Raw genomic sequence first — 57,671 nt, forward strand, 5'->3', positions numbered from 1 at the left:
GCGGCGTCGGAGACCGCATCCATACGGGCGATGGCACCGACGAACGGAACCTCGAGCGTGGTCTCGAGCCTGGCGAACATCCCCGAGAGAGCGATCACCGCAACCTCGGGAAGCAACGCCGTCTCCTCCGCCAAGGCGATCGACTCGCCGTCGGGGGGCGGACTGAACGTCTCGTACTCGTTCGCGACGGCGAAGGGCTTCACGATGAAGGTCGACAAGCCGGTCAGCGGAAAGCCGAAGGCGCTCTCGGTGCTCGTCTCGGGCGACAACAGCGCGAGCTCCATCTTCATCTCGTTCACCGACGCAAAGGGCGAACTCTTCGAGGCCAAGGTGGGCAATGCCGTGGGGAAGGACTTCTCACGCAAGACCTTCTACTTCGACGGCGGCAACTCGAACTATTCGCACAGCGGCAGCGGTGTCATCGACTACCCGATCAAGGTCAAGGCCATCACCGTCTACAAGGGCATCCTCGGCGTCGAGACGGGCAAGATCGCCCTGTCGAACCTCACGGCGCATTATGGATCGATCGTGCGCGGAGACGCGTTCTCCGGGAAGGGCTTCACTCTCTCGGCCGCGTACACCATGAATCCGGGCACGCTCACGCTCCCGGTCGCCGGAGGTGCGGTGAGTCTGGGCGTACTCGATGGAAGCAGCCTCTCGGTCACCGGTGGAAGGGTCGCCGTTACACTCGGACCGCAGCCCCAGTTCGTGCGCACGGATGCTCCCTGAGAACCCGAAAAAACCTCAACACTCGCCACTGCCGGACTGTACCCTGTTCGTGGGGCACCTTTCTTTCCCTGTGTTTGACCGCACTCTCCCATGGAGTCACCGGACAAGGGCCTGAGAGACGTGCCGTTACGGAGAGGGGACTCCGATGACACGCTCCACTGTTTCCGCTATGCGCGCACGCGGCCTTCGAGCGCTCGCCGCCTCGGCTGTGGCTGTTCTGGCGATCTCGATCGCCCCGGCCGGGTTCGCCCAGGCCGATCCGCACGATCCCCCGCCACCGTTCTCCGAGACGGATCCCGTGCTGCCGAGCCCCGAGGCAGCGGCGCTCGCGAGCCAGCCCGAGACGGAACCCGCCGCCGAGCCCCCACTGAACGACGACGGCGCCCCACTGCTCGAGGACCCGGCCGCGCCTGGCGACGCGAAGGTGTGGGCACAGCCGGCGCCGGGCGTCGGAGCCGAGGCGGTCACCGACACGTTCAGCGACGCTAGCGCCTGGACGATCACCTCCGGCACCGGCACGGTGACGACGGCGACAGCGGCCGACGGCTCCCAAGACGCGGTGAGGCTCGGCTACGACCTCAGCGGCGGAGACGTGCGGATGGGCACGGCCGACACGCCCGTGCCCATTCCGAGCCAGGCGTACACGCGGGTCTCGGTTCGAGCACTGGGCGACGGAACCTACAACACGCTCTACGTGCGGTTGAAGGACGCCGCCGGCGAACAGTTCACCTACCGCCTCGGCAACATCAACTCCAAGACCTGGACGACGCTCTCGGCCGACCTGACGGCGAAGCCATCGCTGGATGAGCTCGGCGACAAGGACGGCATCCTCGATGCGCCGATCATCGTCACCGACTTCCGGGTGGTGCGCAACGGCAGCGCATCCAAGACCGGCAGCGTCACGTTCGATACCCTGAGCTTCACGACGGACGGCTGGAGCTCGCCGGCCTCGAGCCAGCGCCGCTTCTCCCCGGGCAATGGCGGCAGCACGACGCTCAGCTTCACCGCCGGGGCACCGGGTGACTGGGCGCTGGTGGTGCGCGACCTCGCCGGCGGGCACAGCCGCACGTTCACCGGCACGGCCGACGCCGCCGGCCCCGTGTCCATCAGCTGGAACGGCAAGACCGCAGACAACGTCGCCATGGCGGGCAATATCGAGGGCGACCTCTCGCACGACGACTCTCCCGACGGTTCCCTCGAATCGACTCGGGTGACCTCGGCGAGCCCGTACCTCACGGGCGCGTCCGTGCGGCCGCCGAACGCCAACCAGGCATCCTTCGCGGGCATCAACACCTTCCTCACCTCGACGGATGACGCGGCCAAGGTCGACAGCGAGACCAAGCTGCTCGAAGACGCCCGCATCCGCTACGCCCGCGATGAGTTCGAGTGGAACCGCATCGAGCCGCGCGACGACAACTTCGATTGGTGGAAGTTCGACCAGGCCGTCAACCTCGCGTACGCCCGCAACGTCGAGTTCATCGGCAAACTCGTCTACTCGGCCGCGTGGGCATCCTCGGCGCCCGCGGGAACCCCAACCAACCAGATCAAGTACTACCCGCCGAGGAACCTCGCCGACTACGTGGACTACGTGACAGCGGTGGTCTCCCGGTACAAGGACAGGGTCAAGGTCTGGGAGGTCTGGAACGAGCCGAACTTCGACGACTACTGGAAGCCGGCCCCCGACGCCGCCGCCTACGCCAAGATGCTGAAGGTGACCTACGCGGCCATCAAGAAGGTGGATCCCACGTCGACGGTGCTGGCGCCGGCCACAGCCGGCTACGACGCGGCCTTCATGAACACCCTCAGTGCCAACGGCGCGGACAACAGCTACGACGGACTGTCGATCCACGCCTATGTACGCGGCACGCCGGAGGCGAACATCTTCTCGACCTGGGTCTCGGCGGCCAAGGCCTACCTCGCCCTGCACCACCCCGGCGGCTCGCTCTGGATGACGGAACTCTCATGGTCATCGTGCACGGACTGCGAGGGCAGCAATTCCGAGCAGGAACAGGCGATCTACTTGGCGCGGGCCTATGCGATCGCGGCCGCTGCCGGCTTCAAGGCGATCACGTGGTGGAGTCTGCTCGAGTTCGGAACGTCACCGTCACGGCTCGACAACTACGGACTGGTGACCGCGGACGGCAGACAGAAACCGGGCTATCTCGCGCTCAAGAACCTCGGCACGGCCGCTGCGGAGACCACGGTCGAGGGAGAGCTGCCACCGACGGATGCGGACTCGGGAGAATTCTCGGACGTGTTCCGGCTCTCTGCCTACGCGCTTCAGCGCATCGGCTTGGGCGACGTGGCTCGCCACCTGGTGCACCTCGTGCGCGGCGGGGCGCGATTCGACTACGACGTCTCGAACGGCAAGGGCGATGAGTTCAATACCATCGTGTCCGTGCCCGGTGAGCCGAAGGCCATCTCGGTGCTCGTCTCCGGTGACGTGAGTGCCAACTCGTTGTTCATGCGGTTCACCGACCGCACGGGCGAGTACTTCGAGGCGAAGATCGGCAATCTCGACCAGACCGACCTCGCGCGGAAGACCTTCTACTTCGACAGCAACATGTCGAACTACTCGCATGGCGGGGGCAACAACAACAACGTGATCGACTATCCGATCACCATCCGTCGGCTCACAGTCTATCGCGGCCTTCTGGGCATCAACACGGGCTCGTTCACCACCACGGACTTCGTGGCGCACTACGGCAACGTGTTGCGCGGCATCAAGTACGACGGCAAGGGCTTCGACATCTCGGGCCCCTACTCGGTCGCACGCCAGATCGTCGACGTGCCGGTCGGCACCGCGACGAAGGCGACCCTCGGCCCGGTGAGCGGCCCGACGCTACCGGTGAAGAACGGCAAGGCGGCGGTCGACGTGGGACCCCAAACGGAGTACGTGCGTCACTGAGTGCGGGCCGCTCCGGCCGGTACGCGAGCGGGAGAGGGGCACCCCCTCTCCCGCTCGCGTGTCTCAGCGCAGCTGTCGCGCGATGACGATGGGGATTTACCCTCTTGCGCTCGACGTTTCAGGGCAGGCTGCGCGCCATGACGATGCAATCCATCCTCGGCCGCTCGCGTGTCTCAGCGCAGCTGTCGCGCGATGACGATGAGGAGGCTCGCGCTCTTCAGCAGGTAGGCGACGCCCATGCCGATGGCGGCGCCCAGCGGCCCGGCGAGAATCGCGCCGGTGGCGATGGCCGCGAGCACGATGACAGCGAAGACCGCGCCGTTGACGCTGACGTAGTGCTGGCGTCCCTGGGACTGCAGGATGGTGCCGAGCGGTGAGGCCAACGCGATGAACGGCAGCCCGATGAGCATCGCGGCGAGCGTGGGAGCGGAGGCCGCGAAGGCGTCGCCCATGAGCAGGACGACGATGGGCTGGGCGAAGACCGCGATGATGGCGAGCGGCACGACGAGTACCCCGAAGGCGAGGGCGACCCTCATGGCCATGCGGCGGGCGGCAGCCGCATCCTGTCGGGCGCTGTGGGGCATGACCACGTTGGCCAGTGCCGACGGCAGAAGGTAGAACGGGTTGGTGATGCGGGTCGCCGCCGCGTAGATACCTGCCGAGTACGTGCTGCCGACGGCCGCGACGATGCTCGTGTCGAGCGTGCGCACGTGAGCCGTCGCATTGCTCACCAGATAGGGCCAGGCTTCGGTCGCGGCACGGAAGGCCTGCCTGCGCGAGGACCCCGTGGTCTGGACCTTTCCGCGCATCCAGAGACGCAGCTGGGCCTGCCCGATGATCGCTGCCACGAGGGCGGCCAGGCTGAAGCTGATGATGGTGTCGAAACCGGCCACGACACCGATGGCGAAGAGACCGAACGAGATGACCCTGCGCAGCAGGATCGAGATCGCCGGGACCGCCTTCAGCCGATCGGCGACCGGAACCGCCATGGCCGTGTTGGTGTTCTTCTCGATGACGAGGGAGAGACCGAGGGCCATGAGCGCCCAGGGGATGCCCGCGCTCAGCCAGAGGATGCCGAGCACGAGCACGGTGCCGACTCCGAAGACGACGCTCGAGAGAGCGTTGAAGCGCAGCGCGTCGACGACCTTGTCTTCATGGCCGAGCGCCCGCTCCTTCGCGAGATAGCTGGAGATGCCGAAGTCGGCCACGATGACGATGAATGACATGACACTCGTCACGATGCCGATGACACCGATAGCGGCCACTCCCACGAGGCGGCCGAGCCAGATGTAGCCGAGCGCACTGAGCGCGCTGGCGATGATCTGCGCGGCGAGGATCCACACGAACTGCTTCTTCACACTGCCTCCGACGTGTCGCGGAACGGGAATTCCGCAGCGGCGCGGGGGGCGGCGACCGATCGCCACGTTGAGCCGAGCTTAGATCGGCACCACTTGTTAATGCGACCGAAATAGTGCACTGTTAGCTTCCATGTAACAAAGCGAGGATCACTCGGGTTCATTCGAGTCATCCCGTGTCAAAATCGTAATAGGCCCCCATCGTCGTGAGCCGCAATAGATGAGGACCCGTCATCGTGACCCGAATCACCATGAACCGTACCCGCATGCTCAAGCTGATGTCGATCCTCGTCGGCGCTGCTGTGCTTCCCTCTGCCCTTCTCGCTCCTGCGGCGTTCGCAGCGACAGGTGCGCCATCCGCGAGCACCCTGTACTCACCTATCGACCTCACGGCGACGGGATCCGACGAGGCCGCAGACCTCGACTGGGCGGATGGCGATGGCGCCACCGGCTACCGCGTCTACCGGCAGGACGATGCCGCGAGCGCTCCGAAGCCCGTCGGCGAGGTGAAGCAGAGCGACTTCCATGACGGCGGCCTGACCGATGGACAGCATTACAGCTACACCGTCACGGCCCTGAAGGGGTCGGCGGAATCACCGGCCTCCGCATCCGTCGCCGTGACGCCTTCGCCCGTGCCAGCACCTCAGAAGCTCGCCGCCGCGGTCGACGGAGCCACGCTCACCCTGTCGTGGAAGGGGGTGTCCGACGCCACGTACACCGTGCTGTCGACGAGCGCGGCCCCCACGCAAGACGGCGCAACGCCGCCCGCCCCCACCGTCGTGGCGGAGAAGTTGTCCGCCACGAGCACCACCGTGCCCGCACAGCCCGGCGTGCCCCTCGTCTTCACGGTCACCGCGACCCGCGATGGAGTGCAGAGCGATGCCACGGCCCTCGCGTTCACGGCGACGGATGCAGCCACTCCCCCGGCACCGACGGGCCTCACCGCCGCGCAGAGCGGCGCCGGCGTCGCCCTGACCTGGACCGCCGATGCCTCGGGCGCTCTCGCGGGATACCGGGTCTACCGCGACGGCACCGACGTCAGCGGCATCGTCGCGGCCGGAACCTGGACCGACACGTCGGCGACCGCCGCGACGATCGTGGACTACACCCTGCGCGCGCAGTCCACCGCCGGCCAGCTCTCCGTGGCCAGCGCCCCCACGCGCGTCGCCGTGCAGCCGATCGTGGCGCAGGCGACCCCGACCGCTCCCGACCTCACCGTGCCGGATGCGGCAACCACGCCGCCCGCCCAGGGTCCCGCTGCCGAGGCTCCGGTGGCGCAGACTCCGGCGGCTCAGGTTGCGGCTCAGGCTCCTGCGGCAACGCCGACCGCCACCGTTCCCACGAACATCGCCCCCGTGCAGCAGCTGCGCAGTGCGGCGTCCATCGAAGCGGCCGCGACCGGGGCGTTCACCGCCTCGTACAGCTTCCGGCCGGCATCCGCCCCCACTGTCTCGGGCTACACCACCCAGTCGGGCAGCGCCTACAGCGACGCCACCGGGTCGGGATGGGTGCGTCAGGACTCGCTCTCGAGCACCCACGTTCCGCTCGACATGAGCTCGAACACCCGGGTGCGCACGCGCACAACGGTCACCGCCGCGCAGAACGGCATCATCCACATGCAGTACGCGGATGCCGGAACCAAGGTCGCGGGGCAGAACCAGGTCGCGGGTGCCTTCGAGGTGGCCGTCGCCAACGGCGTCTACACCGTCTCGGTGAGCGTGGGCGACCAGCCGACCTATGACAGCAAGCACACGATCACCGTCGAGGGCGTTCCCGCCATCGCGTCCTTCGTCGGCACCGCGGCCAATGAATACGCGGCCGCGACCGTGCAGGCAACGGTGAGCGACGGCCGGCTCACCATCGATGCGGTGGGCGGTAAGAACACCAAGCTCAACTACGTGCAGATCGTCGGCGAGCCGCCGGCGGTGGCGCCGTTCTCGGCGAAGGTCAACTTCTCCGACGCCGGAACCGTGCCGCCCGACGGCTTCCTGCGTGACTACGGCCAGGCCTTCGGCCCCCGTACGGGCGACTTCCAGGGCAGCGACCTCAGCTACGGCTGGGTCGTGCCGGGAACGCACACCCCGCTGAGCCTGGAAGGCAACGGCCGCAACCGCAACGTCTCGGGCGTCAGCGTGGAACTCAACACCTTCATCCACGCGCAGATGACCACGGGCACGGGCGTGAAGACGCCGGGAGCGTGGGAGGCCGCCGTGCCCAACGGCGTCTACCGCGTAGGCGTGGCGGTGGGCGACCAGTCCGCGACCGACAGCACGCACTTCGCGAATGTCGAGAACCAGAACGTGATCGCGCGCTTCAAGCCGACGACCGCGAAGAAGAGCCTCTACGGAGAGGTGATCGTCGAGGTCACCGACGGTCTGCTCACCCTGACGCCGACTGGCGGCACGAACACGAAGTTCGACTACATCACCATCGACCCGGTCACGGCCGGAACCCAGCAGCCGGCGGTGCGCACCTCGACCCCGCTCAACGCGGCGACGGGGGTCGACCCCCGTTCCAGCATCGTCTGCGACCTTTTCCTCATCACGAGCGGAGTACTTCCCGACACGCTCACCACGCAGAACGTCACGCTCACGAACGTCGTCACCGGCCAGCTCGTCTCGGCGGCGGTGCTCACGAGCGGCGGCGGCGACACCATCAACGTGTCTCCCCATTCGCAGCTCGAAGACGACACCCTGTACAAGTTCACCGTCACCACCGCGGTGACGGATGTGGACGGCCGCCACTTCCTGCCCTTCACCTCGGTCTTCACGACGGGCAAGGCGACCGCCCCCGACGGGCCCGTCGCCTTCACCCAGACGGATTCCGGCGCCGCAAAGGGGGCGATGTACACCTCCCTCGTAAAGGGGCCCGATGGCAAGCTCTACGCCGGCTCGATCACCGGGCAGATCTACCGCTTCACCATCAATGCCGACGGCACCCTCTCGAACCGCGAGACCTTCAACGCCGTCGCCGACTACTCCGCGAGCGCCGCGAGCGGCGACACCTACAACCCCGGCATCCGCACGGTCATCGGCCTGGCCTTCACGCCCGATTCGACGGCCACGAACCTCAAGCTGGTCGTCAGCGACAACGCGCCGTTCCTCGGCAGCTACGACGTTCCCGACTACACGAGTCGCGTCGGCGTACTCACGGGATCGAACCTGCAGAACTACACGCCGCTCGTCATCCACCTGCCGCGCTCGATCAAGGACCACGAGGTCAACTCGGTCGCCTTCGGCCCTGATGGGGCGCTGTACTTCAACGTCGGCGCGAACTCCGGCATGGGCGCGGCCGACGGGTCGTGGGGCAACCGGCCCGAGCGCCTGCTGAGCGCCGCGACCCTGCGGCTGGACCCCAGCATCCTCGACTCGCCGACCCTGCCGCTGGATGCGCGCACCGGCGACGGCGGCTACAACCCCTACGCTCCCGGCGCACCCCTGACCATCTACGCAAGCGGCATCCGCAACGCCTTCGACCTCGTCTGGCACAGCAACGGGCACCTCTACGCGCCGACCAACGGGTCTGCGGCCAATGCGAACGCGCCCGCGGTGCCGACGACCCTGCCCGCGCAGTGCGCCAACCGCCCCGACGGCGGGTACTACGGTCCCACCGGCCTGGCCGGTATCACGCGCAATCCCGTCGCCGAGACCGACTACGTCTTCGACGTGAAGCCGGGCCGCTACTACGGCCACCCGAACCCCGCACGCTGCGAGTACATCCTCGCCAACGGCAACCCGACCGCATCGGCCGACCCCTTCGAGTCGGCCGCGTATCCGGTGGGAACGGCTCCCGACCCGAACTTCAACCTCTCCGACGTCTACGACGCGGGCGCCCACGCCAGTGCCGATGGGGCCATCGAGTACAAGAGCAGCACCTTCGGTGGTGCGCTGAAGGGCAAGCTGCTCGTCGTCCGCTACAGCTCGGGCCAGGACATCGTGACCTTCGACGTCGCGGCAGATGGAAAGCTGAGCAACCGCACCTCCGGGTACCCGGGACTGACCGGCTTCCAGCAGCCGCTCGACCTCGTCGAAGACACCGACAACGGCAACCTCTACGTTTCGCAGCTCACCGACGACCCCGCCGGCACCTCGATCGCCCTCGTGAAGCCCGCGACGGCAGCCACTCCCCCCGTGCTCGAAGCGACAGACCGCATGGTGTTCAGCGCCGTGCGGCCCTCGGGCATGGACACCAAGGCGCTCACCCTGACCAACGCGGGCGGCCGCACGATCACCATCCCGTCGGGCGGCCTGGCCATCAGCGGCGCAGGAGCGTCCCACTTCTCGGTGGGTTCGACGGCCTCGATCACCCTCGAGCCGGGCCAGTCCACTCCCGTCACGGTGACGTTCGCGCCGAGCACCGCCGGCGTGAAGGATGCCAAGCTCACCGTGACCTCGAACGCCCCGGCGGTCACGGTCACCCTGCGAGGACTGGCCACCACCGGAACGGGCGGCACCAACGAGCCCTCGTTGCAGCGCATCCTGGACACCTGGCAGATTCCGGTGAACGTCGGAGACACCGATCCGTCCACCACGAACCTGCCGAACACGCAGACCCCGATCGGCGACGAGATCAAGGCGCAGCTGTTCCGCAAGCACTACTTCGACCGGCCGATCACCATCACGCCACTCGCCGCGTACGGCCTGCAGAGCAAGGATCCCGCCATCCGGTTCGGCTGGTACGAGGGCATGAACTCGGCAGCGCGGCACGAGCTGTTCACCGTGCCCGCCGCGAACGCGCAGAGCCTCACCGTGAACCCGACCGGACAGACCGCCGACATCGATCCGGGTGAGAACGCGATCTTCGGGTTCTACACGCAGTGGCCGACCTTCTCGGATCGCCTCGTCTACTCGGAGGACCCGTTCAACCGGGCGTTCGATGCCGGCACACCGCATCACGTGCGCGTGTACCCGATGAAGGAGCCCGACGGCACCGTCGACGAGCACGCCTACGTCGTGGCGTTCGAGGAGTTCCCGACGACGTTCGACAGCAACGACCTCGTCTTCGTGGTCGACAACGTCGATCCGGCGGAGCCGGTGAGTGGCCAGTTCGCCAACATGAGCGTGGCCAACCCCGATCCCGTGCCGTTCGCCGACCAGCTCACGATGAGCAAGATCCAGGCCCCCGAGCCCGACCAGAAGACGGCCACCAAGGGAACGGTGCGCATCACCAACTCGGGCTCGGGACCGATGAAGCTGAGCGCCCTCACCGTGACCGGACCGTTCAGCATCACCAACGCGCCGGCGCTGCCGTACACGATCACGGCCAATTCGTCGCTCGATCTCACTGTGCAGTTCACCGCGACGAGCGGAGCACGCCTGCAGAAGGGCACCCTGACGGCGACCTCCGATGCGGCAACCGGGCCGACAGGCGTCGTGCAACTGGCGGGATTCTGGCAGAACGTCAACGAGAACGGCCAGGAGCCCTCGGTGTACCAGCTGTTCCGCGGCTTCGGCATGGCTACGGAAGTACCGCGCACGATCGTCAGCGTCGGCGAGGTCGCTCCCGTCGGTGACGAGGTCATCTCGCCCTACTGGCGCCAGGTCGACGCCACCAAGCCGGTCGCCGTGCGCCAGCTCGCGGCATACCACGGCTTCGGCGCAGAGGCGACCGTGCGCTGGTTCCCGCAAGGCGCCTTGGCCTCGAAGAAGGACATCACGACCTCTGCCGGCTTCTGGTCGCAATCCGTTCTGCCGCGCGTGACCAACGGCACGACGAGCGCCTTCGCAGGCGGCACCTTCACGCCCACCGGCGGCACGACGGCCGGGGTCTTCGGCTTCGACATCCTCGGCGAGCGCACCGACCCCGCGTTGAACGACCACTCCGTCGACATCACCGCGGGCTGCACAGAGCCCTGCGGACAGCACGTGCGGATGTGGCCGGTCAAGGACCGCAACGGAAACGTGGTGCCGGGCTCGTACGTGATGGGCGAGGACCTGGCCGGCATCAACTACGACTATCAGGACAACTTCTACCTCGTCACGAACGTGCGCCCGGCCAGCCCGGCGACGCCGGCTCCCGTCGCGGCATCCGGTCCGTCGAACGTGACGGTGAGCTGGTCGCCCGACCCGACCTCGGCCGGCGCTCAGTTCGCCGTGTTCCGGTCCACGAACCCGGGCTTCACCGCATCCATGTCGAACCTGATCTCGGGTCCGAACCCGATCACCGCGACCTCGTTCAACGACACGAGCGTGACGGCGGGAACGACGTACTACTACCGGGTGGCCGCGACGTACCCCGAGTTGACCGGGGTGAACTCGGTCTCGAACCCGATCAGCGTCGTGGCGGGCACCTCGCCGACGAACGTCGTCAAGGTCAACTTCCAGCCGGTCTCCTCGAGCATCCCCACCGGATACGCGAAGGACTACGGCCAGGCCTTCGCGTCCCGCACCGGTGCCGGCCAGGGGACGGGCCTCAGCTACGGCTGGGTCGGGGAGCAGACCCGCACTCCGCTCAACCTGTCTGTCGGCGGTTCTCCCGCCGGCAACGCTCGGGCTCGGTCGACCACCAACCCCGATGCGCGGCTCAACACCTACATGATGATGCAGCCGGTCGACATCCCGGGCTGGACCGGCGTGGAGACGAAGGGGGCGTGGGAGCTCGCGGTTCCCGACGGCCAGTACTCCGTGACGGTCGCGGTCGGCGACTCCGTGCCGAGCTCGTTCGTCGAGACGCACGTGATCAACATCGAGGGCGTGCAGGCGATCGCGCCGTTCACGTCGACCGGCGTGAGCGGAGCATCCACTCGCAACAAGACGGTCACGGTGAGCGTGCTCGTGGATGACGGCCGACTCTCTGTCGATGCCATCGGCGGCAAGAACACCAAGATCGACTACGTCGACGTGAGTCGCCTGGCTGACCCGGCGGCACCCGTCGCCCCGCTGCCTTCAACCATGGTGGCCCTGGGGGACTCCATCTCCCAAGCGGTCAGCACGTGCGAGGAGTACGGCGACTGCCCGACCAACAGCTGGTCGACCGGGGATGCGGCCGCCGTCGATTCGCACGCCGAGCGGCTGCGCCAGCTCGGCGCATCGGCTCTCATCGTCGACAACGACGCGGTCTCGGGGAGCAAGTCGAGCGAGCTGGCCGCGCAGGCGCAGAAAGCCGTCGAACAGGGCGCCGACTACGTGACCGTGATGATCGGCGCCAACGACGCGTGCGCCCCGACCGTGGAGACGATGACCTCCGTCGCCGCCTTCGAGGCGAATGTCTCCGGAGCGCTCGGCCTGCTCTCGCAGGGCCGGCCCTCGGCCCAGATACTCGTGGCCAGCGTGCCGAGCCTCACCCGCGTCTGGCTGCTCGGAAAGGACGACCCCGAAGCTCGGGCGGTTTGGGCGAGCGCGAAGACCTGCCAGTCGATGCTCTACAACCCGACGGGCATGAGCTCGGCCGCAGTCACCCGCCGGGCCACCGTCGAGCAGCGGCGAGTCGACTACAACGCGGCACTCGCCCGGGTCTGCGCCGCCACGCCGAACTGCGTCTTCGACGGGAACGCCGTGGCGAACTTCGAGATGAGTGCGAGCCAGATCTCCCAGCGCGATCACTTCCACCCGAACGCCTCGGGCCAGGCCGCCCTGGCGGAGCTGACCTGGGGACGCTCCCCGTACGCGGGCCGCTGAGCCCGCATCCGGTTCGGGTCCCAGCCTGGCGAGATCGGGGGTGCCGCACCATCGAACCCGCAGCAACGGTGGGTGCCTCACACCGTCGAACCCGCAATATCGGTGGGTACGGAGGCCCGGACACCCGCAGAGTCTCCGGTTTCGGTGGGGACGGCACCATCGAACCCGCAATATCGGTGGTTACGGAGGCCAGGACACCCGCAGAATCTCCGGTTTCGGTGGGGACGGCATTCCAGATCGCAGAAACTGCGGGTGCCTCAACCACTCCTCTTATTAAGCCCACAAACGCAGGATGAGCGGCACAGCGACCCTATATAGAGGTCGCTGTGCCGCTCATCCTGCGTTTCTGGGCGGGGGAAGAGGGACCGGCGGCGCGTCAGCCCCGCAGGCCCACCGCCCACGGATCCGTGACGTGCTCCACGCGGTTCTGCGTCCACACCCAGATTCCGGATGGGGCCGCCGCGATCGCCGTCGAACCCTCGCCGAGGGTCACCGGGTAGCATCCGATGACCGCGCCGTCTGCAGCGGATGCGGTCAGGCCGGCCTTGCGGAACTGGATGCCGGGGCAGCTCGCGTCACCGCGCAGCGCGACGAGGTAGCCGCCGCTGACGGGACTCACCGAGAGCACCCCGGGGATGTTGCCGCCAGCGTCCCACGCCGTGCCGCCGTCGCTCGTGCGGAAGACGACGCCGTCGTTGCAGACGAGCATCGCATCGTTGGGGTCGTACCCGTAGACGCGACGGCCCTGGCAGGGCGCGTCCACGGCGGTGCCCGCGGCGTTGACCACCCGGAAGTCCGACGGCCGGATCCACCACGCACCCGTCGGCTGCGCGTCCGTCCAGCTGGCGCCGGCATCAGTCGTACCGAACTGGGACGGCTCGCACTTCGCCGCCGTCTGGCTGATGACGTCGCCGGCCGTCGGCGACGTCGCGCTGAGCGCGAGCACCGCCGTCGGCTTCTCGTCGCGAGCGACCGGAGCCGGCGTCCAGGTCGCACCGCCGTCGGCGGTCACCTCGACGAACGCCGAGTCCGTCGAGCACTTGCCGGATGCCGAGCGCCACGCGTGCTGGTCGTCGACCGCAACGAGGAAGCGAGATCCGGTGTACGCGGGTGCAGCTGCGGTCGCCGTCGCCGTCGGTGCCGACGACGACGGGCTGTACGCGGCCGTCGAGCTGCCGTAGTCACGGGTCATGACATACGCCGCCGCCCCGAGGGCGCCCACGACGACCACGGCGACGGCGATGCCGATTGCGATGGTGCGCCCGCGCGACGCTGTGCGTGCCACCGTTGCGTTACCGTCGCGCCGCGGAATCGCCCGTGAGCGATCCGTAGGCCACGTACGAGGTCGCGTCGTAGCCGCTCTCCCGGGGGAGCATCGTGGCGACGATCCCGAGCACGGGGGCGCCTGCGTCACGCAGGGTCGAGAGCGTGCGGGTGACGTCGGCCTTGCGGCTCTTGCCCGCCCCGACGACCACGACGACCGCGCCGACGGATGCGCTCAGGAGCACCGCATCCGTGACCGCGAGCACCGGAGGCGCGTCGACGAGCACGTAGTCGAACTTCGTGCCGAGCTCGGCGAGCAGGGCGCGGAAGGCATCCGAGCCGAGCAGTTCGCTCGGGTTGCTGGGCACGGCTCCCGCCGGAATCACGACGACCTCCTGACCCTGCACTCGGTGCGTGATCTCGTTCAGGCCGACCGCGCCGGTCAGGTACTCGCTGAGCCCGACGGCGTGGCCGATGCCGAGCAGCGGCGCGATCCGCGGCCGACGCAGGTCGGCATCCACAACGACGACGCGCGACCCCGTCTGACCGAAGGCGAGGGCGAGGTTCACCACGCTCACGCTCTTGCCCTCGTCGGGACCGGCAGAGGTGACCAGGATGCTGCGGCCGCCCGTGCCGAGGTCGGCGAGCTGGATGCTGGTGCGCACCGCGCGGTACGACTCCGCCTGGCGTCCGTGTGGCGCCGAGAGCAGGACGAGCGGGTCGTTCGCGACGCGCTTGTCGAAGTCCACGGCGCCGATGATCGGAACGTCGGTGACGGCGGTGATGTCGCGGGTGCGACGGATGGTCGTGTCACTGAGGGCGCGGATGACCGCACCGATGATGCCGACGGCCAAACCGATGAGCGCGCCGAGCAGCAGGTTCGTCGGGATATTGGGCGACATGGGCGTCGACTGCGGCTCGGCCTTCTGCACCACCGTGACAGCGACAGGGCTCGTGCCGCCGCCGAGCGGCGCCTCGAGCTCGTCCTCGATCACCTTGGAGAGGCTGTTGGCCGTGGCGTTGGCGATGTTGGCACCCCGCTGGGCGTCGCTGTCGTCGACGGAGATGTTCAGCAGCACCGTCTGGATGGTGGGGAACGCGCTGATCTTCGCCTTCAGCTGCTCGGGGCTCATGTCGAGCTTGAGCTCGTCGATCACCGGGTTCAGCACCTTGGGCGTCGTGGCGACGCCGGCGTAGGAGGCCACCTTGTACTGGATGGCCTCGAAGCCCTGCCCGAATTCCGCGGTGGTCGTGGATTCGTTGTTCGGGATCGAGAAGTAGAGCGTCGCAACGGAACGGAACTGCGGCGTCGCGAAGGCCGACACGGCAGCCGCGCCCGCGACGCCGAGCGCGACGCAGACGAGGATGATGAGCCAGCCTTGCTTCAGTACGCGGAGATAATCGCTGATTCCCACGGGTTCGTCCCTTTCAGTTCTGACGGAGGTGCAGGTGCCTCACCGCGCCGTGAGCATATCTCACGATCGTCGCAGCAGGCCATGTCGGGCGTGTTAACGGGGTGCAACATAACGACGTCATGCTCAGTACGCCCCTTCGCTGGCCAGCACCGCGCGAACGGTGCGCCAGAGGATGTTGAAGTCGCCGGTCAGGGTCCAGTTCTCGACGTAGAAGAGGTCGAGGCGAACGGATTCGTCCCAGCTGAGGTTGGATCGGCCGCTGACCTGCCAGAGGCCCGTGATGCCCGGCTTCACGAGGAAGCGGCGGTGAACGTACTCGGCATACTCGCGCACCTCGCGCTCGAGGGGAGGCCGCGGTCCCACGAGCGACATCGAGCCGCCCAGCACGTTGAACAGCTGCGGCAACTCGTCGAGGCTGAACCGCCGAAGCAGGGCGCCGATCGGCGTCACGCGAGGGTCGTCCTTCATCTTGAACAGCACGCTGTTGCCGGCATCGCGCTGCTGCTGGCGCAACTGCTCGAGCATCTCCTCGGCGTTCTGGTACATCGAGCGGAACTTGAGCATGTCGAAATGCTCGCCGCGCAGGCCCACCCGCTGCTGGCGGAACAGCACGGGACCGGGGCTGGAGCGCGCGACCACGATGGCCACGATGACGAGCAGCGGCGAGAGCAGGGCGATGAGCGTCGCAGACACGGTGATGTCGAAGGCGCGCTTGAGGTAGAGCTTTCGCCCTTCGTACCGCGGCGTCTCGACGTGGATGAGGGGAAGTCCCGCAACAGGTCGGGTGTGCAGTCGAGGGCCGCCGATGTCGGTCAGGCTCGGCGCGACGATGAGGTGCTGACGGCCCGGCTCGAGCGACCAGCTGAGTTCCCGTACCCGGTCCGAGGAGAGCTCGTTCGCGCTCGTGATCACGACGGTGTCCGCCCCGGATGCCTCGACGGCATCCAGCAGCCGATCCAGGTTGCCCGATATGGGGATCTCGGTTCCCTCGATGTACCCGGCGACCTCTCCCGATGACGTGCAGGCGCCCACGACGTGGTAACCCGCTTCGGGGGTGCGACTGAGGTCGGCCGCGGTCCTGGCGACCGAATCGGGAGTGCCGACGAGGAGGACCTGGGACGAGTAGGCGCCTGCCCGGCGCTGAACCTGCAGCCAGTGCCGCCAGAACCATCGTGAGAGCACGAGGCCGACGAGGCCGAGTGGGAAGCCGATGAGAACGTAGCGGCGCGCGATGTCGACGTTGGTCAGGTACGCGGCGATCGCCATCACGCCGAAGAGGAAGAACGAGGCCTGCAGCAGTCGACGGTACTCGGTCGACCCGGTACCCACGACACGTGAGGAGCGCGAACCGTTCGCGGCGAGGGCGGCGAGCCAGACGAGCCCGCAGCCGAGGCTCAGGAGCAGCGAAGCGGCGAGCGAGGGTTCCACCGCCGCGCCTGTGGCCCGCCCCAGCACCTGGGCGATGATCACCGCCGCGAAGACGACGACGGCATCGCTGACGGCGAGTCGGCGGGCATAACGCACCTCCCAGCTCGCCGGCTCCCGCGTGGTGGCGGGTGCGAGCATCCGGGCATCGGTGACGGCACGGCTCATCGGCTCATCCTCACGTCGCGCGGCATGATCGGCAGTCGCGCGGCGCGCGCGGCTGCGGATCGGACGGGTGTGTCCATGGTTCGCATCGGCCCTCCAAGTGGTTGTGAGGCGCAGTGGGTCAGGGCGCACCGCGTCGGTGCGTTCCGTTTGCCTATGGTCACGAATCAGGGGATTCGAGAGTCTTCTGTCGCTACCGGGGCTGGCCCGGTCTGCGAGGTCTGGGGCGCCTCGGTAGCGACCGGGGTCGACACGGGTGCGGCCGCAGCGACCTGGGTGCGCGGCCGGAAGCGGAACCACTCCGGCGGCTCGTAGAAGACGCGCAGCGGGGAGCGGATGGCGGCCTTCTCGAGGGCGAGCGAGAGCATCACCGCGACGGCGATCATGAGGATCGGCGCGACGACTCCGAGCACAGGCCCCTCGAGCGTGATGCCGACGGCGTACAGCCCGCACGCGATCAGCACGATGAAGAGCGTGTGACCGAGGTAGACCGGCAGGGTGTTGCGCCCGAGGATCGAGAGCGGTCGCACCCGCCGCAGGATGAGGGCGATCGCGATGCCGGCGGCGAGGCCGAGAACCCGCATGGCCAGGCCGACGAAGGGCACGAAGACGATCCCGAGGGAGTAGACCGCCCACTGCACGAGCAGCCACACGGCGATGGGGATGGGCAGCTGCCACCACCGCGCCCGATCGACGAGGCCGACGATGCTCGTGCGGAAGGTGACGCCGATGGCGAAGAAGACGTAGTAGCTCGGCACGCCCTGCCAGCCGTCGCCGATGAGCCGCCAGAGGCTGTCGCCGAGGATGGGCTGTGCGATGGTGAGCCAGATGCCCGAGACGAGGGCCGCGCCACCGATGTGGAGCCACACCGGCAGCTTCGCGCACGCCCGGGCGACGACGAAGAAGATCGCAAGCGCCCAGAGGAACCAGAGCTCGCCCGAGGGACGGAAGGGGCTCGCGAACAGCCGCAGCAGGTGGGCGGCGAGCGTGCTGTCCTGCTGGTCGGGCAGGATGAGCGCCGCCGTGTACTTGTACAGGAAGACCAGCGGCTGCCAGAGCAGGAAGACCCAGATGAACAGGGCCAGCTTTCCGGAGTACAGCTCGCGCCAGCCCTTGGTCATCCACTTGACGCCGAACAGGCCTGACATGGCGAAGAACAGCGGCATCCGCATCGTGTTGAAGACGCGATTGAAGGCCTGGAGCCATTCCGCTTGGAGGCCGATGAAGCTCAGCCAGTTGAACGTGTGAACTGAGACGACCAGCAGGATCGAAATCCCTTTGGCGACGTCTACCCAATCGAGCCGCGTCTTCGGGGCGCTCATTTCGTGCTGCATAGTGAATTCCTTTGCGGTACGCGAACGCTAGGTCTGCAGGCTATCCAGAGATCGAGCGGCGTTGCCAGCTTTATGAGAATTCTTCATGTTGGCGAAACACAACGTTACACAACGGCGGATGCCTCGGCCGGTACGTCGGCCGACCGTCCGCGCACCAGCCGGCGCAGCCCCCACGCCAGGTCTCGGGGGCGGGGAAGCAGCACCGTCGGCGGGCAGTGAAGCGCCGCGAGCAGCAGCGCCAGAGCCACTCCGGCAGCGCAGAGGGCGCCGATAGCGGCGCCGAGCGCGCCGAGTCCAGGACCCAGCAGGAGCAGTAACGACACCATGCTGACGAGGGCCGCCGATTGCGCGAGCGTGAGGCGCAGCCCGCGATTCGCGGCTGCCAGGAGTTCCGAACAGGTCAGGTTCACGGTCACGAGCACCGAAGCCGCGATCGCCACGTAGACGGCGGCGAATGCCCCCGTGAAGGCTGGGCCGAAGAGAACGAGAACGACGAATGGAGCTGCGATGGCGAGGCCGACGGCGGCGAGCAGGCCGAGTGCGGCGGCGGCGGAAATCACCGAGCGCGCCAGATGCTGCCGGGCCTCTGCGCTCGCGCCGGCCGCATCGGGAAAGACGCTCGCCGCGAAGGCCATCGCGATGAAGATCGGGAGGCCGCCGATGGTCACGGCGACCGAGTAGAGCCCGGACTCGTGGGCACCCAGGATCGGCAGCATGATGACCTGGTCCATGCGCCGGTAGGCGGTGTCGGCGATCACTCCCCCGTAGAAGGTCAGCGACCCCCGCAGCAGCGCCCGCCAGGGTGCGTAGGCGCCCGCCGGTCCGACGCGGTTCAGTACCAGCCCGAGCACGAAGGTCGCCAGCGATCCGGCCAGGTTGCACCAGAGCACGGCCGCCACCGAGAGCGCCCCCAGCATCCAGACGCCGAGCAGTGCGATCACGAACACGAGCGGCTGCGCGAGCTGCATGATCGCGACGGCTCCGAAGCGGCGACGGGATGCGAGCACGGCCGTGTCGTTCATCCAGCTGACAGCGAAGGGCGCCGCCGTGACGCCGACGAAGGCGGCGAGGGCGGCATCGGCCGGCAGCGCACCGAGCACGGTCGTCGTGAGCACCGCCGCGACGAGGGCGGACGGCACGACCGTGAGCGCCGCGAGCACGCGGCCGGTACGCACCGCGGAGAACTCGCCGTCGGCGGCGACCCGTCGGCGCACCTCGTACGGCAGCCCGACGCAGACGAGGATCGGAACGAGGAAGAAAGCGGCGAGGGCGGCCGCGGTCTGCCCCCGACCGGCCGGCCCGAGCCCGTGCGCGATGATGGGGATGCTCGCCAGGCCCAGCGCCGTGACCGAGAGCCGGCCGACGATCATGAGCGCGGGGCTCTCACGCACTGGCACGATCGCTCCCGGCAGCCACTCGGGGGGCACGGAATCCGCCCCGCCGATCGAGTTCGGCGTGGAAGGCCCGCTCGAAGTCGTCGACGTCGAACAGCCCGGTCTCGTCCCACAGCATGACGTGCACGGCCGATCCGACGCTCGCGCACTCGATGTAGACGCCGAGCGGAACGAGTTCATGCGCCGTCGTCGCACCGACCACCCGCTCGGTGCTCGAGGCCCACAACCCGCCCATGTCGACGACGTCGCCGGAGGGGAGCGAGAGCCGGATCTCGAAGGGACGGCGGGCGACACCGCCGGAGCGTCGGCGGCCGGGAGCGAGGAACGCCTTGAACGCACTGCGCGCCGAGTTCAGGGCATCGGCGAGGAACCACACCACCGGATCCCCGGCCTTGATGCTGCGGGCGAGGGCGGCGGTCATCACACTCGGGCTCCAGTTCCCGCCCCGCAGGGTGCCCAGCGTGAGCGAGGCCGTCAGGTTGCCGGGCACGAAATCGGTCCTGCGGAAGTAGCGTCGCAGGTCCACGGGGATGCGCACCCGGAAGTCGACCTCCGGCGGTCCGATCTCCTCGAGTGCGGCCAGCAGCGTGCTGCCGAGCTTGATCGAGGCGGGCGCACGGCGGCGGGAATCCCCGTCGGCCACCCCGACGCCGACGGTGCTCGGGAGCGAACCGATGCGCGCCATGGTCTGGCCGTCCAGCTTCAGGTGCACAAGCCGGGTGAGCGCCACCGACTGCTGCTTGGTCAAGGTGGCGCTGGCCTGGTAGGCGCAGGCCGTACCGCGGTTCACCTGCCGGTAGTGATCTCGGGCGGCCCGGAGGCGAGTGGGCGAGAACAGCGAGAAGCGGCGGGCGAGCACGAGGAGGGGCCGTTTGACGCGTTGCGGGTGCGGGTGCGGAAGGGGCATTCCGGCGGCGAGCGCGATGACGTTATTGCCCTCGATGCCGGCGCTCGTCCCGTCGAAGAGCTCATGCGGGAGGTCGAAGCCGACGAGCGCACCGGAGAGACGGATGCGCAGTGGCAGTCCGAGCACGGGTTGCTCGATGCCCGCCTTGACGAGCGTCTCCGCGTCCATGCCGTCGTCGAGTTCGATCACGGCGGCATCCGCGAGTGCATCGATCTCGGAATCGCGGGGTACGCGCCAGCGCGCGCCGGGAGCATCGCGCACCCGGCGCAGTTCACCGCCCTCGTCGCTGCGGAGGTATTCGCGCAGTCCCCGACGGAAGGCGAGCGCACCGTCCGGGGTCACAGGTCCGACGACACGCACCATCGTGGCGTGCTCGAACGGCCTGTCCCTGAGACGCATGCGCCTCCCTTCGCGAGTAGCGGGAGCGGTGGTACTGGCAGGCTACAGAGTCCCAAACAAAAGCCGTAACCAAGATGAGAAAACGTCATCTTGCAGCCATACAACCGAAACATGAGTGGCGCTCGCGACGACGATGATGTTTGAATGACCCCCATCACAGGGACGCCGTCGCCCCCCATCGCACGATCAGCCGAGTCTGCACCACGGCGCACGTGGGGTCAAGGAGAGGAAGGGCGAATCAGATGCGGCGAGTTTTCGCAGCGTTACGCATACTTGCGGTGCTCATCATCGCATTCGCGCTCTACGAGCGCCTTCTCGGTTCGCTCGCGGCCGGGGAGGGAGTGGACGACTACCTCAGCTACGTGACGGTGCAGACCAACCTCATCGGAGCCGTCGTCTTCGGGATGGGGGCGGTGTTCGCCCTCGCACGGAACCGCGATCCGCGCTGGTTCACCCTCGTTCGCGCCGGCGCCGTCAGCTACCTGGCCGCCATGGCCGTGCTCTACCTCGGCATCTACGGCCCGGGCGCACTCGTCGGCGGCTTCTTCTTCTCGCCGACGAACCAGATCATGCACATCATCATCCCGGCGTTCGCCATCATCGACTGGACGTCGGTGCGCGGTCGCACACGACTGCCGTGGACCGCGGTCGCCGTGATCATGGCGTACCCCGTCGCCTGGATCGCATTGACCGTCGTGAGGGGCGCCATCACCGGCTGGTACCCCTACGAGTTCCTCGACCCCCAGATGGCCGGAGGCCCGGGACGGGTCGCGGTCTTCGCCGGCCTCATCCTCGTCACGATGGCCCTGCTCGCCTGGGGTGCCGTCGCCATCAACCGCAGGGCGACCCGTCCGCGCGTCGTACCGCTGCGCCAACCTGCCTCCCCCGCCCCCATCCGGGTGGAGCGCGAAAGGACTTTACAGCAATGACATACATTGGAAACCCTGAGCGATCCTCACGTCTGAAACACTGAACGCCAACACAACGAAGACAGGATCAGCGCATGTCGAGATCAGTTGCAATTGTGGGCACGAGGGGGTACCCGAGCTACTACGGCGGTTTCGAGACCGCGGTACGTCGGCTGGCCCCCTACCTCGTGGAGCACGGCTGGGACGTGACCGTCTACGGGCGTCCCGAGACTATGAAGCTCGATGACCCCGGACGTGACCCGCGTGTGCACGTGCGCACCACGAGCGGACTGAACTCCCGTTCACTGAGCACCCTGAGCTACGGGCTGACCGCGGCGATGGACGTGGCGCGCCGCAAGCCCGACGTCGCCCTCGTGATGAACGCGGCGAACGGCTACTGGCTGCCCATCCTGCGCTCCGCCGGCATCCCCACGCTCGTGAACGTGGACGGCATCGAATGGGCGCGGGCGAAGTGGGGCCGATTCGCGAAGTCCGTGTTCTACAACGGCGCCCGCATGACCGCCCGCTACGGCGACCGCATGGTCTACGACGCCCACGCCATCGCCGCCTACTGGCGGCAGGAATTCGGCCTCGACGGCGACTTCATCCCCTACGGCGGAGACGTGCCAGAGCCTCTCGAACTCGACGAGGACGGGCTGCGGTCGCGGGACTACGCCCTCGTCGTGGCGCGCTTCGTGCCCGAGAACACCGTGCCGGAGTTCCTCTCGGCGGCCCGGCGCATCTCGCAGCGCGCCGACGTCGTCATCGTCGGCTCCTCCGGATTCGGCGGCGAACTGGACGATGCGGCGCGCTCCCTCGCCGCGGAGAACCCGCGGGTGCACTGGCTCGGTCACGTGAGCGATGACCGCCGGCTGTTCTCGCTGTGGCAGCACGCCGGCGCCTACTTCCACGGCCACAGCGTGGGCGGAACGAACCCGGCGCTCGTGCAGGCGATGGCCTGCGGCGCACCGACGGTCGCCCGTGACACCGTCTACAACCGCGAGGTGCTCGGGGAAGCAGCCCTGTTCACCGAGCCCCAGCCGGATGCGATCGCCGACGCGGTGATCGACCTGCTCGATGACCCCGAACGACAGCGACAACTCAGCACCGCCGCGAAGACGCGCGCAGTGACGGATTACTCGTGGGCCGGCGTCTGCCAGCGCTACGAGGACGCCCTGCTCCGATTGGTCGGTGAGAAGGCGGCGCGCCGCCCCGAAGAGAAAGTGCTGGTTCGCCATGAGTGAAGCCACGACCGTCATGTTCTGCCACCCCGGAACCGAGCTGTACGGCAGCGATCGGATGGCCGTGGCCAGCGTCGCTGCCCTCGTCGCTGGAGGCTACCGCGTGATCGTGGTGGTGCCGAACACAGGACCGCTCATCGAGCTGTTCGAGCAGGCCGGAGCCGAGGTGTTCGTCGTGACACTGCCGGTACTGCGCAAGTCGCTGCTGAAGCCGGCAGCGTTCGCCCGTCTCGGGCTTTCGATGCCCGGCATCCTGCGCAAGGCGCGCCGGCTCATCCGCTCGGCGCGGGCTGACCTGGTGTACGTCAACACGGTGACCCAGCCCTGGTGGATCGAGGCGGCCCGTCAGGTGCGCCGCCCCACGGTCGTTCACGTGCGCGAGGCCGAGACCGGGGTGCCCGGAATCGTGCAGCGCGGCCTGGCCTTCCCGCTCGCGTTCGCCACGCAGATCGTCGCGAACAGCGCCTCGACCCGCGACCACGTGGTCGACAAGGGCATCGGCCTGGCCGCGAAGACCCGCATCATCTACAACGGCAAGGACTGGTCGGCCTACCATCGCAGCGCCTTCGCGGGCATCTCATCCCAGCCGAACATCCTGCTCGTGGGGCGCATCAGTCCGCGCAAGGGCACCGACACCGCCGTGAAGGCGCTCGGAACGCTCGTGGAGCGCGGCGTCGACGCCCGACTGGTCATCGCCGGCGACGTCTTCCCGGGCTACGAGTGGTTCGCCGACGAGGTCAGGCAGCTCGCGACATCGCTCGGGGTCGCGGACCGCTGCGAGTTCACCGGCTTCGTCTCCGACACGGCCGACCTGCTCGAGAACGCGGACGTGGTCATCGCCCCTTCGCGGGTCGAGCCCTTCGGCACAGTGGCGGCAGAGGGCATGGCGGCCGAGCGCCCCACGATCGTCTCCGATGTTCAGGGACTCGTGGAGATCGTCGACTCGGAGGCCGTGGGCTCGGTCTTCCCCGCAGAATCGGCCGAGGCCCTCGCCGACGCCATTGCGGCCCTCGTGAGCGATCCGCTGCGGGCACAGCGCATGGCGGCCGCGGGCCGGCGGAGCGTGATCGAGCGGTTCTCGGTGCAGCAGTACGAAGAGGCAACCCTCGCCGTGGTCGCGGACGCGCTCGGCAGGCGAGCTTCGACCCGGCCCGTCGATGCCCCCGCGGCCCTGCAGCAGAAGGCTGCCGCATGAGTTCGTTCCGCACCTCGGTCATCATCGTCAGCTACAACTCGTCCGACGACATCCGTGACTGCGTCCAGGCGCTGCGCGGTTCGGAGGGCACGGAGGTCGTCGTCGTCGACAATGCGTCGAGCGACGGTACGCCAGGGCTGCTGCGCGCGCTCGAGTCGGAGGGGCTCATCGACGTGCTCGTGCTCTCGGCCGAGAACCTCGGGTTCGGCAAGGGGGTCAACCTCGGCATCCGCTCCTCGCATGGCGAAGACCTGCTGCTGCTGAACCCTGACGCCCGACTCGACGTCGATGCGCTCGCGGCCCTTCGCGAGCGCTCGCTGGATCCGTCGATCGGAATCGTCGCGCCGGTCATCCACAGCGGTCCGACGATCGCGACCATGGCGGCCGGCGAACAGCCACGCCTCTGGCCCATGTTCACGCAGTACACCGGCATCGCGCGGGCATTCCCGAACGTGTCATGGCTGCGCGGCAGGCACCTGTTCTTCTCCCCGCACGCGGCGAGCGAGCAGAGCGTCGGGTGGGTCTCGGGCGGCTGCATGTACATTCCCGCCCGCACCCGCGCCGCAGTCGGCATGCTCTCGGAGCGCTGGTTCATGTACGGCGAGGACATCGAGTTCTGCCATCGCGTGACCAAGGCCGGCTTTAAGATCATCGTGACGCCCACGGCGAGCGCCGAGCACGCGATCGGCGCCTCGGTTAACCGCAGCGATGGAGCGGTCTCGACCATGTGGGCGCAGAACACCTACGACTACTACGTCACCGAATTCTCCGCCGGACCGATTCGGCGCTTCCTCTGGCGCGTCATCTTCAGCGGCGGACTGCTCTCGCGGGCGGTGCTCTTCGACGTGAAGGCGGCACGCAGCGAGACCCACCGTGATGAGCTGCGGGGCCGCTCCCGGCGGTTCCGCGCGTTCGCGGATGCCGTCTGGCGACCGAGGCGAGCGGTGACCGGATGAGCGCCGTGCCCACCGTCAGCGTCGTCATTCCCACGGTCGGCCGCGAGGAGGTCGCGATCGCGGTGCAGTCGGCGCTGGACCAGACGCATGCCGTGCACGAAGTGCTCGTGATGGCCGACACGGCTGACGAGTTCGAGGTACCCGCAGACCCGCGCGTGCGCATCATCCGCGTGGGTCCGCGAGCCGGCGGCAACGTCGCTCGCCAGACGGGCGTGGAGCAGGCCACCGGCGAACTCGTCGCCCTGCTCGACGACGACGACGCCTGGCTTCCCGGCCGCATTCAGACCCAGCTCGCCGCGGTCGCGGCCGCCGGTCCCACGGATGACGGCTGGTTCGCGACCTCCCGGGTGCTCATGCGCCGCTCGGAGGAGGTGCAGTTCCCCTACCCCGCCGTGGCCTACGAATCGAGCGAGAGCATCGCACGGTACCTGTTCCTCAAGCGCACGCCGCGTTCGAGCCACGGGTTCATCCAGGCATCGACCCTCCTGTTCCCGCGATCACTCGCCTTGCGCGTGCCGTTCGACACCTCGCTGCGCTTTCACCAGGACATCAGCTGGCTCATCGACGTTCAGCGCACCGTGCCCAGAGTGCTCGTCGTGCAGGTGTGGGAACCGCTCGTCGTCTACAACTGGGTCGAGGGATCGGTCTCGAAGAAGATCTCGGCCAACGACTCGATCGCGTGGGCGCGCGGGCGCCTCTCCGACGATAAGCGCGCCCTCGGCGAGTTCATCCTGTCGCAATCGTTCAACTTCGCGCGGCGCACCCGGTCGACGAAGGCGATGCTCGATGTCATTGCCTCGGCCGTGCGGGTGGGCCGACCTGGCCCCGCCGCGCTCATCTATTCGCTGGGCGCCACCGCCAAGACCAGTCTGGGGATCTCGTGACGACCATTCAGCCGCGCCCGCCGGCATCCTCGGCCGCGCCGAGCTCCTCCCGTTCGGACGCGCACAGCCGCGGGCTCAGCCCGATGCAGTGGAAGGCGGCGGGTGTCGCCGGTGTGGCCGCGGCGGTCTTCGGCGGCCTCATCGCCCAGAACCCCATGGTCGTCGGCGCCATCCTCGGCCTGCTCGTGGTGTCGGGCGTCATCATCTGGCGGCCGTGGCTCGGTCTCGCGATGCTCGTGTTCATCCTGCCTCTGAACGGAATGATCTCGGCGTTCATCGGGCTCGGCCCGCAGTCGGTGCTGTTCGGGGCCATCAAGGACTACATGCTCCTGCTGATGACCGTGACGACCTTCTTCGGCGGGCGACTGAAGCGGGTTCCCATCCCGCTGGTACTGCTCGTCTTCGTTCTGCTGCTTCTCGGCGGCGCGTCCGCCGTCTTCACGCCGAACTTCGAGCAGGCCTCGTACGGATGGCGCAATGACTTCCTGCCCCTTCTGCTGCTCATCGTCATTCCGGCGACGGTGACCGCGTTCGAGGCGAAGAAGCTCGCCGTGCTGTTCGCCATCGCGACCCAGGCCTCTGCCCTCGTGACCATCTTCACGTGGTCGCAGGGCATCCAATGGCTGCGCACCCTGGGACGCCTTCCGGTTCCCGCCGGTGAGGAATGGCCGGTGTCGCTGTTCGTGGCGGGCAGCAATACACCCCGCGGCTTCAGTCCGTACGTCGCTCCGAACGAGGCGGCCGTCGCGATGACCGTGCTGCTGGCCATCATCTGGTGCCGCTCGAACTGGCGCATCCGCACCAAGCTCGCCCTGAGCGCGCTTCCCCTCGTCGCGATCGGACTCACGCAGTCGCGTTCGGGGTTCGTCGGCCTGGCCATGCTGGCGCTGGCGATCCTGGCCTTCTACGCCTACAAGATGCGGGCGATGCTCGTGCCGGCGCTGGTCTCCACCGGCGTGCTGCTCGGCATCGTCGTCATCCAGGTGTACCTGTTCCTGCTCACCGTGCTGTTCCCCATCCCCGACCCGTCGCTCGCCGGGCATGAGGACTCGCTGATGCAGAACCTGCCCTACCTCTGGACGCATCCGTTCGGAATCGGCGTCGGACAGGTGGGTCCACGGGCCTTCCGCTACTCGCTCGATGCCGTGCGCGTGGAGAGCTTCCTGCTGCTGCTCGCGATCGAGGCGGGCATCCTCGTGCTCGGCCTGTTCCTGGCCCTGCTCGCCTACGTCTTCGTGAAGTGCGTTCGGGCGGGATCCATGGAGGCGTACACGGCACCCGCGGCGATCGTCGGCTCGCTCGTGAGCATCACGGTGCTGCCGACGCTGCAGGAAGGTCCGGTGGCCTACACGCTCTGGATCGCCGTGGGCCTCGGCATCGTGGCCTGGCTCGACGCCCCTCGCCGCGATCCCGTCGGCCTGCAGCGCAGGGGACGACTGCGTGTGCTGCGGCCGCCGCGCCGGGATGTCGCCTCGCTCTGACAGCCGCTCTCTTCGACCGGGGCTCGACCCCGGATCATGACCGTCGTCAGGGACCCGGCTCGCAATAGGCTGGGCACGTGAGCAACCTCGAACGCGATCCCGCCGAACTCGTGGCGGATGCCGGGCCGGCAGCCGTCGGGCCCGTCGATGTGCAGGTGCTCACCGCACGTGAGGTCCCGCTCGGCGGACCCCGCGCGATGCCGGTGCACCGAACGCTGCCACAACGTGGGCGGCCGACCATCGGCGCCTGGTGCTTCGCGGATCACTATGGACTGGACGGCACGCCGCAGCAGGCGATGGTCGTTCCGCCGCATCCGCACACCGGACTGCAGACGGCGAGCTGGCTCTTCGAGGGCGAGATCGAGCACCGCGACAGCGTCGGCACGCGCGACCTCGTGCACCCGGGCCAGCTGAACCTCATGACCGCAGGCCGCGCCATCGCCCACTCCGAGGTATCGACGGCCGCATCCGCCCGTCTGCACGGCGTGCAGCTGTGGATCGTGCTGCCGGATTCCGCGCGTTTCACCGAGCCGTTCTTTGAGCAGGCGAACGCCGTTCCGGTGTCGGTCGGGGATGCGCGCCTGCAGGTGTTCGCCGGCGAATTCGCGGGCGCCCGTACTTATGTCTCCCTCTACACGCCCCTCGTCGGAGCGCAGGTGGACCTTCCTCCGTACGGCAGCGCCGACCTCCCGCTCGACCCGTCGTACGAGTACGGCTTTCTCGTCGACAGGGGGCCGCTGCGGGTGGATGCGACGGAGCTCGCGGTCACCGAGCTGGGTTACCTCAGCACCGACCGCACGTCGGTTCGCATCGCGGCCGGGGAGAACGGGGCCCGCGCCCTGTTGCTCGGCGGCGTGCCCTTCACCGAGCGGTTCATCATGTGGTGGAACTTCATCGGGCGCAGCCACGACGAGATCGTGCAGTTCCGCAGCGAATGGCAGGGCGACGTCATCACCGCCGGAGATCCGGGCGGCCCGTTCGGATGGGTGGACTACGACGGAGCGGCACTGCCGGCTCCCGAGATGCCCACAGTGCGCCTCAAGCCGCGCGAGTAGCCGCACCCGGCGTCCCGCCCCCGCCCCGCACGCTGAATCCGCCGTTGAACCATTTGGTGCCGGTTGAGCCGCTCCCGACGGATCAACGGCGACCAAATGGTTCAACGGCGAAGGAGAAGGCGGCGCGGGCGCGGGAGCGCGCCGCCGCTGCTACTGCAGCGAGCTCGTGAGCCGCGCGAGGTTGTCGAGCACGGTCGAGCGCAACGGCTGCTTCAGCCATGCCTCGAGCGTCAGTTCCTTGCTGACCGCGCGGTAGTCGGCCTCGACGTCGCGCATCTCCTGCACGAACGACTTGCCGCGCACGAGCAGTGAGACCTCCATGTTGAGGCCGAAGGAGCGCATGTCCATGTTGCTCGATCCGATGACGGCCACGTCGTCGTCGATCGTGAAGTGCTTGGCGTGCAGGATGTAGGGCGCCTTGTACTGCCAGATACGCACGCCCGCGCGCAGCAGGGCCTCGTAGTAGGAGCGCTGGGCATGCCAGACGAGGGCCTGGTCGCCGATCTCGGAGACGAACAGGTCCACCGGAACCCCGCGCTGCACCGCGGTCGTGATGGCGTAGAGCATCGCCTCATCGGGCACGAAGTAGGGACTGGTGATGACGATGCGCTTCTGCGCGTTGTAGAGGAGCGCGAGGAAGAGCCGCAGGTTGTTCTCGCCCTCGAATCCGGGACCGCTCGGAACGACCTGGCACTCCAGCAGGCGGGGATCGTCGATGGACTCGAGCACCTCCGCCTCCTTCTCCAGCAGCTCGCCCGACTCGATGTACCAGTCGGTGATGAAGATGAGGCCGAGCGCGTCGACGACAGGGCCCTCGACGCGTGCGACGAGCTCCTGCCAACGCAGCCCGCGCTTGATGTTGGACTTCTTGTTGTAGCTGCGATCGATCACGTTCTGGGAGCCGACGAACGCGGTGTTCCCGTCGACCACGAGAATCTTGCGATGGTTGCGCAGGTCGAGGCGCTGGTTGTTCCCCTTCAACGGCTGCACCGGCAGCATGAGGTGCCACTCCGCGCCCATCTCGGTGAGGCGGCGGAGGGTCGCCTTGTAGTCCCGCGTGTGCGACGACGCCCAGTGATCCAGCAGCACGCGCACCTTCACGCCTCGCCGCACGGCGGCCTCGAGGGCGTCGAAGAACGGATACGTGGTCTGGTCGCACGAGAAGATGTAGAACTCCACGTGCACGAACCGTCGCGCCTTCGTCACCGCGAGGGTCATCTCGTCCAGCGAGGCCTGGTAGTTCGCGATGAGGCGGGCCGAGTTGCCGTCGACCATGGGCATGGCACTCAGGTTGCTGTTGAGCTCGACGACCGAGGAGAACCAGCTGGGCCACTGCGCGTTGCTCTGGCGACCCTCGGGAACGTCGGAGTTCGACCGGATGAAGGCATCCATCTCGAGCTGCTTCGCGCGGCGCTTCTTGGGCAGCTTCGGATTGCCGATGAGCAGGAAGAGCAGCACGCCGAGGTAGGGGATGAAGAAGACGGCGAGCAGCCAAGCCGTCGCCGCAGTCGGGCGACGGTTGCGCGGGATGACGATGATGGCGGTGATGCGCACGCCGAGGTCGATGAGGGCGAGAACGCCGACGACGATGAGGGAGACGTCGGTGGAGCTCATGGGCGACTCCGCTCGAGTCGCCTGCGTCCGCCCCGATGCACCCTAGACCGCTGGCTTATCGCGGGCCGGTTTGTCGAGGCCGAGCTTTGCGCGCTCTTCTGCCTCGATCTCGCCGTAGACCTTGCGCTCCGTGCGGTCGGCGCGGATCAAGGCCCTCATGATGAACCAGAACAGCAGACCGACGAGCACGGTCGGGGTGAGCGACCAGAGTGCGTTGATCCAGAAATCGTCCATAGCCCGTACAGCTTACTTGCCCGCGGGCGATTCCGCGTGCCCCGTCCGAGTGCCGCTCACTTCGTGAACACGCCCCAGAGCCCCGTCACCACGAGGTAGAGGCCGATGGCCCCGACCACCACCCAGATCAGGAGCCGGCCCCGAGAGACCCGCTTGTCGTCGTCGTCGCCGGGGAGCTTGTTCTGATCATTCATCATTTCACCAGGGGGAAGAGGATGGTCTCACGGATGCCGAGGCCCGTGAGCGCCATCAGGAGTCGGTCGATGCCCATGCCCATGCCGCCGGTGGGCGGCATGCCGAATTCGAGGGCGCGCAGGAACTCCTCGTCGAGCCGCATCGCCTCGGGGTCTCCCCCGGCGGCGAGCTTGGCCTGCTCGACGAAGCGCTCGCGCTGCACCACGGGGTCCACCAGCTCGGAATATCCCGTCGCCAGCTCGAACCCGCGCACGTAGAGGTCCCACTTCTCCACGACACCAGCGGTGCTGCGGTGCCAGCGGACGAGGGGGCTGGTGTCGAGCGGGAAGTCCATCACGAAGGTCGGGCGCACGAGGTCGCCCTTGACGAAGTGCTCCCAGAGCTCCTCGACGTACTTGCCCGCGAGCGGATGCTCGACCTCGATGCCCTCGGCATCGGCGAGAGCTCGCAGCTCGGCGATCGGCGTCTCGGGGGTGATCTCGCGCCCGAGCGCCTCGGAGAGCGAGCCGTACATCGAGATGCGGTCCCATTCGCCGCCGAGGTCGTATTCGGTGCCGTCGGCCCAGGTGACCACGTGGGAGCCGCTGACGGCGACCGCCGCATCCTGGATGAGGCGTTGCGTGAGCTCGGCCATCGAGCCGTAGTCGCCGTAGGCCTGATACGCCTCGAGCATCGCGAACTCGGGCGAGTGCGTGGAGTCGGCGCCCTCGTTGCGGAAGTTGCGGTTGATCTCGTACACCCGCTCGATGCCGCCGACGACGGCGCGCTTGAGATAGAGCTCGGGGGCGATGCGCAGGTACAGGTCAGTGTCGAACGCGTTGGAGTGGGTGACGAACGGGCGCGCGGAGGCACCGCCGTGCATCACCTGCAGCATCGGGGTCTCGACCTCGATGTAGTCGCGCTCACCGAAGGTGCGCCGCAGGCTGGCGACGGCTGCGGCCCGGTCGACGACGATGCGCCGCGCCTGCTCCCGTGCGATGAGGTCGAGGTAGCGGCTGCGCATGCGCGTCTCTTCGCTGAGCTCGTTGTGCAGGTTGGGCAGCGGGAGCAACGCCTTCGAGGCGATGCGCCAGTCCTTCACCAGGATGGAGAGCTCGCCGCGCCTGCTCGTGATGACCTCGCCGGCGACGAAGAGGTGATCGCCGAGGTCGACGAGTTCCTTCCATTGGGCCAGCGATTCCTCGCCCACCTCACCGAGTGAGACCATCGCCTGGATGCGGGCTCCGTCGCCGGACTGCAGCGAGGCGAAGCACAGCTTGCCCGTGTTGCGCAGGTGCACGATGCGGCCGGCCAGGGCCACCGTCTCGCCCGTCGCGGTGTCGGGCTCCAGGCCCTGGAAGCGCTCGCGCACCGCGGGGATGGTGTCGGTGACGGGCACGCTCACGGGATAGGCGCCGCCGCCGGCATCGGCCGAGGCGGTCAGGCGCTCGCGCTTGGCCAGCCGCACGGCCTTCTGCTCGGAGATCTCCCGTTCCGAGACCTCGGCGGCAGTGGGCTCGGGCGTTGTGTTCTCGTCGGCCATGATCTCTCCGGTCGGGGCCCGCGAGGGCTACAGCGTGATGGTGGTGTTGTCGATGAGACGCGTCGTACCGACGCGCGCAGCCACGAGCACCGTGGCCGGGCCGTGCGCGTCATCCGTGATCGGCAGGAAGGTCTGCGGATCGACGACGACGAGATAGTCCAGCTTAACCGCGTCGCGGTCCCCGAATACCGCCGTGGCCTCCGCGAGCACCTCGGCAAGTCCTTCGGCGGATGCGCCTTCCGCAGCGCGGAGGGACTCGGACAGGGTCAGCGCCGCCGCCCGCTGGTCGGGATCGAGGTAGCGGTTGCGGCTCGAGAGGGCCAGGCCGTCGGATTCGCGCACCGTCGGAACGGTCACGACATCGACCGGCACGTCGAGCTCGCGCACCATGCGGTGCACCAGGAAGACCTGCTGCGCATCCTTCTGGCCGAAGAACACGACATCGGGCCGCACGATGTTCAGCAGCTTCGCCACGACGGTCAGCATGCCGTCGAAGTGCCCCGGGCGTGAGGCGCCCTCGTACAGCGTGCCGATCTCGCCGGCGCTCACCCGCGTCTCGACGGGGCCGTGCGGATACATCGTGGCGACGCTCGGTGCGAACACGGCGGTTACGCCGCGATCGGCGAGCGCCGCGAGATCCGCATCCAGGGTGCGCGGGTAGGTGTCGAGGTCTTCACCGGCGCCGAACTGCAGCGGGTTGACGAAGATGGAGACGATGACGGTGCGATCCTCAGCCGCGGCGGCGTCGACGAGCGCGAGATGTCCGGCGTGCAGCGCGCCCATCGTGGGCACGAGAGCGACGGAGCGACCCGCCGCGTGAGCCTCGGCCGTCGTTGCCCGAAGGGCCTCGATGCTCGTGATGAGGGCGGGGGTGGTGCTCATGGATGCTCCGCAGGTGGGCTCTGCGGCCCGTCGTCGTCGGCCAGGAGATCGGCCACATCGATGGTAGTGCCTGCGCCGGTGCGGGCGAGCGCAGCCTCGACCGCCGAGCGCACGAGCGGCGCCAGCACGGGCCCGGCGTTGTGCACGCCGATGCCGACGAGCAGGTTCGCCGCCTGCTCGACGATGGACGTCGAGAATGTGACGGCCGTCTCGATGGCCTCGGCATAGGCGGCGCGGTCGGCCTCGGCCACGACGAGGGGCTCCCCGCCCATCTCGACCACGAGCGCCTGGCCGATGGGCAGCACGGGTGCCGGAGCGGTCACCGCGAACCAGGCATCCGCCAGCCGGGCGATGTCGATGCTCGTACCGGTGAAGGCCATCGCCGGATGCACGGCGAGCGGAATGACGCCGGCCGCGAGTGCCGGGGCGAGCACGGCGGTGCCGAAGCGCGCGGCCGTGTGCAGCACGAGCTGTCCGGGCTGCCAGGCGCCTGTGGCCGCGAGCCCGGCGACGAGGTCGGGCAGCTCGCGGTCGGGAACGGCGAGGATGACGAGCTCGCTGCGCTCGATGATCTCGGGCACGGACAGGATGGGAACGCCCGGCAGCATCGCCTCGGCCCGGTCCCTGCTGCTCGCCGAGACCGCCGAGATGCCGACGACGGCGTGCCCGGCCCCGCCGAGGGCGGCACCCAGGACCGGTCCAACCCTGCCGGCACCGACGATGCCCACTCCCAGTCGCCCCGCTCGCTGCTCGCTCATGCGCTCCCCCAGTGGTGGCTCGTGTCCATGCCGGCGAAGGAGACGGCATCGGCGGCGGTTCTCTCGAAGACGGCCAGTGCGACCGCGGCGTCGGCGACCTCGAGCACCGCGCGCACGGGTCCGGCCACCGTGTGCAGCTGCACGGATGCCAGCCGCAGCATCCGTTGGATCGGCCCCTGGTGCATGCCGACGCTCTGCAGCCGGGCGAGCGGCACGACCGCCAGCTCACGGGCGAGCACGCCGTGGCGCAGCAGCAGCACCCCCGCGTGGCGGCGGTATCCCGTACGCCGCCACGAGAACGGGCGCAGCCAGGCCGCTCGCCGGGGAGCGTTGTCGAACCCGTCCGATCCACCGCGCGAGGTCAGGCCGATCTCGACGACGCCCTCGGCGCCGGCATCCGTGAATGCGGGAAGGATGAGCTCGAGCACCCGCCGTACGTCTTCGCGGTCGCCGACGGGCAGCACTGTCGTGTTCTCGCGGTTCTGGCGGTCGCTGCCGCCGCGGCCGGCCGTGTTGACCTGCAGCCGCCACCAGCCGAACGGTCGCCAGAGCAGGGGCTGGCTCACCCCGATCGCGTGGATGCGCCCGGGCGGGAGCGTCTCGTTGTTGGTCGAGAGCAGGCCGTAGCCCACGCGCACACCGTCAGGTGTTCCCGCGATCGAGTACCGCAGCTGGCGGGTGGTGCGGTTGACGTAGAAGCTGAAACCGCCGAGCAGCACCGGCAGCACGGCGAAGATCGGCCAGTAAGCGCCGTTCGCGACGCCGATGATGATGGCGATGATCATCGCCATGAGGAAGACCGTGAAGCCGTTCAGCACCACCGAACCGATGAGGCGGCCGATCGGGATGCGCACGACGGATGCCGGCGGTGCGGCATCGGGGTCGAGCTCGGGGGCGAGGAACTCATCCACGCGGTCGCGGACGACGTCGGAGAACCCGGGTCCGCGCGCGGGTGCGGCGGAGGCGACACCATTCTCAGTGCCGGCTGTCGGCGTCGCGGCGCTGTCCGCGATCTCGGTCGCCGTACCGGGCTCCGCGGCGGCCAGGCGGGCCCGCCGCTCCGCGACGACGCCCGAAGCGAGCGTGAGGATCTCCCGGCGCAGCTCGTCGGCCTGGCGCGAAGCAAGGTAGGCCAGCTGCACGTTCGCGTCGTTGCCCGCAACGGTGATGTCGATCTTCGCGGCGCCGAAGATGCGCGCCAGCAACGGCCGCGTGATGCTCACCCCCTGGATGCGGTCCAGCCGTGCCCTGCGATGGGTTCGGGAGAGCAGCCCGCTGCGCACCTCGACCACCTCGTCGGTGACGCGGAAGCTGTGCACGCGCCACGACAGGTAGAACACGACGATGACCGCGACCAGCACGACGAACACGGCGAGCAGCGCCCAGCCGACGAGGCCGCGTCGCAGGATCTCATCGATCGGGTCCTCCCCGTACTGGGGAACGCCGAAGAAGAGGTCGAGCAGCCGCTCACGCAGGTTGGCGATGACGAAACCGACGATCGCGACGAAGGCGATGCCGCCACGCAGCAACGGCGTTGCGGGGTGCAGTCGATGCCACTCCCCGTCGGCGAGGTTCACAGCCCGGCCCGGCGCGTCTCCGCGAGCGCGACCAGCTCGTCGCGCAGGCGCTCGGCATCACCGAAGGAGAGGCCCGGTATGGCCACGCCGGTCGCCGCGGCGGCGGTCACGAGTCGCAGGTCGGCGAGCCCGAGGGCGCGCGAGAGCGGACCCCGGGTGATGTCGATGAGCTGCATGCGGCCGAACGGCACGGCGACGAAGCGCTGGAACATGATGCCCCGCCGGAAGACGAGGTCATCCGCTCGCAGCGCGTAGCCGATGGAACGCACCCGGCGCGGTTCGAGGGCGATCGCGATGAGGAAGCCGACGGCGAGAACCGGAAGCACCCACACGAGCCACGACCAGCCGGCGACGAGCCAGAGCACGGTGCCGGCCCCGCACACCACGACGGCCGACGCGATGCGGCCGACGATGGCGACGACGAGGTAGGTCGGTGAGACCCGGCGCCACTGCACGCCGTCGAGCTCCACGCGCTGCGTGCGGGTCTCAGGCATGCGCCTCGTCGGCCTTCTCGGTGTCGTCGGGGGGAAGCGTGCACAGGAACTCGGCCACGAGCCCGGCGATCATCAGCACGACGGCTCCGATCACGGACGCCACGACGAGCCAGATGGGCCCGAGCGACCCGATCGCCGATCGGGTGAGCAGGTAGAGTAGCAGCCCGGCAGCGACGCCGAGCAGCACACCGCCCGCGAGGGCCGACGCCTTGGCGAGGGCGGCGATGCGCGTCGCCCGGAACGGGTCGATGCGGGTCGTGGACGTGCCCGTGACCGCCCGCCTGATGGGGACCGCGAGCGCGATGACGACGGCCGCGATGACGATGAGGGTGACGGCCAACGTGAGCGGCGGCACGAAGATGGGCTTGCCCGCCGCGGCGGAACCCAGTTCCACCAGGTAGCCCGCGACCACGCCGAGAAGCCCGAGCGCGACAAGGGTGGTCGGATGCGTGCGGGTCACGATGACGCTCCGTTCGGCCAGGGCTGCACGACGTCGCTGACGACGGTGAGGAGGTCGGCCACGGATCCATGCTGCACGAGCTGGGCCGTCGGGTCCAGCTGCAGCCACGGAGCGAGCACGAAGGCGCGCTCGTGGGCCCGGGGATGCGGCAGGGTGAGCCGATCGTCGTGCAGCACCCGGCCGTCGTAGTCGACGATGTCGATATCGAGGGTGCGGTCTCCCCAGCGCTCGTCGCGCACGCGGCCGTGGGCGTTCTCGATACGGGCGAGCTGGTGCAGCAGGGCGTGCGGTTCCAGGCTCGTGGCGACGATCACGACGGCGTTCAGGTAGCGCGGCGCCCGTTCATCGGTGCCGTGCACCTTGAGGGCGGCCGATTCGACGAGGTGCGAGACCCCCAGCAGCCGCACGTCGGGGGTGTCGGCGATCTCGGTGACGGCCGCGCGGATCTCCCCGGCGCGGTCGCCGAGGTTGCTCCCCAGCGAGAGCACGACGCGCAGCTCGCCCTGCTGCAGCGCGTTCGTCACGCCCGATCCCGGGTGATCGTGATGGCGACGTCGTCGAAGGGCACCGTGATGGGGGCCTGCGGTTTGTGCACGGTCACCCGGGTGCTCCGGGCAGCGGGATGCGCGAGCACGGTCGCCGCCACCCGTTCCGCGAGCGTCTCGATGAGGTCGACCGGGTCGCGGCGCACCGCATCCGTCACGTCGATGGCGAGGGTGCCGTAGTCGATCGTCGCCGAGAGGTCGTCGTTCTCGGCCGCCGATGCCGCATCGAGCCAGACCGTGAGATCGATGACGAACGGCTGACCGTCGCGGCGCTCGTGCGCGAAGACACCGTGGTGGGCGTCGACGCGCAGTCCGGTGAGGGTGATGCTGTCGAGCTGGCCCGGCTGGGGGTTATCCACGTGCTCCACCTTGCCATGCCCGCACGACGTCGAGGGCGCGACGCGTGCTGAGAACGTCGTGAACCCGCACACCCCACACCCCGGCACGGGCGGAGAGGGCGCTGATGACGGCGGTCGGCAGGTCGCGGTCGGCCATGGGGGCGTCTTCCGGAAGCAACGCTCCGACGAAGCGCTTGCGTGATGCCGCCACGAGGATGGGGCGGCCGAGCGAGCCCAACTCGTCCAGCCGTGCCAGCAGCTGCCAATTGTGGCCGGCGTTCTTGGCGAAGCCCAGTCCGGGATCGATGACGATGCGCTCCTCGCGGATGCCGGCGTCGCTCAGCGCCTCCAGTCGCGCGGCGAGCTCGGAACGCACGTCGGTGACGACGTCGCCGTACTGCGTGCGCTCGTTCATGCGGTCGGAGTGACCCCGCCAGTGCATGGCGACGTACTGCACGTCGAGGCCGGCGACGGCATGGGCCATGGCCGGATCGGCGAGCCCGCCCGAGACGTCGTTGACGATGGCGGCGCCTGCGGATGCCGCGGCCACCGCCGTTGCCGCATTCATGGTGTCCACACTCACTCGCACGCCCGCACCGGCCAGCGCGGCGATCACCGGGATCACCCGGTGCTGCTCGGCCTGCGGATCCACGCGCGCCGCCCCGGGACGGGTCGACTCGCCGCCCACATCGATCACCTGGGCACCCTGGTCGACGAGGTCGAGCGCGTGGGCGATCGCGGCATCCGTGTCGGCCCACCGACCGCCGTCACTGAAGGAGTCGGGCGTGACGTTGAGGACGCCCATGATCAGCGGCAGACCGGCCTCGTCGCTGCCGGATGCGGCCGCTGGCGGCTCGATCACGACGGCCTCTCAGTCACGCGGGAACGATCCGATCAGGCCCATGACGTCCGCACGCTGCCCGGGATCGGCCAGGCCGCCCCGGCTCGCGATCGTGACGGTCGAACTGCCCGTCTGGCGCGAGCCGCGCGCGACGACGCAGCGGTGCACCGCATCCATCACCACGAGCACGCCGCGTGGCGCGAGGCCCTGCTCGAGGGCGTCGGCGATCTCCTCGGTCAGGCGCTCCTGCAGCTGCGGTCGGGCGGAGAGCGTCTCGACGACGTCGGAGAGCTTGCCGAGACCGACCACCTTCTCGCCGGGCTGGTAGGCGATGTGCACGACGCCGACGAAGGGAAGCAGGTGGTGCTCGCACACGGAGCGGAAGTCGATGCCGCGCACGATCACCGCATCGCTCGTCTGCGGCAGCCCGTCGGCCTGGGTGCCGAGCGGGACCGCGTCGCTCAGGTGCGAGACCGGGTCGACCTCGAGCCCGCCGAAGAACTCGGCGTAGCTGTCGGCGACCCGCTGCGGCGTCTTCACGAGGCCGGGCCTCTCCGGGTTCTCGCCGATGGCGAGCAGCAGCTCGGTGACCGCCGCCTCGATGCGCGCCCGGTCGACACCGGCCATGCCCGTGCCGCCTACGCGGTCGCCGGGCGCGGCTTCGAGGCGCGGCTGCGGCTCGGCGGCGTCGCGGTGGCTGCGGCCGTTCCGGAGTCGATCCCGCCGTCGACGGCGCCCTCATCGATGGGGGCCGTGCGCTTCGGGAACTCGATCGGCGGACGATCGGAGACCGGACGGTCCTCGCTCGAGAGCCACAGCGGACGCTCGGGCAGCTTTCGCACGTCCTTGAAGATCTCGGCGATCTCGTTGTGATCCAGCGTCTCCTTCTCGAGCAGCTGCGCCGCGAGGCGATCGAGGATGTCGCGGTTGTCATTGAGCACCTGCCAGGCCTCGTCGTGCGCCTTCTCGATGAGGGCGCGCACCTCGGCGTCGACCCGCTCGGCGATGCGCTCGGAGTAGTCGCGCTGGTGGCCCATGTCGCGCCCGAGGAAGACCTCGCCCTGCGACTGGCCGAGCTTGACCGCGCCGACCGTTGCGCTCATGCCGAATTCGGTGACCATCTTGCGGGCCGTCGACGTGGCCTTCTCGATGTCGTTCGATGCGCCGGTCGAGGGGTCGTGGAACACGATCTCCTCGGCGACTCGACCGCCCATGGCGTAGGCCAGCTGGTCGAGCAGCTCGTTGCGACTGACCGAGTAGCGGTCTTCCAGCGGAAGGACCATCGTGTAGCCCAGCGCGCGACCGCGGGGAAGGATGGTGATCTTCGTCACCGGATCGGTGTAGTTCATCGCCGCCGCTGCGAGGGCGTGGCCGCCCTCGTGGTAGGCGGTGATGAGCTTCTCCTTGTCGTTCATCACGCGCGTGCGCCGCTGCGGGCCGGCGATCACGCGGTCGATGGCCTCGTCGAGAGCACGGTTGTCGATCAGCTGGGCGTTCGAGCGCGCCGTGAGCAGTGCGGCCTCGTTGAGCACGTTGGCCAGGTCGGCGCCCGTGAACCCGGGCGTCTTGCGAGCGACGACCTCGAGGTCGACGCCCTTCGCGAGCGGCTTGCCCTTTCCATGCACCTCGAGGATGCGGCGGCGGCCGTTGAGGTCGGGCTGGTCCACACCGATCTGGCGGTCGAAGCGGCCAGGGCGCAGCAGCGCGGGGTCGAGGATGTCGGGACGGTTCGTCGCCGCGATCATGATGACGTTGGTCTTGGGGTCGAAGCCGTCCATCTCGACGAGCAGCTGGTTGAGCGTCTGCTCGCGCTCGTCGTGACCACCGCCGAGGCCGGCACCGCGGTGGCGGCCGACGGCGTCGATCTCGTCGACGAAGATGATGGCCGGCGCGTTCTGCTTGGCCTGGTCGAAGAGGTCGCGCACACGGCTCGCGCCCACGCCGACGAACATCTCGACGAAGTCGGAGCCCGAGATGGAGTAGAACGGCACGCCGGCCTCACCGGCGACGGCCCGAGCCAGAAGCGTCTTACCGGTTCCGGGAGGGCCGTAGAGCAGCACGCCCTTGGGGATGCGAGCCCCGACGGCCTGGAACTTGGCGGGCTCCTTCAGGAAGTCCTTGATCTCCTGCAGCTCCTCGATGGCCTCGTCGGCGCCGGCGACGTCGTCGAAGGTGACCTTGGGGCTCTCCTTCGAGACGAGCTTCGCCTTGGACTTGCCGAACTGCATGACGCGGTTGCCGCCACCCTGCATGCCCGAGAGCATCAGCCAGAAGAAGACGCCGATGAGGGCGAGGGGAAGCAGGAAGCCGAGCGCGGAGAGGAACCAGTTGGGCTGGGGCACCTCGTCGGTGAAGCCGTCCTTGGGCGAGGCGTCGTTGACCGCCGTGATGACCTCTTCGCCGCGCGGGGCGACGTAGTAGAACTGCACCTGGCCGCCGTACTTGGCGTCGGGATTGCTGAGCGTGAGGTCGACGCGCTGCTCGCCGTCGACGATCTTCGCCGCCGACACCTTGCCGTCCTTCAGGAACTCCAGACCCTGCTGGGTGGAGACCTCCTTGAAGCCCGACATGGTAATGAGGCTCGAGCCGATCCACACGGCGATCAGCGCCAGCACGATGTAGATCAGGGGTCCGCGCAGGATCTTCTTCACGTTCATGGTGTCTAGAGGGTATCGCGGCGCCACTGTGCGCAGGCTGCGTGTTCGCTGACGGCGCTACCGGGCGGTTTCCCGGGCCACTGCGACTCTCGGCCGACCCCGTTCAGGAGTAGACGTGCGGGGCGAGGATGCCGACGCCGCGCAGGTTGCGGTAGCGCTCCGCGTAGTCCAGTCCGTAGCCGACGACGAACTGGTTCGGGATGTCGAAGCCGAGGTAGCGCACGTCGACGTCGACCTTCGCGGCATCCGGCTTGCGCAGCAGTGCGCAGATCTCGACGGAGGCGGCCCCGCGGGACTCGAGGTTCTGGCGCAGCCAGCTCAGGGTGAGGCCCGAGTCGATGATGTCCTCGACGATGAGCACGTGGCGCCCGAGGATGTCGGTGTCGAGGTCTTTGAGGATGCGCACGACGCCGCTGGACTGCGTTCCGTTGCCGTAGCTCGAGACGGCCATCCAGTCCATGTTGGCGTGGATGCGCAGCTCGCGCACGAGATCGGCCATGACCATGACGGCGCCCTTGAGCACGCCGACGAGCAGGACGTCCTTGCCGTCGTAGTCGCTCTCGATGCGGCGCGCGAGCTCGGCGAGCTTGGCCCGGATCTCGTCTTCCGTGATGAGCATCTCGGTCAGGTCGCCGTCGATGTCGTGGGTTTCCATGCGCGCTGCTCCCGGTTCCGTGCCTGTCAGAGAGCGCTGAATTCGATGCGCCCGTTCTGCCTCAACACTCTAATGCCTGGCAGATCGAGCGGTTTCTGGCCGTGCCAGTCGGTCACGAGGGCCGCGACCGCGAGCGTCTGGGCACGGGAGAGGCTGACGCCGAACTCGCTGAGCACCACATGGCGGATGATGCGGTGCCGCAGTGCCGCGGGGTTGGCCGCGAGGGCGGCGACCGAGACGGCGATGCCGGCCTCGGCCGGTTCGCAGATCTCCTCGATGATCTCCTCGATCATGCCCTCGAACGCCTGGGCGTCTTCCCGCAGGGTCTCGGCGGTGCGTGCGAGCGCCTCGGCGACGCCCGGACCGAGTTCGCTCTCGAGGATGGGCAGGACATTCCGGCGCACCCGCACGCGAGCGTAGCCGGCATCCTCGTTGTGCGGGTCGTCCCAGAACGACAGGCCGCTGTCGGCGCAGAACTGCCGACTCTGGGCGCGGCGGATGCCGAGGAGCGGGCGGCGGTACAGCCCGGCGACGGCGGCCATTCCCTGCAGGCTGCCGCCTCCCGACCCTCGGGCCAGGCCCAGCAGCACGGTCTCCGCCTGGTCGTCGAGAGTGTGGCCGAGCAGCACGGCAGCCGCATCCGTCTGCCGAGCGGCGCTCTCGAGCCCGGCATATCGGGCGCTGCGCGCTGCGGCCTCGGGACCATCGGCGCCGGCGACGACGTCGACCGCGCGCACGATCACGGGGTCGAGCCCGAGTTGGCGCGCCTGCTCGGCCGCGCGCTGGGCCACCTCGGCCGACGCGCTCTGCAGCCCGTGGTCGATGATCACGGCACCGGCACGGATGCCGGCTCGCGGCGCCTCGAAGGCCGTCGCCGCCGCGAGGGCGAGCGAGTCCGGGCCGCCCGAGAGTGCGACGAGCACCGGCCCCTCGGTCGATCCGAGGTCGGCGAGGCACGCGCGCACGGCGCGACGCACGTCGGCGATGGCGGGCGTCAGTCGGGGCCGACGCTCGTCCGGACCGGGCGGGAAGGGCATCCAGTAACCTTATTCCGCACTTTCACAACGAGGAGATCAGCCATGGGCGCATACGACGTCGTCATCGAAATTCCTAAGGGCAGCCGCAACAAGTTCGAGGTCGACCACGAGACCGGCCGGGTGTACCTGGACCGGGTGCTGTTCACGAACTTCGTCTATCCCGTCGACTACGGGTACTTCGAGAAGACCCTGGCCGACGACGGCGACCCGCTCGACGCGCTCGTGCTGCTCGAGTACCCCCTCCACCCGGGCGTGGGCGTCAAGGTGCGTCCCGTGGGCTACCTCGACATGTCGGATGAGGCCGGCGGCGACGCCAAGGTCGTCTGCGTTCCCGCTACGGACCCCCGCTGGAGCCACATCCAGGACGTCGACGACGTTCCCGAGCACGTGCGCAACGAGATCAAGCACTTCTTCGAGCACTACAAGGACCTCGAGCCCGGCAAGTGGGTCAAGGTGGAGAACTGGGGCACGGCCGCGCAGGCCGAGGAGATCATCCAGCGCTCGATCGACGCGTACCCGGGTCACTGACCCCCAGATGCGACGTGGCCGCATCCGGCTCCCGCGGTTCGCGGGCGGATGCGGCCACTTCTCTGCCTGTGGGCGCTTCGTCGGGCGCGGCTCAGCGGCGGATCAACCCGGCCGACCTACGTAGCCGGCGACGTCGCCCGCGCCCCAGATGTAGTACTCGCGCACGTTCTTGCCGTAGTCGGGCGCCTCGAGGATGCGGTTGTTCCCCAGGTAGATCGCCACGTGGTAGTAGTCTCCGCCGCTTCCCCAGAAGATGAGGTCGCCGCGCTGGCGCTGCGAGTAGGGCACGAGGCGGCCGCGAGAGCGCATGGTGTTGTACTGGTCGGTCGCAGAATGCGTGCCGATGTAGACGCCGGCGTACGCGTACGAGGACTTCGTGAGCCCGGAGCAGTCCCACGTGTTTCGGCTGTCGCCGGGCGAGCTGTACGGCTTGCCCAGCTGGGCCGAGGCGAACGAGATGGCCGTCTCGACGACGTTCCCGTTGGAGGCCGGTGGCGGGGGCGGGGGCGGCGCTGACGCCGATCCGCCGCTCGAGGCGCCCGAGCCACCCGAACCACCACCGCCGTGGTTCTGGTTGGCAGCGGCTGCGGCAGCGGCGTCGGCCGCCGCCTTCGCGGCAGCCGCCTCGGCCGCGGCCTTAGCAGCGGCAGCCGCAGCAGCGGCCCGTGCTGCCTCCTCGGCGGCGATACCCTGGGCGCGCTCGCGCTCGAGGTCGGCGGTGGTGTCCTTCAGGCTCGCGAGCTGAGCGAACAGCTCATCGCTCTTGGCCTGCTGGTTCGCGACGGCCGTCTGCGCGGCGTTCGCTGCCGCATCCGCCGCCTCGGAGGCCTGCTTCGCCGCTGCGGCGAGCTTCTCGCGCTCCTTGGCCGCGGCATCCGCCTGCTCCGCGAGCGACGACGCGGTGTTGCGGTCCTGCAGCGCATCGCGATAGATCTGCTGGGACTGCTCGCTGAGCTTGGAGACCGCGCCGAGGCGGTGCAGCAGGTCGCTCGCCTCGTCGCCGTTCAGGAACAGGTCGACCGAGAACTCCTTGCCGCCCTGCCGCGCCAGGTGGGCAGCGAGCAGCCCGGCGCGCATCTTCGAGGTCTTCGCCTTCTCGGCCGCGGCATCCGCCTGCGTACGGATGCTGGCCTCGCGCTCGGTGGCGGCGGTCAGGGCGTCCTGCGCCTGCCGTACCTTCTCGGCCGCAATCATCGACTGGCGCGATGCCTCGTCGGCAACAGCCTGCAGGTTGGTGATGAGCGCGGTGACGTTGTCGATCTCGGTCTTCTTCGAGGCCTCGTTCTTCTTCGCGTTCTGGATGTCATCCCACGACGGGTAGCCGGGGTCGGCCAACGCCGGCGCCACGATGCCGATGGAGGCGGTCACCGCTCCCGCCGCGGCGACGGCCGACAGCAGCACGACGGGCTTGGGCCGGCGACGACGCTCAGCCAAGAGGGGCTCCGACGTTCGCCATGAACGTGAACGGGTTGATGCGCGTGCCGTTCTGGAACACCTCGAAGTGCAGGTGGCATCCGGTGGCCGCACCCGTCATGCCCACGGAGGCGATGTTCTGGCCGACGTCGACGTGCTGCCCAACGCGCACGAAGATGCCGCCGTCGCGAATGTGCGCGTAGCCGGTGCGGATGCCGCCGCCGTGATCCACCTGCACCCAGTTGCCATAGGTGCCGTTGCGGCCGGCGTAGACGACCGTGCCTCCGTTGGCGGCGTAGATGGGAGCACCGCACCCGGCGCCGATGTCGGCGCCGTAATGGAAGTTGCCGCTGCACGCCCCGCCGCTGCAGATGACCGGGCGCGGACCGTAGCCGTCGGTGATGCGGCCCCCGGCGGGCACCGCCCAACCCTGGTCGCTGATCCAGCCGCCCGAGAGCCCGGCGCCGGGTCCCCCGCCGGATGCCGCAGCCGCTGCTGCGGCGCGGGCCGCCGCCTCGGCAGCCAGACGGGCACGTTCCTCGACGCCCTTCTGGTAGTCGACGGCGACCTGCGCCTGGGTGTCCTGCATGAACTTGAGCTGCTGGTCGAGCACGATGCTCTGGGCCTGCGATTCGGCGAGCGCCTGCTCGGCCGCCTTCTGCGCGGCGACCGCCGCATCCAGAGCCTGCTCCGCGGCGATGCGCAGCTTCTCGCGCTCGTCCTGGGCGATCTTGGCCTGCTTGCCGAGCAGGGATGCGGTGTTCGCCGCGGCATTGGCGGCAGCGTAGACGTCGCTGTTGCGCTGCACGAGCTTGCTCATGCTGCCGAGCTTGGAGAGCAGCTTGTCGGTGCCCTTGGCGCCGGACTTGGCGTCGAAGACGAGGTTCGCCGAGAGGTCGGTGCCGCCAGTGCGATAGAGCTGGGCGGCGAGCTGGCCCGCCTGCTTGGCCGCGGCATCCGCCTTGGCCTTGCTCTCATCGGCCTGGGCCTGGATGGCGTCGGCGCGGCGCACGGCGTCGTCGTAGCGGTCCTGCGCCTCCTGCAGTTCATTCGCGCGCTTGACCGACTCCGCCTGGGTCGCGACCACGTTGTCTTGCAGCTGGGCGATGAGCGCGCGGATGTTGGCCACGGCATCCGCTGCGGCCGCGGTGTTGGCCTTGGCCTTCTGCAGGTCGTCCCAGCTGGGATAGTCGGTGGCCGCGGCCGGGCTCGCGACGAACGCGCTGAGGACGAGGGCGAACGCGGCGGCGAGCGCTCCGAGGCGCAGCCGTCGACGGCTCCGCCGGGCGGTGCGGAAGCGGTGCTCGAGGCCGGCTTCGCTGCGTTTCATGTGGTTCCCCATCTCGATCATCGGGGCGATGATCACTCTGGTCACTCCTTTAACAGTAACAACAGCGGCACGGTGCCGTTGAGCACCGAGCGGGCCTCCGCCGTGGCGAGGTTATCCCCGCGGCGGCGGACGCTTCGGAACATCCGGCGCAAGTCGCGGAATCGGCGCGGATGGGGGGCGCGCCCGGGCGCCGGGGCCGTTTTGCCAATCCCGGGCGATCATGCGTATGCTTATGCGTCGGTGGTCATCGCCTGGTGGCCGATCCGGCCCCATCGTTTAGTGGCCTAGGACGCCGCCCTTTCACGGCGGTAGCACGGGTTCGAATCCCGTTGGGGTCACCGGAAAATTGAATACAGAATTGACCAGTACAATGGTTGAGTATGGCCCTGTAGCGCAGTTGGTTAGCGTGCCGCCCTGTCACGGCGGAGGTCGCGGGTTCAAGTCCCGTCAGGGTCGCTGAGGCGACAAGCCCTTTCGAAAGAAGGGGCTTTCCCTTTAAATGAGGCGTCACTGCGATGCTTCGGCTCTGTAGCTCAGTTGGTAGAGCGTTCGACTGAAAATCGAAAGGTCACCGGATCGATGCCGGTCGGAGCCACCATTGAAACCCCCCGGTAACCGGGGGTTTTCTTGTGTCAGCGGGCGATTTCGCCGGGCCGCTCGCGGGGCCGTGCCATTAATGTGCCATTAAGGTCGGCGGGGGCCCGCCGTCTGGTTCGTTTCGGTGGTTCGGCGCCCGCACTCTTGAGCGCGTCGTTCAGGGCTGCACCGGCACGGAGTGCGAAGCCTTCGCGGGCTCGCGAGTAGCGCTCGGTGACCTGCAGACTCGAGTGCCCGAGGGTCGCCTGCACGTCAGGAGCGCTGGCGCCGGCGTCGAAGAGGATGGTCGCGAAGGTGTGCCGGAGGTCGTGGATGCGCAGGTCGGGTCGGCCGATCGCCTCGCGAAGGGTCTCCCAGTCGGCGCCGCGGCGCGCGTTGTGGTTGGTGAGCCGGCCGCCGTCGGGTCCGGCGAAGAGCAGGTCGCTCGATTGCTTGCCTCGGGCGGCGGCTTCGGCGTACGGACGGAGCGCGTCGATCAGCGGGACGTCGCGGGACTTGTGGCTCTTCGGCGACTGCTCGATCAGCTCGCCGCGCTGGCCTGGGCTCAGCGATCGGCTGACGCGGATGATGCCGCGCTCGAAGTCGACGTCGCCGACGCGCAGCGCGGTCGCCTCCCCGGCCCGCATGCCGGTGTAGACGAGCGCCGCGAGGTAGCCGCGGTAGGCGCCCTCGGGAACGAGGTCGAGCAGCGTCTGGATCTGATCGAGCGTGAGCGCGCGGGAGACCGGCGAGATGGATTCGCGCATGCTCGGACGCTTGACCTCGCGTGCCGGGTTGTAGTCAATGAAGCGCGACCGGCGCGCGCCGTCGAGCAGGCGTGAGAGCACCGCGAGCGCATCGTTCTTGGCGGATGCTCCGCCGGACCACGCGACCATCGCCGACTCGATCATCGGCGAGGTGATGTCTTCAAGCCGGTGTCGGCCCAGGCTCGGCTTCACCCGCAGCCTCCAGGCCACGCCGTAGCTGCGTCCGGTGGCCGGACGAACGGATGATGCGATGGCCGGCCAGTACTTCTCATGCCACTGCTCGAGCGTCATCGACCCATTCGGATTGCGACCGGCGACCGCCTTCGCCAGCTCGCGCTTGGCCTCGGCGAGCGTCAGGAACGTGCGGGATCGCTCGGCCGCTCCCCCGTCGACGCTCGGACCGACAACACGGATCTGGTACCGCTGCCGGTCGGCGCGCCACCGGATGCCCTCAGGGAGCGGGCGGCCCGTGCGCGGATCGACGCGGGTCGGGGTATCGCGGGTCGGCCGCCCGGCCATCAGTGCTCCGTGCCGCCCCGGGCGAGCAGCTCGTCGATCGTGTCGGCGCTCCAGAGCAGGTGCTTGCCCATGCGCGCGTCGGGCTCCGGGATCAGTCCGTCGTGACGCAGCTTGTCGAAGCTCGAGACCGGGATGCGACATCGCTCCGCCGCCTCGACTCGGCTCAGGTACTCGACCCTCCATGCAGTGTCGACCATGACGCTCCCCTTCGGCTGTTGCACCGCCGTGTTGGCATCTCGTACATGCGAGCGCAAGCGCGGCTATTTGCAAGTACCTGAGAATATCATCGGTGCGCATATTGTGGCAAGTACCTGAGTTCGCTGGTTAGACTCGACGCATGCCCGCTTCGACGCCTCGCCCTGGTGACCAGTCCCACGACGGCCTGCTCGTCGCCGACGACCTGCCCGAGGGCTGGTACCTGCCCAGCCGGTTCCCCGGCGAGCGCGACGACGACGCGAGCGAGCAGATCGATGCGGTGCTCGGATACGACGACCAGGGCGCGCCGGCGGACTCCGACCAGAACGAGACCACCGGCGGTCGCTGGCGCTACCTCGAGCACGAGGCAACGCACACCCGCGTGATGATCCGCCTGCAGCGGCAGCTCTTCGCTGTACCGGAAGAGGTGCGCATCACGGGCGTGATCTACCTGCCGTGGCGCCCTGGCGACCCGATCACGAGCCAGCTCCTCCGCGAGCTGCCCACCGCCCGCATCGAGGCGGCGATCAACAAGCGGCTGTTCGCAATGAAGCGCACCGAGACGATCACGGGCGGCAAGATCGTGCTGCCCTCGGGGCGGAAGGTCAGCGAGCGCGATCTGCTCAAGCCGCTGGGCGACCCGAAGAAGGTGCCAGACTTCTACGAGCTGGTCGCGCTGCAGCACGGCCGACTGACGCAACAGGGCGATCCGAACCCGAGCGCGACGATGGCGCAGATCAATGGCGTCGCCTTGTCTACCGCGCAGGGCTGGGTCACGAAAGCGCGCGAGCGCGGGCTCCTGCCGCCCGGTCGCCGCGGGCGGGCGGGATAGCTCCACGACGCAATCGGAGGCCAGCACATTCTGCGGCAGCTCAGAAAGGAGGCAACCCGGATCGGGCGCCTGGAGATGCACCCGATCGACCGCAAAGGCGTGGCCAACCGTTTCAGTAGCGCTCCTCCAGGGCCACCTTCGCCGGGCGAGGTAAACAAAACGACCCCTCGCACAACCGAGGTGGGTGCGGTCGAAGTCGGCCGACCGGCGGCTATGGACCGGCTTTCGGACGGTCGCCGACGGGTGTGCGGCGATGACGCGGGGACTGACGATCCCGCGATGCGGGTGGCGAAGCGATCGCGTCGATGGGGCCTATGTCCGCGAAAACCGCTTATCCTCACGGCCGCATGGATGCCGCCGATGGGGATACTCGTCCGGGGCGGAGCCGTGGACCGTGCGCCCAGGCAGCCCACTTGCCACACTTGCGGCCCTCAGCGGGAGCGCCACGACTCGGATCAAGCAGGTCTGCGCTTCACTCCGCCTGAAGACGAATACGGCCGGACGGAACCATCACCCTGCTCTCGTAACTGAGCCGCTGCACAGCCTCCACTCCGTTTCGATAAACCGGCATTCCGTCCTCAAGACCGCGAAAAGTGAGGATGGCGTAGACCAACTGCTCCCGCCCGATCTCATTAGACACTCTCTCCGTGAGCGACAACCGAAGCGCCCAGTCGCCGCCGGCTTTTCCGCGTGGATACCGATGCCGGTAAGTCTTAATCGGCGCCCACTTACCTTCGGCGATCTGACTTGCTTCCCAAAGCTCTGAGTTCGGTCGTTCGCCCGGGGTGATCGACTTGAACTCGAGAGTTCCCTTCGGCGACATCATCATCGAACCGAAGCCGCCATCGACCTCGTAGCGCACTGCCTCGGCTCCGAACGCGGGGTCGATCGGCGGTGAATACGCAATCGTAAGGAAGACCTCGCCGCGGAACTTGTTGCCGTCAGTGATTAGGCAATCCGGCACGGGGAAGGGAGCCTTCAGCCAAGTGCTACCGGGAGTGAGCACCACTTCGTGAACCGTTGTGAACGACCCAGCCCCGTTTCCGAGCACCTCAGCCGACTCAGGCGGTACGCCCCACCCGTAGTAATCCCTGTACTCGGCCTCCGTTGACGTATCCGCCAGCGCCGCCGAATGCACGAGCAGGCCCTTGACTAGCTCTGGCGTGACCTGCTGCACCGCGCCGCTCTGTTCGAGGATCTGCCAGGTATTCGCAGCGATGGAACTCACCTGTGGCGCCGCGAAGGATGTTCCCACCGATTCAGCCAGCTCACCAGAAGGCACAAGGGACCGAACCCCGAACCCGTCAAGCTCGCCTGTAGCCGAAACATCACCAGCCCAGTGACAGAGCTCCGGCTTGATGTGGGCCGCGAAGTTGGGGCCGCGCTGCGTGTAGGAAGCGGGGGCGCCCGCGCTGACCCGGCCGCCTCTATGGGCCCGCGCCCCGACGGTGAGCGCCCGAACTGCTTCCGCCGGGCTGCTGATGCGATCTTCAAGCGCGCTCCCCGCCGCCGGTGGCCAACCCCGCTCAGGACCATCCGTATAGTTCCCTGCCGCAATCACGAACAGCACGCCCTGCTCCGCAGAGATCGCATCGAGCTCCTGAGCAAACGTTCCGTACTCCGGAGTTCCGACGCGACGACTCCCGAAGGAGCAATTCCAGACCTTCACGTGCCCCATGCGCGGGTCAGTGACGACCTCCACCACGCGCTCATGGAGGAAGGCCTCAGATATTCCACCGCCAGGCATCACTTGTGCATCAACGATCGCCGCTGTGTCGTCGGGAAATGAGCCATCGCCGTCATTGAGTCCGCGCGAATCAACCACGAGGCCCGCGGCGAATGTACCGTGTCCGGGGTCCCGCTCAGCACCGACGACGTAAGTAACGCGATCGGCTACCCAAGGGTCCAGGTGCCCAGCGCTCACCCCGGTGTCGAGAACCCCAACCACTGGCACATCTGTGCTTCTCTCGCGCATCTCGGTCGACGCAAAGGGGCGCACAGGTGAGTAAAACTCGGGCTGGCTGTCGAGCCCGGTGGTGAACTCATCAGCGATGCCGATTTTCCTGACACCCGGGATAGAGATCAGCGCCTGGACGGTCGTCAGCTCCGTAGGCATCGCGTAGATAACCGGACGACTCGTAGCGACCATCGCGGAATAGAGCTCGACATTGGCGTCGCGTACATACGACTGCGCGAGCTCCTTGACTGCCGGAACTATCGCCTGCAGTTGTCCCTCATGATCGGTCTCGATCATCGTCTCGGGCGAGAGGTGCATTTCCATCCACGGAAACAGCGTGATCTTCAAGTGTCGACCTGACGTTCGCGCCTGTTCAACGAGAGCTGCCGCAGCTTCCAAATCCTCGACGCCAAAGATGTCCGAGAGATCCCACGATTCAATCGCAGCCAGGGTAGATATCGCATAGCGATCTGCCTTTGAGGTCGCGCCCTCGACGGTCGACGCGAGGCTCCTCAGGTTGCTCCCGGTCGCGCCTACCACCAACTCGCCGATTCGGTCTACGGCTTCGACCGGGAGCGCGTGCGCGTTCAGCAGTGCATACGGACGGTTCGACTTTGCGAGGGCTCGTTCGTGCAACCTAATCTTGACCGGAAGTGGACGCTCGGGTGTCGCATTATGTGCGTCCGCGACAGCCGCCAGACCATCAAGTCGCGAAGCGACCTCCTGGCGAAAGGCAGTGCCAATGTCAACGAGCGGTTCCGGCGAACTACCGCCACCCTGCTTAGGTCGTAGTTCCTGCCTCGTGTAGGGCAGCAGAAGGATCGGATTCAGCTCGGTCATTCTTGGCTCCCGTGAGGATCATCCCGACACGACGAGTGCTGGTTTCGAAGGTCGATGCCAACGCCCTCATCGTGAACACGTCGGGGGCCCATCGGCGCAGAAACTGGATCTCGTTCGCTTCTTCGTTGAACAGGTCGAACTCTTCATATCGCACGAACCTCGCCAGTCGACGGAAGGCACGCACCAGGTCGACTGAGTCGTAGCCGTTCAGAATTGCGTCCCGTGCCACGTCAAACGCCGCGGATTCGATCGCCGCGGGCGAGAGGCCCTCGGATCCGGCCGCGAGACGAGCCGCTTGCTTCTCGGAGAGCTCAAGATCTCCGATGCGACTGAGCCACAGCAGCTTGCGTTCCTCCAGGCCGGGGAGCTCAGTCTGAATTTTGTGCGGGAACCGTCGCCACACCGCCGCGTCCAGCAACTGCGGATGGTTTGTCGCAGCGACCAGAACAGTGGAGGCGCTGAGCGCATCCATGTTCTGCAGCAGCGCGATCACAACACGTTGAAGCTCACCGATCTCGTGCGAGTCCGCGCGGTTCTTCGCGAGAGCATCGAACTCGTCCAAGAAGAGCACACAAGGTGCCTGACTCGCGTAATCAAAAACTTGACGGATGTTCTTGCTTGTCTGGCCAAGTAGCGAGGAAACGAGTGTGTCGCTTCGAGTAGTCACCAGTGGGAGATGCAATCTTTCCGCCACCACACGCGCGATCGTCGTCTTTCCAGTACCGGGAGGGCCATGAATGAGAAGCCGGTTCGACACCGCCACCCCTCTAGCCTGCAGCCTGTCAAAGGCGTGAACGGATGCGAGGAAGTCCTGCACCAACTGTTGGGTGTACGGCGGCAAAACTAGTTCCGCCGTCTGATCGCCCGGGGAAGTGATATCCACCGTCGCAAGCCGACTCTCGTCATCCATCGGAAGGCGTGCGGCGGAGTTCGCCACCGCCTGGGCGGGCGCCTTACTGAGCACAGAGCGAACCAGGGAGGCCTGACGTCCAGCCCCAGACCGATCAAGCTTCTCGGCTAGGAGTAGGGCGTAGTCAACCGCCTGACGAGGGTTATGACGCAGCGCCCCTTCGAGTATTTTCACTACCTCAGATAGATGTTCGATGTCCCGCCTCCTTCGACTCTTGTTTCGGATTCGACAACTCCCGTGCGCACAGAACGCGGCTACGTGCTCAGAAGGAGCTTAGACGTATGCTCCGACATCCCGCGCAACGCCCGGTCCACATCAGGGAGGACGCGCCCGGACGCGATCCTCGTGCGCACCTGCTGCCGCCGAAGTTATGCGTTCGCAAGCCTGAGGGGTGCCGGGTCGCACGTCGCCGCTGAGCTCAGCCGCGACAGGACCGATCGACGACAGCCGTGGCGTCCGCGTGCCCCTCCGGTGCGCATCGGCCGCGGCATGGAAGACGCTGGGCGCTTTCCGCCCATCCGCCTGCTTAAACCGCCGCCGCCGCCACGTCAGACTGATTTCGCGCCTGCATGCAGCGAGCCGAGCTACTGGCTGCCTTAGGGCTTACGCCGACGCGATGCCCGCGCCACGGTTGGTGTCATCATCTGCAAATCGGGGAGCCTTCCGACCTCGTCTGAAGTGAGCGCGAGCGCCTCTCGCCCGACCTGTTGGTCAAGGATCGACCGCTGCCTCTCACCGGCCACCACGAACGCCTGCGCCAGTTGCAGCAGATGCCGCGCACCAATCTCGTTCATGGGGTTCGCCCACGCGTGGATCGTGCCGATCCGCTCGACGTCGTTGTTGACAAGGTCGATGATCGCCAGCACAGGCGTCTGCTCGTAGATATTGACCGAGTGCGCTAGAAACTTGTCACGCAGATCTAGGAAATGCTGGTGTACCTCCCGGGGCCGCCCGGGGACCGCATCGAGCGCCGTCGTGTCCAGTCGCTGGCGAACGCCGACGTTGAAGCATCGTGCGTACAGGATGATCGCACTCATCCAGAGCGCATCCTGCACTGCGCGCGCCGCGTTATTCTCCATCGCGGACAGGTACTCCTCGCATAGCTCGATGACTCTCTTCATATCGAAGAGCGCACCGGTCACGTCGCGAAACTCGGTTGTGGTGGGCGTCGTCAGATTCGCGAACCGCTTGCCGGGGGGCGGTGTGATGCGCACCTCGAAATCAGACCCGTCTGCGGTCGCGAAGTCGACGGTCACCTCTTCGTATTCGCTTTCCTGCATCGCACTAGTGTGGCGCACAGGCTCCCGCAGCGTTTCGACTGCCCGCAAGCGAACCTCTAATCAATCCAAGACGCGATCTGAGCGATACAACCATTCTCCGTCAAGGCACCTATTCGAGCGGCTCGACGACACATTTCCGAATGAATGCACGTATGCTACCGTAGATAGTTGCAAGAACCTGATCTAGCTCGGAGGAAGGCGATGCGAGGTGGAGTGATCCTGTACCGGGGTTCCGGGGCCGACGCGCGCCGATACCTCGAGTCCGATCGCTCCCGCGCCGATGACTACTACCTCGAGGGCGGCACGGCACTGGCCGAGTTCTCCGGCGTCGACGGGCACGGCGACCTGGTCGGCGAGGGCGCGCTCACTCCCGACCAGTACGCGCAGTGGGTCGACTGGATCAACCCGCTGACCGGCGAGTCGATGGGCACGCCTCGCCAGGCTGGCGACGCGCGCCACGGGTCGCCGCGGTTCGCCGAGATGGTCGTCAACGCGCCGAAGTCGCTGTCGATTGCCGCGGCCCTGCATCCCGAGGTATCCGATGCTCTCGATGCGGCGCAGCGCGACGCGGTCGCCGAAATCCGTGTCTGGCTCGGTCAACACTCGGTCACGCGTGTCGGCCCGCGCGGCGCCCAGCGGGTGGTGCCGGTCGAGCAACTCGAGACGGTCGCGGTCTCGCACAAGACCTCACGGGCAGGCGACCCGCACCGGCACATTCACTTCCAGATCGGCACACGAGTGTGGGCGGATGCCGCGTGGCGAGGTATCGACACCGCGGCGCTGTTCCGGCAGCAAGGTGCGATCCGCGCGCTCGGCACGGCCGTGATCGCGGCACACCCGCACCTCGCGGCCGCGCTCGACGCGCATGGCCTCACGCTCGATCCAGTGACAGCCGAGGTCACCGAACTGCAGCCATTCAACGCGGCGATGAGCAAGCGCGCCGAGCAGGTCGCACGCAACCTGGCGCGGTTCGAGCAGGAATGGCGCTCGGCGCACCCCGACCAGGAACCCGGATCAGCCGCGATGTCGCGACTGAGCGCGATGGCGTGGGATCACGAGCGGCCGCACAAGAAGCCGCCCCGGCTCGGCAGCGAGGAAGCGTGGCGACGCGAGCTCCAGGCATCCGGGTATCGCCCTGATCTTGAGCGCGTGCGAGCGCAACGGGCCGTCGCGCTCGATGAGCTGAGCATGCAGGAAGTCGCGTCCCGCGCGCTCGATCGGTGCGCGGCCGCCGCGTCGACGTGGACGGTGCACGACATCCAGGAGCACGTGTCGCACATCGTTACCGAGGCCGGCGTGCGTGCCGACCCGACGCCGCTGCGCGAGTTCGTTACGCTCGCCACAGAGCTATCCGAGGAGAACTGCCTATCGGTGTTGCCGCCCGATGGGCCGCATCCCGAGCACGTCGCGCACCTGACGAGCGTGCACGTCATCGCCGTCGAGACGCGGCTGCGCGATCTGCTCACCGCGCGTGCAGAGCGGCCGCAGCAACGCACACCGGACCTGTCGCGCATTGCACAGCGACTCCGCCTCGACCCGGCACAGGCGCGCGCGGCCGCGGCCGTGGCATCCGCTCAATCGCTCGTCGTCGTGGAGGGCGCAGCCGGCGCAGGCAAGACGAGTATGCTCGCCGGTGCGATCAAGGCGGCGGCGATGCAGGGTCGCAAGACGCGGGTGGTCACGCCGACGAAGAAGGCGGCCGACGTTGCGCAGCAGGAGCTCGGGGTTGCGGCCGACAGCGTCGCCAAGCTCGTGCACGAACACGGGTGGCGGTGGAATCGCGACGGCGTGTGGACCCGGCTCGCCATCGGCGACCACGACCCCGATTCGGGTGCCGCGTACGCCGGCCCTGCGGCATCCGCTCGGCTCACCCGTGGCGAGCGAATCGTCGTCGACGAGGTAGGCATGCTCGACCAGGACTCCGCGCTCGCGCTGCTGACCGTTGCTGATGAGGCTGCTGCCGCGGTCGCGCTGGTCGGCCACCGTGCGCAGCTCGCCGCGGTCGGCCGCGGCGGCGTGCTCGACATGGCCGCGCAGCTGCTCCCCCGCGTGCATCGCATGACGACCGTGCACCGATTCGTCGACCCCGAGTACGCCGCGCTCACCGTGCAGATGCGGCGCGGGGATCATCCGGAGGCGGTCTTCGATCGATTGTGTGCGCTCGGGCTCGTTGCGATTCATGAGAGCCCGGATGCCCAGCTTGAGGCGCTTGCGCATGAGTGGCGCGAGGGCTGCGCGATGACCGTTGCGACGAACGACGAGCCGCGCGAGCTGAATGCGCGGATTCGCGAGGAACGAGGACGCGCCGGCGATGTTGATGACAGCCACACGGTAATCGGGAGCGATGGGCTGAGCATCGGGCGCGGCGATTTGATCCAGACGCGGCGGAACGACTCCGGCCTGCGGGTGGCGAATCGGCAGGTGTGGGTCGTTCGGAGCGTGGGTGACCAGGGCGCGGTGTGGGCGACGGAGCGCGCCCCCACTGGCCATCGGCCACGATCTGTGAAGCTGCCAGCCGAGTACGTCGCGGAGTCCACGCATCTCGCGTACGCCGCGACCGCCCACGGGGTGCAGGGGATGACGGTTGACGAGTCGCATACGGTGCTCGGCGATGCGATGGGTGGGGCGGGCGTTTACGTGGGAATGACGCGCGGGCGGGACTCCAACCGCATGCACCTTGTGGCCGCGAATGTGGATGATGCGCGCGAACAACTCGTGCTCGCGACGGAGCGCGACCGAGCTGATCGCGGTCTCGCGAACGCGACCGCCGCTGCGCGGGAGTCCTTGCGCGGCCTCGCTGAAGGCGGCCCAGACAAACGACGTCGTGCAGTTCGTTCGTCGGACGGGATCCACTTCAGTCCACACTCCACGATCCTAAGTACGCCCGAAGTTGACCTCAGCCGATGAGGCGTGCGTTCACGCTGATTGTCCAATCGCCGAAAGGCAGAGATCATCATTCATCTTGATGACGAGGGCCACGGTAAGACGCAGAGCGATGAGATACGTGTCGGCGTGGGCCTGATCTTCGTCAGCGAAGCGCTGGGTGCCGTGCAGGTACGCATTCCGCAAGTTCGGACCGTTGCTAAATCCCGCTCGGTTGAGGAAATAGTTGAAATATTCCGCTTCAGCGTCGGTCAGCAGTGAGGAGCGGCGCGTCAGCCAGCCCCTGCCAACCATGCTTTCTGCTTGCATGCGCCCTGCCTCCGAGAGGTGGAAGTACTGCACCGCTTCGGTATTGAACAACGCCGCGAGGATGAGTAACTGCTCGTTGCTCACGAATCGCAGACGGTGTCCGACAGCCTCGAGGACACCGAGGTCGATCAAGTGGTCAATGCTTCCCTTCTGATGGTCGTGGAAGTCCGAATAGGCGACATCGTTCCTTAGGATCAGCCCGGCCGCGTTCTCGTCCCGAAGCCCCGCATGAATGTAGTTCAGCCTGGACTGGTCAGAGAAGAGAAGGTGAAGTACAGCGGCGATCTCCTCGCTGGCTGTCGCGTAGAGATACTTACCGTCGAGGAGACTCGGGATCGCCTTGTACCGAACTGGATCCGCAGCCATTGTTAGCAAATCTCGATCAAGCTCACCGTTCTCGACGAATAGACCGAACTGGTTCGCGATGCTTTCCATTTCAGCGAAAAGGTGTCGAACTCTGTGCAGGTAGGGCGTACCGACATCAGATGGAACGAACGAGAAGTTGGACATCCCGAACTCCTCGACCAGATACGACTCGAAGAACCAGGAGATAACTCCCTCTAGCTCAACGTCCTGCGATTCCAAATACCGCAGATACATGAGCGTCTGAAGCTTGGATCTTGCGTCCAGATTTCGAAATGCGGTGCTGACCTTGTACTCAGCATTCCCGGTGACGCCCATCATCCGCTCGATCACGCCAAACTGGGCGGAGTATGCCGGGAAAGTCAGGAGCATCTGCCGATCCACAAACTCGAAAAGGTGCACAAAGTTGTTGAGGATGCTCGGGTTGTCAGCTGTCTCATCGAGCCAGCGCTTGCTGTACGTATATCGCCAGACTGTTCCATCCGAGGAGTCCACCTCGAAGGCAACAGGTTCGTCTTGGTCGTCGGAGA

General features: G+C 67.9%; 44 protein-coding genes and 3 tRNA genes (2 of these 47 running past the window's edge). 16 read left to right on the plus strand and 31 right to left on the minus strand.

Annotation, left to right across the window (positions count from 1 at the left end; translation table 11 throughout):
• Both WDJ51_RS04015 and WDJ51_RS04020 read left to right on the plus strand, forming a co-directional pair.
• A protein-coding gene (locus WDJ51_RS04015; protein WP_337851142.1) for an endo-1,4-beta-xylanase crosses the window boundary here: on the plus strand, positions 1-729 show its final stretch. 1,860 nt of this gene lie to the left of the window's left edge; the window shows 729 of its 2,589 coding nt (coding positions 1,861-2,589); the start codon falls outside the window, past its left edge; its stop codon occupies positions 727-729.
• A gap of 145 nt (positions 730-874) precedes the next feature.
• Complete coding sequence (locus WDJ51_RS04020; RefSeq protein WP_337851143.1) at positions 875-3,637, plus strand: GH39 family glycosyl hydrolase; 2,763 nt, start codon at positions 875-877, stop codon at positions 3,635-3,637.
• 173 nt (positions 3,638-3,810) lie between these two features.
• Here WDJ51_RS04020 and WDJ51_RS04025 read toward each other — a convergent pair whose 3' ends face one another.
• Positions 3,811-4,995, minus strand: a complete 1,185-nt coding sequence (locus WDJ51_RS04025; RefSeq protein WP_337851144.1) for an oligosaccharide flippase family protein — start codon at positions 4,993-4,995, stop codon at positions 3,811-3,813.
• A gap of 233 nt (positions 4,996-5,228) precedes the next feature.
• On the opposite strand from WDJ51_RS04025, the gene WDJ51_RS04030 reads away from it, so the two are divergent.
• A complete protein-coding gene (locus WDJ51_RS04030) occupies positions 5,229-12,608 on the plus strand; it encodes an SGNH/GDSL hydrolase family protein (protein WP_337851145.1) in 7,380 nt (2,459 codons plus the stop codon).
• A 376-nt stretch (positions 12,609-12,984) separates the two neighbouring features.
• Here WDJ51_RS04030 and WDJ51_RS04035 read toward each other — a convergent pair whose 3' ends face one another.
• From WDJ51_RS04035 to WDJ51_RS04060, 6 genes are all read right to left on the minus strand, one after another.
• A complete protein-coding gene (locus WDJ51_RS04035) occupies positions 12,985-13,893 on the minus strand; it encodes a hypothetical protein (protein ID WP_337851146.1) in 909 nt (302 codons plus the stop codon).
• A 7-nt stretch (positions 13,894-13,900) separates the two neighbouring features.
• Entirely contained in the window at positions 13,901-15,286 is a 1,386-nt protein-coding gene (locus WDJ51_RS04040) for a polysaccharide biosynthesis tyrosine autokinase (protein ID WP_337851147.1), read from the minus strand.
• A 123-nt stretch (positions 15,287-15,409) separates the two neighbouring features.
• Positions 15,410-16,879 (minus strand): sugar transferase, encoded by a 1,470-nt coding sequence (locus WDJ51_RS04045; RefSeq protein WP_337851148.1) that lies wholly within the window; start codon positions 16,877-16,879, stop codon positions 15,410-15,412.
• Positions 16,880-17,043: 164 nt separating this feature from the next.
• Positions 17,044-18,210 (minus strand): acyltransferase family protein, encoded by a 1,167-nt coding sequence (locus tag WDJ51_RS04050; protein ID WP_337851149.1) that lies wholly within the window; start codon positions 18,208-18,210, stop codon positions 17,044-17,046.
• A 104-nt stretch (positions 18,211-18,314) separates the two neighbouring features.
• Positions 18,315-19,607: an oligosaccharide flippase family protein gene (locus tag WDJ51_RS04055; protein ID WP_337851150.1), complete on the minus strand. Its 1,293-nt coding sequence runs from the start codon at positions 19,605-19,607 to the stop codon at positions 18,315-18,317.
• Complete coding sequence (locus WDJ51_RS04060; RefSeq protein ID WP_337851151.1) at positions 19,594-20,910, minus strand: hypothetical protein; 1,317 nt, start codon at positions 20,908-20,910, stop codon at positions 19,594-19,596. Before WDJ51_RS04060 ends, WDJ51_RS04055 begins: the two co-directional genes overlap by 14 nt.
• A 278-nt stretch (positions 20,911-21,188) precedes the next feature.
• Between WDJ51_RS04060 and WDJ51_RS04065 the strand changes: the two genes are divergently transcribed.
• The 7 genes from WDJ51_RS04065 (at position 21,189) to WDJ51_RS04095 (ending at position 28,630) form a co-directional block, all read left to right on the plus strand.
• Positions 21,189-21,839: a Pr6Pr family membrane protein gene (locus tag WDJ51_RS04065; protein WP_337851152.1), complete on the plus strand. Its 651-nt coding sequence runs from the start codon at positions 21,189-21,191 to the stop codon at positions 21,837-21,839.
• A gap of 74 nt (positions 21,840-21,913) precedes the next feature.
• Positions 21,914-23,062: a glycosyltransferase gene (locus WDJ51_RS04070; protein ID WP_337851153.1), complete on the plus strand. Its 1,149-nt coding sequence runs from the start codon at positions 21,914-21,916 to the stop codon at positions 23,060-23,062.
• Complete coding sequence (locus WDJ51_RS04075; RefSeq protein WP_337851154.1) at positions 23,055-24,254, plus strand: glycosyltransferase family 4 protein; 1,200 nt, start codon at positions 23,055-23,057, stop codon at positions 24,252-24,254. The genes WDJ51_RS04070 and WDJ51_RS04075 overlap by 8 nt, the downstream gene beginning before the upstream one ends.
• On the plus strand, positions 24,251-25,210 hold the full coding sequence (locus tag WDJ51_RS04080; RefSeq protein WP_337851155.1) for a glycosyltransferase family 2 protein: 960 nt from the start codon (positions 24,251-24,253) through the stop codon (positions 25,208-25,210). Before WDJ51_RS04075 ends, WDJ51_RS04080 begins: the two co-directional genes overlap by 4 nt.
• Complete coding sequence (locus WDJ51_RS04085; protein ID WP_337851156.1) at positions 25,207-26,094, plus strand: glycosyltransferase family 2 protein; 888 nt, start codon at positions 25,207-25,209, stop codon at positions 26,092-26,094. The genes WDJ51_RS04080 and WDJ51_RS04085 overlap by 4 nt, the downstream gene beginning before the upstream one ends.
• Positions 26,091-27,575 (plus strand): hypothetical protein, encoded by a 1,485-nt coding sequence (locus WDJ51_RS04090; RefSeq protein ID WP_337851157.1) that lies wholly within the window; start codon positions 26,091-26,093, stop codon positions 27,573-27,575. The genes WDJ51_RS04085 and WDJ51_RS04090 overlap by 4 nt, the downstream gene beginning before the upstream one ends.
• A 77-nt stretch (positions 27,576-27,652) precedes the next feature.
• On the plus strand, positions 27,653-28,630 hold the full coding sequence (locus tag WDJ51_RS04095; RefSeq protein WP_337851158.1) for a pirin family protein: 978 nt from the start codon (positions 27,653-27,655) through the stop codon (positions 28,628-28,630).
• A gap of 150 nt (positions 28,631-28,780) precedes the next feature.
• Here WDJ51_RS04095 and cls read toward each other — a convergent pair whose 3' ends face one another.
• The 16 genes from cls to tilS all read right to left on the minus strand — a co-directional run bounded on the left by cls (position 28,781) and on the right by tilS (position 42,439).
• Positions 28,781-30,244, minus strand: coding sequence for a cardiolipin synthase (gene cls / locus WDJ51_RS04100; protein WP_337851159.1), 1,464 nt, complete (start codon positions 30,242-30,244; stop codon positions 28,781-28,783).
• A 42-nt stretch (positions 30,245-30,286) separates the two neighbouring features.
• The gene (locus tag WDJ51_RS04105) at positions 30,287-30,478 is read right to left on the minus strand and encodes a hypothetical protein (protein ID WP_337851160.1); all 192 of its coding nucleotides are present in this window, start codon (positions 30,476-30,478) and stop codon (positions 30,287-30,289) included.
• A 56-nt stretch (positions 30,479-30,534) separates the two neighbouring features.
• Positions 30,535-30,675, minus strand: a complete 141-nt coding sequence (locus WDJ51_RS04110) for a hypothetical protein (protein ID WP_337851161.1) — start codon at positions 30,673-30,675, stop codon at positions 30,535-30,537.
• Positions 30,672-32,195, minus strand: a complete 1,524-nt coding sequence (gene lysS / locus WDJ51_RS04115; protein WP_337851162.1) for a lysine--tRNA ligase — start codon at positions 32,193-32,195, stop codon at positions 30,672-30,674. Before lysS ends, WDJ51_RS04110 begins: the two co-directional genes overlap by 4 nt.
• A 27-nt stretch (positions 32,196-32,222) precedes the next feature.
• A complete protein-coding gene (gene panC / locus WDJ51_RS04120) occupies positions 32,223-33,077 on the minus strand; it encodes a pantoate--beta-alanine ligase (protein ID WP_337851163.1) in 855 nt (284 codons plus the stop codon).
• Positions 33,074-33,835 carry a Rossmann-like and DUF2520 domain-containing protein gene (locus tag WDJ51_RS04125; protein WP_337851164.1) on the minus strand — a complete coding sequence of 254 codons (762 nt, stop codon included), beginning with the start codon at positions 33,833-33,835 and terminating at the stop codon, positions 33,074-33,076. The genes panC and WDJ51_RS04125 overlap by 4 nt, the downstream gene beginning before the upstream one ends.
• Positions 33,832-35,412: a PH domain-containing protein gene (locus WDJ51_RS04130; RefSeq protein ID WP_337851165.1), complete on the minus strand. Its 1,581-nt coding sequence runs from the start codon at positions 35,410-35,412 to the stop codon at positions 33,832-33,834. The genes WDJ51_RS04125 and WDJ51_RS04130 overlap by 4 nt, the downstream gene beginning before the upstream one ends.
• Positions 35,409-35,906 carry a PH domain-containing protein gene (locus WDJ51_RS04135; protein WP_337851166.1) on the minus strand — a complete coding sequence of 166 codons (498 nt, stop codon included), beginning with the start codon at positions 35,904-35,906 and terminating at the stop codon, positions 35,409-35,411. The genes WDJ51_RS04130 and WDJ51_RS04135 overlap by 4 nt, the downstream gene beginning before the upstream one ends.
• On the minus strand, positions 35,899-36,366 hold the full coding sequence (locus WDJ51_RS04140; protein ID WP_337851167.1) for a DUF3180 domain-containing protein: 468 nt from the start codon (positions 36,364-36,366) through the stop codon (positions 35,899-35,901). The genes WDJ51_RS04135 and WDJ51_RS04140 overlap by 8 nt, the downstream gene beginning before the upstream one ends.
• Entirely contained in the window at positions 36,363-36,890 is a 528-nt protein-coding gene (folK, locus tag WDJ51_RS04145; protein ID WP_337851168.1) for a 2-amino-4-hydroxy-6-hydroxymethyldihydropteridine diphosphokinase, read from the minus strand. The genes WDJ51_RS04140 and folK overlap by 4 nt, the downstream gene beginning before the upstream one ends.
• Entirely contained in the window at positions 36,887-37,270 is a 384-nt protein-coding gene (folB, locus tag WDJ51_RS04150; RefSeq protein WP_337851169.1) for a dihydroneopterin aldolase, read from the minus strand. Before folB ends, folK begins: the two co-directional genes overlap by 4 nt.
• Complete coding sequence (folP, locus tag WDJ51_RS04155) at positions 37,263-38,054, minus strand: dihydropteroate synthase (protein WP_337851239.1); 792 nt, start codon at positions 38,052-38,054, stop codon at positions 37,263-37,265. The genes folB and folP overlap by 8 nt, the downstream gene beginning before the upstream one ends.
• Positions 38,055-38,120: 66 nt before the next feature.
• A complete protein-coding gene (gene folE, locus WDJ51_RS04160) occupies positions 38,121-38,717 on the minus strand; it encodes a GTP cyclohydrolase I (RefSeq protein ID WP_337851170.1) in 597 nt (198 codons plus the stop codon).
• 11 nt (positions 38,718-38,728) lie between these two features.
• Positions 38,729-40,747, minus strand: a complete 2,019-nt coding sequence (gene ftsH / locus WDJ51_RS04165) for an ATP-dependent zinc metalloprotease FtsH (protein WP_337851171.1) — start codon at positions 40,745-40,747, stop codon at positions 38,729-38,731.
• A 103-nt stretch (positions 40,748-40,850) separates the two neighbouring features.
• On the minus strand, positions 40,851-41,402 hold the full coding sequence (hpt, locus tag WDJ51_RS04170) for a hypoxanthine phosphoribosyltransferase (RefSeq protein ID WP_337851172.1): 552 nt from the start codon (positions 41,400-41,402) through the stop codon (positions 40,851-40,853).
• 26 nt (positions 41,403-41,428) lie between these two features.
• The gene (gene tilS / locus WDJ51_RS04175; protein WP_337851173.1) at positions 41,429-42,439 is read right to left on the minus strand and encodes a tRNA lysidine(34) synthetase TilS; all 1,011 of its coding nucleotides are present in this window, start codon (positions 42,437-42,439) and stop codon (positions 41,429-41,431) included.
• Between the two features lie 42 nt (positions 42,440-42,481).
• On the opposite strand from tilS, the gene WDJ51_RS04180 reads away from it, so the two are divergent.
• On the plus strand, positions 42,482-42,967 hold the full coding sequence (locus WDJ51_RS04180; RefSeq protein ID WP_337851174.1) for an inorganic diphosphatase: 486 nt from the start codon (positions 42,482-42,484) through the stop codon (positions 42,965-42,967).
• A 102-nt stretch (positions 42,968-43,069) separates the two neighbouring features.
• Here the strand turns inward: WDJ51_RS04180 and WDJ51_RS04185 are convergent, their stop codons facing one another.
• Together WDJ51_RS04185 and WDJ51_RS04190 are read right to left on the minus strand one after the other, a co-directional pair.
• Positions 43,070-44,401 carry a C40 family peptidase gene (locus tag WDJ51_RS04185; RefSeq protein WP_337851175.1) on the minus strand — a complete coding sequence of 444 codons (1,332 nt, stop codon included), beginning with the start codon at positions 44,399-44,401 and terminating at the stop codon, positions 43,070-43,072.
• Positions 44,394-45,755: a M23 family metallopeptidase gene (locus WDJ51_RS04190; protein WP_337851176.1), complete on the minus strand. Its 1,362-nt coding sequence runs from the start codon at positions 45,753-45,755 to the stop codon at positions 44,394-44,396. The genes WDJ51_RS04185 and WDJ51_RS04190 overlap by 8 nt, the downstream gene beginning before the upstream one ends.
• Positions 45,756-45,975: 220 nt before the next feature.
• Here WDJ51_RS04190 and WDJ51_RS04195 point away from each other — a divergent pair.
• The 3 genes from WDJ51_RS04195 to WDJ51_RS04205 all read left to right on the plus strand — a co-directional run bounded on the left by WDJ51_RS04195 (position 45,976) and on the right by WDJ51_RS04205 (position 46,308).
• Positions 45,976-46,048, plus strand: a tRNA-Glu gene (locus tag WDJ51_RS04195).
• Between the two features lie 44 nt (positions 46,049-46,092).
• A tRNA-Asp gene (locus WDJ51_RS04200) sits at positions 46,093-46,166 on the plus strand.
• A 66-nt stretch (positions 46,167-46,232) separates the two neighbouring features.
• Positions 46,233-46,308, plus strand: a tRNA-Phe gene (locus WDJ51_RS04205).
• Between the two features lie 34 nt (positions 46,309-46,342).
• On the opposite strand, the gene WDJ51_RS04210 is transcribed toward WDJ51_RS04205, so the two are convergent.
• Complete coding sequence (locus WDJ51_RS04210) at positions 46,343-47,572, minus strand: tyrosine-type recombinase/integrase (RefSeq protein ID WP_337851177.1); 1,230 nt, start codon at positions 47,570-47,572, stop codon at positions 46,343-46,345.
• Complete coding sequence (locus WDJ51_RS04215; RefSeq protein WP_136710117.1) at positions 47,572-47,769, minus strand: helix-turn-helix domain-containing protein; 198 nt, start codon at positions 47,767-47,769, stop codon at positions 47,572-47,574. Before WDJ51_RS04215 ends, WDJ51_RS04210 begins: the two co-directional genes overlap by 1 nt.
• Positions 47,770-47,909: 140 nt before the next feature.
• On the opposite strand from WDJ51_RS04215, the gene WDJ51_RS04220 reads away from it, so the two are divergent.
• Positions 47,910-48,599: a hypothetical protein gene (locus WDJ51_RS04220; RefSeq protein ID WP_337851178.1), complete on the plus strand. Its 690-nt coding sequence runs from the start codon at positions 47,910-47,912 to the stop codon at positions 48,597-48,599.
• A gap of 472 nt (positions 48,600-49,071) precedes the next feature.
• On the opposite strand, the gene WDJ51_RS04225 is transcribed toward WDJ51_RS04220, so the two are convergent.
• The 3 genes from WDJ51_RS04225 to WDJ51_RS04235 all read right to left on the minus strand — a co-directional run bounded on the left by WDJ51_RS04225 (position 49,072) and on the right by WDJ51_RS04235 (position 53,586).
• Positions 49,072-51,396 (minus strand): S8 family peptidase, encoded by a 2,325-nt coding sequence (locus WDJ51_RS04225; protein WP_337851179.1) that lies wholly within the window; start codon positions 51,394-51,396, stop codon positions 49,072-49,074.
• Positions 51,338-52,360, minus strand: a complete 1,023-nt coding sequence (locus tag WDJ51_RS04230; RefSeq protein WP_337851180.1) for an AAA family ATPase — start codon at positions 52,358-52,360, stop codon at positions 51,338-51,340. Before WDJ51_RS04230 ends, WDJ51_RS04225 begins: the two co-directional genes overlap by 59 nt.
• 542 nt (positions 52,361-52,902) lie before the next feature.
• On the minus strand, positions 52,903-53,586 hold the full coding sequence (locus WDJ51_RS04235; RefSeq protein WP_337851181.1) for a hypothetical protein: 684 nt from the start codon (positions 53,584-53,586) through the stop codon (positions 52,903-52,905).
• Positions 53,587-53,787: 201 nt separating this feature from the next.
• On the opposite strand from WDJ51_RS04235, the gene mobF reads away from it, so the two are divergent.
• The gene (gene mobF, locus WDJ51_RS04240) at positions 53,788-56,493 is read left to right on the plus strand and encodes a MobF family relaxase (protein WP_337851182.1); all 2,706 of its coding nucleotides are present in this window, start codon (positions 53,788-53,790) and stop codon (positions 56,491-56,493) included.
• 9 nt (positions 56,494-56,502) lie between these two features.
• Here mobF and WDJ51_RS04245 read toward each other — a convergent pair whose 3' ends face one another.
• On the minus strand, positions 56,503-57,671 hold the 3' portion of the coding sequence (locus WDJ51_RS04245; protein ID WP_337851183.1) for a hypothetical protein. It continues 901 nt past the right edge of the window; only the last 1,169 of its 2,070 coding nucleotides appear in the window; the start codon falls outside the window, past its right edge; it ends in the stop codon at positions 56,503-56,505.

The sequence above is a fragment of the Rathayibacter sp. YIM 133350 genome (assembly GCF_037404875.1).
Classification (GTDB): Bacteria; Actinomycetota; Actinomycetes; order Actinomycetales; family Microbacteriaceae; genus Orlajensenia.

Coding starts and splice junctions, on each gene's coding strand:
- WDJ51_RS04020 (WP_337851143.1), top strand. CDS start 875: ATGACACGCTCCACTGTTTCCGCTATGCGCGCACGCGGCCTTCGAGCG.
- WDJ51_RS04045 (WP_337851148.1), bottom strand. CDS start 16,879: ATGAGCCGTGCCGTCACCGATGCCCGGATGCTCGCACCCGCCACCACG.
- WDJ51_RS04050 (WP_337851149.1), bottom strand. CDS start 18,210: ATGCAGCACGAAATGAGCGCCCCGAAGACGCGGCTCGATTGGGTAGAC.
- WDJ51_RS04060 (WP_337851151.1), bottom strand. CDS start 20,910: ATGCGTCTCAGGGACAGGCCGTTCGAGCACGCCACGATGGTGCGTGTC.
- WDJ51_RS04070 (WP_337851153.1), top strand. CDS start 21,914: ATGTCGAGATCAGTTGCAATTGTGGGCACGAGGGGGTACCCGAGCTAC.
- WDJ51_RS04075 (WP_337851154.1), top strand. CDS start 23,055: ATGAGTGAAGCCACGACCGTCATGTTCTGCCACCCCGGAACCGAGCTG.
- WDJ51_RS04080 (WP_337851155.1), top strand. CDS start 24,251: ATGAGTTCGTTCCGCACCTCGGTCATCATCGTCAGCTACAACTCGTCC.
- WDJ51_RS04085 (WP_337851156.1), top strand. CDS start 25,207: ATGAGCGCCGTGCCCACCGTCAGCGTCGTCATTCCCACGGTCGGCCGC.
- cls (WP_337851159.1), bottom strand. CDS start 30,244: ATGAGCTCCACCGACGTCTCCCTCATCGTCGTCGGCGTTCTCGCCCTC.
- WDJ51_RS04105 (WP_337851160.1), bottom strand. CDS start 30,478: ATGGACGATTTCTGGATCAACGCACTCTGGTCGCTCACCCCGACCGTG.
- WDJ51_RS04110 (WP_337851161.1), bottom strand. CDS start 30,675: ATGATGAATGATCAGAACAAGCTCCCCGGCGACGACGACGACAAGCGG.
- lysS (WP_337851162.1), bottom strand. CDS start 32,195: ATGGCCGACGAGAACACAACGCCCGAGCCCACTGCCGCCGAGGTCTCG.
- panC (WP_337851163.1), bottom strand. CDS start 33,077: ATGAGCACCACCCCCGCCCTCATCACGAGCATCGAGGCCCTTCGGGCA.
- WDJ51_RS04125 (WP_337851164.1), bottom strand. CDS start 33,835: ATGAGCGAGCAGCGAGCGGGGCGACTGGGAGTGGGCATCGTCGGTGCC.
- WDJ51_RS04135 (WP_337851166.1), bottom strand. CDS start 35,906: ATGCCTGAGACCCGCACGCAGCGCGTGGAGCTCGACGGCGTGCAGTGG.
- folP (WP_337851239.1), bottom strand. CDS start 38,054: ATGGGCGTCCTCAACGTCACGCCCGACTCCTTCAGTGACGGCGGTCGG.
- folE (WP_337851170.1), bottom strand. CDS start 38,717: ATGGCCGGTGTCGACCGGGCGCGCATCGAGGCGGCGGTCACCGAGCTG.
- ftsH (WP_337851171.1), bottom strand. CDS start 40,747: ATGAACGTGAAGAAGATCCTGCGCGGACCCCTGATCTACATCGTGCTG.
- hpt (WP_337851172.1), bottom strand. CDS start 41,402: ATGGAAACCCACGACATCGACGGCGACCTGACCGAGATGCTCATCACG.
- tilS (WP_337851173.1), bottom strand. CDS start 42,439: ATGCCCTTCCCGCCCGGTCCGGACGAGCGTCGGCCCCGACTGACGCCC.
- WDJ51_RS04180 (WP_337851174.1), top strand. CDS start 42,482: ATGGGCGCATACGACGTCGTCATCGAAATTCCTAAGGGCAGCCGCAAC.
- WDJ51_RS04210 (WP_337851177.1), bottom strand. CDS start 47,572: ATGGCCGGGCGGCCGACCCGCGATACCCCGACCCGCGTCGATCCGCGC.
- WDJ51_RS04215 (WP_136710117.1), bottom strand. CDS start 47,769: ATGGTCGACACTGCATGGAGGGTCGAGTACCTGAGCCGAGTCGAGGCG.
- WDJ51_RS04220 (WP_337851178.1), top strand. CDS start 47,910: ATGCCCGCTTCGACGCCTCGCCCTGGTGACCAGTCCCACGACGGCCTG.
- WDJ51_RS04225 (WP_337851179.1), bottom strand. CDS start 51,396: ATGACCGAGCTGAATCCGATCCTTCTGCTGCCCTACACGAGGCAGGAA.
- WDJ51_RS04235 (WP_337851181.1), bottom strand. CDS start 53,586: ATGCAGGAAAGCGAATACGAAGAGGTGACCGTCGACTTCGCGACCGCA.
- mobF (WP_337851182.1), top strand. CDS start 53,788: ATGCGAGGTGGAGTGATCCTGTACCGGGGTTCCGGGGCCGACGCGCGC.